This is a genomic window from Pseudomonas sp. FME51 (assembly GCF_014897305.1).
On sequence record NZ_JABUYN010000005.1, the window covers coordinates 113,254 to 170,924 of the forward strand.

A 57,671-nucleotide genomic window follows, 5' to 3' on the forward strand; every position below is an offset into this window, starting at 1 on the left:
CCCTTCGAGGCGCTGCAGCGGCAGGAGCCCCTGCAGCAGAAATACACCGGCGGCACCGTATTGCACCTGTACATGGCCGAACCCCTGGCCAGTGCCGACGCCTGTCGGCGGCTGGTGCAGCGAGCACTGGCCAATTATCGGCTGCCCTACCTGACCGTTACCCCAACCTTTTCCATCTGTCCGCATCACGGCTATCTGAGTGGCGAGCATGAGTTCTGCCCACGCTGTGATGAGGACATCCTTCAGCAAAAAGCAAAAAACCAGGGAGTATCAGCATGAATCAATCCGTCAACACGCAACTGCAAGGCCACGAACGGGTCCGCTGCGAAGTCTGGACCCGGGTCATGGGCTATCATCGCCCTGTCTCCTCATGGAACCCCGGCAAGCAGTCCGAGCACCGCGAGCGGCAGTTCTTCCAGCCACAGAGTTCAGCCAGCGATGGCTGTTGAATCACTGCGCGTGGGGGGCCTTGTGCCCCTCACCAGCATCGACTATCCGGGAGAGCTGGCAGCGGTGGTTTTCACTCAAGGCTGTCCCTGGCGTTGCGTGTACTGCCATAACCCCGAACTGCTGCCGGCACGGGGCGAAACAGAAATCCCCTGGCAGCAGATCGTCGATTTCATGCACAGTCGTCGCGGGCTACTGGATGCGGTGGTATTTTCCGGTGGTGAGCCGACCTTTCAGTCAGCCTTGCCCCAGGCCATCGAACAGATACGCTCCATGGGGTTCAAGATCGGCCTGCACAGCGCCGGCATCTACCCACGCAAACTGCAGACACTGCTGCCGCTGATCGACTGGATAGGCCTGGATATAAAGACCAGCAAAAACGACTACCAACTGATCACCCGAACCAAAGACAGCGGTAACGCTGCCTGGCAAAGCGCCGAGCTGGTCATCAACAGCGGCGTCAGCCACCAACTGCGCATCACTGCCCACCCCAGCTGGCTGGCCGACAGTGACGCGCAGTGGATCAGACGACGTCTGCTGGATATGGGAGCCGAGTCAGTGGTGATACAAACAGGCGCGCTCGGCCATAACTGACCCCCGCGCTCTGAACCGCAGCTGGGAGACCGGCGGCTGAACGCTCAAACCGCCGGCGCGCCGAGATTGCAATACTGTCCCTTGAAATACAGCAACGGCTGCGTCTCCGCAGCCCGTGGCCGGCTTATCGCCTTCACTTCACCAATCACGATCAGGTGGTCGCCCGCGACGTGCTCTGCGTGGATGTCACAATCCAGCCAGTGCAGGCTGTCGCCGATCAGCGGATTGCCCAGCGGCGATTCGCCCCATTCCACGCCGCGCCACTTGTCCGCACCCCGACTGGCGAACTGGTCGGAAATCCCGACCTGCTCACCTGACAGGATGTTGACCGCGAACCGGCCCGCCTGACGAATCTTCGGATAGCTGGCCGAACGGCCCATGACGCTGAACGACACCAATGGCGGGCTCATCGACACGCTGTAGAATGACTGACAGGTGAAGCCGAGCGGCTCGCCATCCAGCTGCGAGGTAATCACCGTAATACCGGAGGCAAAGTGCCCGAGCGCTTCGCGAAAACGCGAAGGCTCGATTGCATGAACAGGAGCCGACATCAGGTTCATAGCTCTCTACGAACAATCTCTGCCCCGGCACTCAAGGCATTCAACTTGCCCCTCGCCACCTCACGGGACAAAGGTGCCATGCCGCAGTTGGTCGACGGATACAGCTTGTCAGCATCAACAAACTGCAGCGCCTTGCGCAGGGTGGCGGCTACTTCCTCCGGCGTCTCCACGGTATTGGACGCCACATCAATGGCCCCTACCATCACCTTCTTGCCGCGAATCAGCTCGATAAGATCCATCGGCACGTGGGAGTTGTGGCATTCCAGCGAGATGATGTCGATGCTGGATTTCTGCAGCTTGGGGAAGGCCTCCTCATACTGCCGCCACTCCGAGCCCAGGGTCTTTTTCCAGTCGGTATTGGCTTGGATGCCGTAGCCATAACAGATGTGGACGGCTGTTTCACACTTGAGCCCTTCCAGTGCTCGCTCCAGCGTGGCGACGCCCCAGTCATTCACCTCATCAAAAAACACGTTAAACGCTGGCTCATCAAACTGGATGATGTCAACGCCGGCAGCCTCCAACTCTCTGGCCTCTTGGTTGAGAATTTTGGCAAACTCCCATGCCAGTTTTTCCCGGCTTTTATAGTGGTTGTCATACAGCGTATCGATCATGGTCATGGGGCCAGGCAGAGCCCATTTTATCGGCTGGCTGGTTTGCTGACGCAGGAATCGAGCATCCTCCACAAACACCGGCTTCTGACGAGACACAGCACCTACCACGGTCGGCACGCTCGCATCATAGCGATCACGAATTCTGACGGTTTCACGCTTCTCGAAATCAACGCCGCTGAGGTGCTCGATAAAGGTCGTCACGAAGTGCTGACGGGTTTGCTCACCGTCACTGACGATATCAATGCCGGCCAGTTGCTGTTCGTGCAAGGCCAGACGCAAGGCATCCTGCTTGCCCTCGATCAGCTCGTCCCCTTCCAGTTTCCAGGGTGACCAGAGGGTTTCCGGCTGCGCCAGCCAGGAGGGTTTCGGCAGACTGCCGGCGGTTGAAGTGGGTAACAACTTTTGCATGGTATAAGGCCTTAGATCTTTTATGTTCTTTATGTTCTTTTATTCAGGCTGCGTAATCAGCAGCCCACTGCTGAAGCACAGACTGGTAGGGCTTGATGAACAGCTCCTCAACAAACTTGCCCTGTTCGATAGCCAGACGATTGCGCTCTTCGCGGTCATACACAATGCGCGTAAAGGAGTAATCGTCGTTATCCAGGCTGGGCTGATAAACCGTGCCGGCCGCTGAATTAGCGTTGTAAATCTCCGGCCGATAGATCCTCTGGAAAGCATCCATGGTGCTGATGGTGCTGATCAGCTCAAGGTTGCTGTAATCCGTCAGCAAATCGCCGGAAAAATAGAAAGCCAAAGGCGCAACGTTACCTGCGGGCATGAAATAACGCACCTTCAAGCCCATCTTGCCGAAATACTCATCAGTCAAGGAATAGGCATCCTGCCGATACTCAACACCCAGTACCGGATGCTGGTTTTCAGTGCGCACATAGGTTCTGCCACTGGCCACGCTCAGGCAGATTACCGGCTGTTTGCTGAAGGACTCCCGGTACGCCGCTGAGTTGAGGAAGCACTTGAACAGCTTGCCATGCAGCTCGCCAAAATCTTCCGGCGTGCTGAATTCGGCCTTGCCCTCATTATGCTCACGCAGTAATACACTGAAATCATAATCGCGCACGTAGGACGAAAAGTTATTGCCGACCATCCCCTCGATGCGCTTGTTGGCTTGCCGGTCAATAATATTGGTTTTCAGTATCTCGATCAGCGGAATGCCTTTGCCAATGCTGCCCGCCTCAACATCCATCTCCACGGAGATGATGTCCAGCTCCAGGGCATAGCGGTCGCCGTTGGGGTTGTCCCAGTGCGCCATGGCGTTGAAACGGTTGTCGATCATTTTCAAGGTGTTGCGCAGATTCTGCTCACGGCTCTCGCCCCGGGCGAGGTTGGCAAAGTTGGTGGTAATGCGCGTATTTTCCGACGGGCGATAATCCTCGTCGAAGCGAATACTCTTGATGCTGAACTGAAAATCCTTGCTCATTTTTAGCCCGATACCTTGAATGCCTGGGAAAGCCAAGCCTGCCCAATGATTTACGTTGTGCTGAATTGGGACGTATCTTAGATCAGCGATCACTTGAGTAATATTGAACGGAATTCAATCGATCATTAAACAATTTCATGTAGCGGCGTCAGGCGTGACATGACGGGTGGAGCGAAACCTTTTTATAGCGATCTCTGGAGCAGATAAAGCCGCTGGCCTTCCAGATCAACGGCTAGCTCTCCAGCCAACGACCGTAGAGAAGGGGAAACTGTTCACGCAGCCACTCAATGAAGATATGCACCTGTGGTGCCAGATGAGACCGGCTGGGATACAGCACCGATACCGGTCGAGGACTCGGGCGGTTTGTCTGGAGCACTTCGATTAGAGAGCCATCTGCAAGATAACGGTCCAGGGCGATACCGGGCGCTTGCAGAATGCCAAAGCCGGCAACACCGCATTCTACATAGGCGTTGGAATCATCAACAGTAATGCCGCGATGACTGAAGTAGGGTTGATCACTACCCCGATCACGAAACTGCCAGGGCAGCGGGCGCCTGTTCTGCCCCGAGAGAAAGGTCACCGCCCTGTGCGCACGCAGATCATCCAGCGTGGTGGGCGTGCCGTGCGCGCGGAGGTAATCAGGCGCTGCGCAAGTGATCATCGTCACCTTACCAATCTGACGCGCGATCAGGCTCGAGTCAGGTAGCTCGCCGATGCGCAACGCACAATCCACCCCTTCAGCAACCAGATCCACGGTTCTGTCGGTGACGCCGAGTGCGAGATCAACTTCCGGATAAAGGATAGTAAAGCTGCGCAGGCTCTGGATGAAGCCAGGCTGCGCAAATGCCGTCGGTATGCCGAGGCGTAATCGGCCGTGGACAGGGGCGTTGGGCCTGCCGAACATCGAGGTCGCTTCCGCCACATCGCCGAGGATCGCCATCGCTCGCTCATAGAACAGCTCACCTTCTGACGTCAGTCGCACCTTGCGGGTGGTGCGATGGAAAAGACGTACACCCAGCGAAGCCTCCAGTTCCTGTATCGACCGGGTAATCTGCGGTCGCCCCATCTGCAGCGCCTCTGCCGTGCGGGTAAAGCTACCCAACTCGGCTAACCGGACGAACACCTGCATCATCTGAAACAGCCGCATGGCCTGATCCTCTCGAAGTATTGTTCCTACAACCACCTTAAAATATCAGGTGATTGTTGCGTCAATAAGCAACAGTCTAGTCCTTTCCCAGGCATTTATCTGGCTCGGCCATTACCGGAGACTGGCGTCAGTTACTCATTACCTGGAGATATGTGATGAAAGCATGGCTACTGCAAGACTTCGGTCTCGACAATCTGGTGCTGGGCGATACAGCCACCCCTGAACCCAAAGCCGGCGAGCTGCTGGTCAAGGTGGGCGCGGTTTCACTGAACTACCGCGACAAGGCAATCGTCGACGGCATCTACGAGCCGCACCTGGTGCCCAAGCCACTGATCCCGGTCAGCGATGCGGCAGGTACTGTTGTCGCCGTTGGAGAGGGTGTCAGCCGATTCGCCGTCGGCGACCGCGTCAACTCGCATCTGTATTCCCACTGGCTCGACGGTGAACCAGGCCCGAACGAACCCGCTTACTGCGTCGGTTCGCCGCTGCCGGGTGGCCTGGCCGAATACATGATCATCCACGAAGACAGCGCCGTTCGTGCTCCCGACAACATGACGGACGAACAAGCCTCCACCCTGCCCATCGCGGCACTGACAGCCTGGTATTCACTGGTGGATTACGGCCAGGTTCAGCCGGGGCAAACCGTGCTGGTGCAAGGCACGGGCGGGGTCTCGGTGTTTGCGGTGCAGCTGGCAACCGCGCTTGGTGCCAAAGTGATCGTCACCTCCAGCCGTGACGACAACATCGAGGCCGTGAAGGCACTGGGCGCTGTCGCCGGCATCAACTACCGGACCTTCCCCAACTGGGAAGAAGAAGTCCTGAAGCTCACCGATGGCAAGGGCGTAGACCTGCTGCTGGACGTTGCAGGCGGTGAAGGCATAAACCAGTCCGTCGCAGCAACCAAGGCGGCGGGCCGGATTGCACAGATCGGCTTCCTGACCGGGCAGACCACCACGCTGAGCCTGATGCCGCTGATATTCCGGCAGACCACCATACGCGGGATTGCCGTAGCACCCCGCTCGTCCTTCGATCGCATGAATGCGTTCCTCAACGAGCATGCCATCGAGCCGCTCATTGACCACGTTTATTCATTTGACGAAGCACACCAGGCATACGAACACCTCGCCCGCGGCGCGTTCGGCAAGGTAGTGATCAAGGTGTCCTGATTTGAGGATGCTTTAAAACCAGCATCTGCAGCACCTTGAGAGGGCCACGGGGAAACCCGTGGCCTTTTTTGTACCGATGCGCAGTTACCGGCAACAGTGACTCTGGAACTGTTGAATGTTCCGGCCTATCACGCGATCATTTCTTCATGCTCCTCCTCCGATTCAGCCTGAAAGACCTCAATCAGCTTCTGGTTATAATCATCCAAATAGGTCTGCAGGCCTTCCCGATGGACGAGGCGCACCCCAGCCGTCTACTGCTTGATCAAGACCGCCACGACCCGCGGGGTCTACCCCTACCACTGGCCAAAACAGCGGATGAATACGAAGCGCTACTGTAAGCGCTGTGGGAAGCAGATAGTCACTGATAGGTACTACCGAACCCCACCAGCCAGTTCGTCCGGCTTGCGAGATAAAGGTATTTGCCGCTCAAGGATTCACCACCCCACGACATCCCGGATACGCCGAGCAATCCCAAAAAGCATTCCCCGCACTTGCCCCTCGTTTCGCGATACGTTTAACCTTAGGTGCATGACGCCACTTATAGCCGTCGCTGGCTTTGCCGGACTCGATAGCAGCTTGCACGTCGGCGATGCCATGATCGTCATCCCTCTTTTCAGGCACCCCAGCAGGTCCCACTGTAGCCCGCAGCGAACACTCAGCCCATAATAGTCCCACTTCCCATTATGCGAGCACGGGCTGTTTCCTCGGACATGGCTGGCTGTGGCTTCCCGGGCCGGTCTCTATGCATTGCCGGAGACCGGACAAAACACCTGATTGGAGAAATATCCATGATTAGCGAGCAGGATCGTATGCACCTGAAACGGTGCGTGGAGCTAGCAGCCGAGGCTGTGGCCGCCGGCGATGAACCCTTTGGCTCGGTGCTGGTGTCAGCTGATGGCAAGGTGCTGTTCGAAGATCGTAACCGTGTCGCCGGTGGCGATCATACTCAGCATCCGGAGTTTGCCATTGCCCGCTGGGCGGCGCAGAACCTGAGCCCCGAGGACCGGGCCAATGCGACTGTCTATACCTCCGGCGAGCATTGTCCCATGTGCGCCGCTGCCCACGGGTGGGTGGGGCTCGGCAGAATTGTCTATGCCAGCTCTACCGGGCAGCTCGGCAGCTGGCTGTCGGCGCTTGGGGTGCCGCCGTCGCGGGTTCGCTCATTGCCCATTGGCAAGGTGATTACCGATACCTCGGTGGCAGGCCCGGATGAGGAACTGTCCGCACAGGTACACCAGCTTCATATTCAGTTTCATAAAGAACATTAAGGCGGAGAATCAATATGCGTATTTGTGGTATCGAGTTGACCGGCAATGATGCCGTGGTGTGCTTGCTCAGCAGTGAGCACGGCTTGTTCAATTTGCCGGACAGCCGAATCCGCAAGCTGACGTTGCCGAAAGAGCATACTCGCGCCGATCTGCAGCGGTTTCAGAAGGACCTTGTACAGTTTCTGCGCGATTACAAAGTGGAGCGGGTAGTCGTCAAGGAGCGGCTGCAAAAGGGCAAGTTCGCTGGCGGTGCCGTCAGCTTCAAGATTGAGGCGGCAATTCAGCTGATTGCTGAACCGAATATCGAGGTCCACCTGATCTCGGCGACACAGATCAAGGCCATTCTGGCTGACAGTCCGCAGCCCGTCCCCTTTCAGGAAACCGGGCTCAAGCAGTTCCAGGAAGGGGCTTTTACCACAGCCTATGCCGGGCACTACCTGTAGCGGTCGCTTATACCTCAGCCTGCTTGCGGGCTGAGGTACGCAGCGACTGCCACGGCTGGTCTTCGCGCCCTTGCGCTGCCCTTGGCCAGCACTATGGACATTTCAACCTCCGCCACGGAACTGTTCACCAAACTCCGAGCCAGTTTTATGCTGATTCGTTGGATGCAGCGATGAAAACGTTGGGGGGTGCATCCAGGAAAGACCCCTCTCCAAGGGCCCCCAGATTGAGAAGGTAACAATCTGCCGAGAATCATTTATTTCAGATCTGCGTTACCCTCTGCCCAAGTATGCTAGCCACTCAATGTGGGAATCGGGAACATGCACTCTCTCGACCCCACGGGTGACCGCTGTATACAACCGCGCCACTGTGCGAGACAGTTCCTGGCTGCTGCCCTCTCGAGCAAGGCAGTAGAGATCTTCGGAAATAGTGATGGCTGGCATTTCCATGCTTTTAACGTCATGCACCATTACCACCGTCGGCTCTAATGGTCTTGGCTGTAGATACTCGCACCGGTCTAGGCTTCCGTATCGCCCCCCTTTATCCAGCCATCGTTCGACTCGGCAAAAAGCCGCGTTCCATGACATGGTTTTGCTCAGCTCTTGCCAGGACGAGTAACGTGATAAAGCGCCATGTGTAGGGGCATAGTGAGGTGATCCGTGTTGGTTGTTACCCTGAGCATGAAATAGCGACTCGCAGTCAGCCACGAACGTAGCCATTTTCATCCCGGGATCAAATACTTTGACTACCCGCCCCTGTCTACGGCCACGTATCAACCAGTCCAGCATCCCCCATTCATCAGCAACAGCAATGAGCGTAGATTCCTCCGGGAAGCCATCGACTGGATATTGATGGAAATCAGTATGTCTACCGTTATCTGCAGAAAACCCCGAAGTGGATTTCATGGGATGCATATCGATCAGCGGGTTTACGTAATCCGCCATCTTGAGGCCGGCACGAAGGGAGAGGGTCATATCACTCGACAGGGCTGTACCGACTGAAGGCAGATCCAGCCCCTGAAGGTTTTGGTAGCGATCCCCCAGCATCAGCACAGGCAGACCGCTCCGCTGTAGCACATCTATCAGCAATCTCGGTGCATCATGCAGCTCGTCAATCAGAATAATCCCATAGCGCTCTGGAATAGGCCTTCCAGACAACGCCAGCAGTTTGATTACGTGATAACCCGCCATCGGGATGTCAGAATGCTCCAGACTTACCATAGCGTTCCAAAGCTGTACCGCAGATGCCACCGCGGCAGCTGTCTGTACATCACTCATACGCAGGCGCTCGCCCTTGGGAATGTGCCTTTCCGATATAGCCAGATCAGTGCTCCAACAGTACCTGCGCACCATATTCCAGCACAGGCCAACAAAAGCATTCACAGTCATGGGGCCGGGGCTGGCTAGCTGCGCACGCTCATAAATCGTTCTCGGCGCGTAATTTACAGACAAAGCGCGACTGAACCTGCGTTCAAGCGCCTTGTTGCCCGCCGCCAGGACTTCCACAGCCAGCGTTATGTAAGTAAGTAACTTGATGCGGCTTCTGTTGGCTTCGTACTTTTGTTTACCAATACGCTTGATGATCGGCCGATGCTTATGCCCTTGATCTACCAGGAAAGTGATCGGCTTCAAACCTTGTATCGCAATATTTTCCACTAACTCATAAACGATGGTCGTTTTACCGGTGCCGGCAAAGGATTGGGAGCGCAGATTGTCGTCCGGCATGGCTCTGAATGCATCCAGAAACCGACTCTGACCATCACTTAAAAGCATAACTGAGCCATCAGCACGCACCATCTTATACGGCATCACCGGCACTTCATGGCGGCTTGCAAAAGAAAAGTCCCACCCACCGTCCGGCCGCAAGAAACTTCTCCCGGCGACCTCTTCGGGGCTCATGAAATCAATACCACACTGTGCTGCCTTGAAACTCCCGGAGACTATGGCGTTGCGATCAAAGCTGGCACTGATCACCTCTAGCAAGTCCTGATGAGGAATTCCGAGCAGCGCAGCATATTTACGCTCCAGCTCAAGAGAGCTTGCGGTACCTGCAGCCAGCTTAGAAAGCTTTTGCAGATAAACCAGCGATGCAATTTCCGGGTGCGACAGCTCAGAAAATTCCACGGCGGCGCCTGACAGGATTTTATTGCACATGTCATCGCTGATTGGCAGAGACCAAGAGTGGCTCATCAAACTCATCCTTCAATGCTGTATGAGACAACAGGCCTAGCATACATAGCCAATTATCTTATCTGGCCAGGAGGCGCTTTTCTTAGGGAAATCGAATGTTGGCCTAAGCACAATGAAAAAAGCCCCGATCTGAATTTCTCAGATCGGGGCTTTGTTTTCCATTCCAACCAAATCCCATTTTTGGGATCTTCGTTGGTGAAACCATAGCCGCTGTAAGCTATTGATTTCAAGTTTGTCTGGCGGAGAGCGAGGGATTCGAACCCTCGATACGCTATTAACGTATACACACTTTCCAGGCGTGCTCCTTCAGCCACTCGGACAGCTCTCCGCAATCTCGACACTGGGTTTCCCCTGTTCCGAGGCGCGCTAATGTATCCAAAACAGAGCGGTTTGGCAAACCCTATTTGCAGACTCGCCAGTCATCGCTATCTTGGTACACTGCCAGACCACGCCGGCGCCTGCCCGGTTGAAAACAATTGATGAGGGTTCTTGGATGAGCGAGCTGGTTTCCTACAGTTTTTCCGATGGTATTGCGCTGCTGAGTCTGGACAACGGTAAGGCCAATGCCCTGTCGCCTGAGCTGTTCACCGCGTTCAATGCTGCGTTGGATCAGGCTGAGCAAGATCGGGCGGTGGTGGTGATCAAGGGCAAGGAAGGTATTTTTTCCGGCGGCTACGATCTCAAGGTCATGACTTCCAGCCCCGAGGCTGCCAAGGGCTTGGTGGCCATTGGCTCTACTCTGTCGCGCCGCCTGCTGTCTCATCCCTATCCGGTTGTCGCTATGTGCACCGGCCATGCGATAGCCAAAGGCGCATTTCTGCTGTTGTCCGCCGACTACCGCATCGGTGTGGAAGGTCCATTCAAGATCGGGCTTAACGAAGTGGCTATCGGCATGACCATGCACCATGTTGGCATAGAGCTGGCACGCGCGCGCCTGACTCATAGCGCCTTTACTCGCTCGGTGATCAACGCTGAACTGTTTTCGCCGGCAGACGCTGTTGCCGCGGGCTTCCTGGATCGAGTGGTGTCGGCCGAGGCTTTGGAGAGCGAAGCCATGGCGATGGCAACACAGTTGACCAAGCTGAACATGACCGCCCATCGCAATACCAAGCTGAAGACCCGCAAAGCACTGCTGGAGTTGCTGGATCAGTCGATCGCAGAAGACAAACTGCATAACCTCTGATGGATTCAATTACTCAGGCGGTACTGGGCGCTTCGGTTCAGGGCGCCCTGCTCGGGCGCTGGCAGGGTCGTAAGGCCCTGTTGTATGGCGCCATGCTGGGCACTTTGCCCGATATGGATGTGGTATTGGACTTCGGCGATGCCGTCGCAGATATGACCTATCACCGCGGATTCAGCCATTCGCTGCTGGTATTGAGCCTGCTCAGCGTGCTGATGGCCTGGATGCTAAGGCGGTTTCGCCCGCATCCAGGGTACAGCGGTATGCGGCTCTGGCTATCTATCTGGTTGGTGCTTACCACCCACGTGCTGCTGGACGCTTTCACCACCTACGGCACCCAGTTGTTCTGGCCGCTGGCCACGCCGCCTGTGGCCATCTCCAGCATTTTCATCATCGATCCTTTGTACACACTGCCGCTGTTGCTGGCGGTAATCGGTGGTGTGGCGATCGGTTTGCACAAGCGGGCCGGCGTCCGCCTGCAGTACATCGCCCTGGCTCTCGGCAGTTTGTACCTGCTCAGTACTCTGGCGGGCAAGCAGATGGCCGAGCAGCGGTTGGAGCAGGCGCTGGCCGAGGTTGATATCCAACCACAGGCCACGTTCAGCTCTCCCACACCCTTCAATACATTGCTGTGGCGTGTGGTAGCCGTGGATGGCGACGATTACTACGAGGGATTGGTGAGCTGGTTCGATGCTCACCCGCCACGGCTGGAACGCTTGCCGCGTCACGCCAGCGCCGCACAGGCAGTGCTTGCGGATTCACCTCAACACCAGCGCCTGCACTGGTTCACCGGCGGCCTGCTGCGCTATGACCTGATTGATGATCATTGGGTGGTCACCGATCTGCGCCTGGGCATGACCGGCTATCACCCGTTCCGCTTTGCCCTGGCTCAGGTTGAGCCAGCGGGGCAGGAAGCCCGGCTGATTGAGTTTGCCGAGCTGTGGCCAGTGCCCCCTGTGCAGCTGTCAGCTCTGGGGTTTCTGCATCGGCGCGCGCTGGACGAAAGCTACCCGGTGTCGTTGCAGCGCTTGGCCGAGTCGCTGGCCCTCTCCCCCGCTTCGCCATAAGCCGGGGGAGAGAGCCCGTTAAGCGGACCCAGCTCTACCCTGGGTGCTGGTGCGTGATCAAGGGCACCTCTGTGTCCCCTTCATGCACCCATTCACGCCAGATCGCCAGCAGCAAGGCCATCAGCACCGGGCCGACGAATAGCCCAACCAGCCCCATGGTCGTGACGCCACCGATCAGGCCGAAGAAGGTCAGCAGGAAAGGTAGCTTGATCGGCCCACCCACGAGGGAAGGTCGAATGGTCTTGTCGACAATGAACAACTCGACAGAGCCCCAGATGAACAGTCCGACACCCGCCACGGTATCGCCGCTGCCCACCAGATACAGCGAGACCAGTGTGAAAGCCAGCGGTGCACCACCGGGGATCAACGCCATCAAGCCGGTAATCAGCCCCAGCGCCACCGGTGAGGGTACGCCGGCGACCCAGTAGGCAATGCCCAGGATAATCCCTTCACCGATCGCGATCAGCCCCATGCCGATCACCGTGGCGGTAACGGTCGCGGGCACCATGCGCGAAAAACGCTGCCAGCGGGCCGGCAGCACGCCTTCACCCACACGGTCAATCTGCCCCACCAGCAGATGCCCATCCCGGTACAGGAAGAATAGTGTGATCAGCATGAACAGCAGCGCCAGGGTCAGTGAAAATGCCTTGCCGCTCATGGCCATGATCACCCGGGAGATATTCCCAAGATGCTGACCACTGACCATCTGGATGATCTCGCTGATGGCGTGGGGGTGATTCAGGTATTCATTCCATTGCTCGGCCAGCCAGGTGCCCATCAAAGGTAATGCAGCGATCCAGCCGGGAACGCTGGTGCCCTCCCGGTTAGCCTCCACCAACCAGGCCATCCAGCTCTGCGCTTCCTCCAGAGCGAATGAAAATGCCATGAACAAGGGCATGATCAACACGCCGAGAATCAGCATTATCGAAATGGCCGCGGCTAGCGTTCGACGCCCTGCACACATCCGCAGCAGACGCTGATACAGAGTCCAGGTGGCAAAGGCGATTATCAGCGCCGCGAGGACGGGGACGACAAAACCATGAAAGAAATAGACTCCGGCGACAATCACCAGTAGTAGAAGCCAACGCGCCGCAGAATGCGACGGCATGATGGATGGGGGTGGCGTTGTTGTACTCATAGACTTCCTTCGTTGTCTCTTGCCCGGCTCATCATAACAGCAGGCCGCCGGGCGATAGAGGGAATACTTTTACAGCGTTTATCTTCCACAAAGCGCGCCATAAGCTCCCCTGATATCCCGTATGACGCACATACTATCGCGACCTCTGCAATAATGGCGCAGTTTGTCAGCCAAAGAGATTTCTGAATGCACAGCACGGCGACAGTTCCCACCCAGAGAAACAGTCTAGCGATAGCAGCCTGCCTGCTGGCCACTTTCACTACCATTATGGCCAGCCACATGCCGACGCCGCTGTATGCAGTCTGGCAGCAGCAGTGGGGATTCTCTGCGACGGCGTTGACCGCGGTCTTTTCCGTCTATGTGCTGGGCGTGGTATTGACGCTATTGACCATGGGTTCCCTATCGGATCAGCTCGGCCGCCGGCAGATGTTGATTCCGGGCCTGCTGTTCATCCTGCTCGGTTCGGTCGCCTTCATGCTGGCCGGCGACATCTATCAGCTGGGCAGTGCGCGGCTGCTCACCGGCATCGGCACGGGTATGGTTACCGGCGCGGCAACGGCTGCCGTAGTCGAGCTGGAGCCAGATGGCAATTGGGCACGCGGCGCAACCCTGTCGGCACTGGCATTTACCTTGGGCGCTGCGACCGGACCGACCGTCAGCTCGCTGGCCTTGCGCTGGACCAGCCATGCCCATGTCTGGCCGTTTCTTATCATTATTGGTCTGGGTGTACTGGGTATTATCCTGCTGGTACGCGCGCCCTGGCCGACCCATCTCGGGCAGCGGCAGCAAGACTTCAGTCTGCGCACATGGCGACCGACAGCCGTGCGCGTGCCTCGCTCATTACTGGGTCCTTTTCTGTTTTCTGCAGCAGCAATCTGTCTGGCCTGGTCCACCGGCAGCCTGTATTCCTCGCTGGGACCGTCCATGGCGCGGGATCTGGCAGGCGTCAGTGACCTGGCGCTCGCCGGATTGTTTGCTGCGGGCTGGCAGCTGGTTGCCGGCCTCACCCAGTTTGCCGGGCAACGTCAGCCACTCAATCGATTGCGCGTGGCGGGGCCGATGATGCTGATCGCCGGGCTGGCCGCCATGGCCGGCGCAGTGCTGCTGGCATCCGTCTGGTTGTTCACCCTCGCCACCTTGGCCACAGCTATGGGCGCAGGCGCCATCGGGGTGATTGCCGTGGTGACGATCGCCCGCTCCGCCCCGCCTGCCGAGCGTGGCGCGATGACCTCGGCGTTCTATCTTGCCGCCTACCTGACCATGGCTATCGTGGTACTGGGCATCGGCTTTGCCAGCGACCAGTTCGGGATGGTGAACAGCATGCTGGGATTCACAGTACTGATTTCCGGCGCAGCTCTGGGGCTGATGCTGGTGCGGCGGCGAGCGTAGAGCTCAGGAGTAGAGCCAGCGCCAGAGGAAGAAACAGAGCATCCCGCCGGCAATGGTCGCGATCAGGTTGCGCCAGCGCGCGGCAATGCCAATGGCGGCAAGACCGCCAATCAGATAGGCATTATCAAATGACAGCTGCAGACCCTGCCCGTCCGGCATCAACATGACGGGCGCCACGATGGCCGTCAGCACCGCCACCGGCACATAGGTCAAGGCCCGTGCCACCAGTGGGTTGAAACGTACCCGGTGGCCAACGGCGAACAGCGTATAACGGATGGTAAAGGTAATCGCTGCCATGCCGAGGATCAGTGCCACCTCGAAGCTGTTCATTTGGACTCCGGAGCAACGTCAGGCCCACCGATACGCTGCTCGGCAATCACCCCCGTCACCACACCGGACAACGCCGCCAGCATCAATCCCAGCTGATATGGCAGGCCATGGGCAAGCAGTGCAGTGGCACCCGCCACCAGCGCTGCCAGTATCATCGGCCGATTGCGCAGCAGAGGTACCACGATGCCGATGAAAGTCGCAATCATGGCAAATTCCAATCCCCAATCGGACATCCCCGGCAGAGCCTGGCCCAGCACCACGCCGATAATCGTACAGGTCAGCCAGACGCTGTACATGGCCAGACAGGAACCGAAGAAGTACCAGTGTTTGTGCTCCAGCGGGGTTTTGCCCAGCAGGTAATGACGATGGACCACGGCGAAGCTTTCATCGGTCAGACCGAACGCCAGGCCGATCCGCCAGCGCTGCGGCAGATGCCGTACGTAGGGCAGCAGACTGGCACTGTAGAGTGCATGCCGCAGGTTGACGATCAGTGTGGTGAGCAGAATCACCACCAAGCCGGCGCCGGATGCCACCAGACTGGCAGCAACAAATTGCGCTGACCCGGCAAATACCAAGGCAGACATCGCCAGCGTGGCGCTGATCGACAGCCCCGAAGAAACCGCAAGGGTGCCAAAAACAATGCCGAACGGCAGTGCGCCGATCAGCATGGGAATGGTATCGCGCATGCCCAGCAACAGTTCCCTGAAAGGTGACATTTCGATCTCGGTTGGTTGTACGCAAAAAAGGAATCAGACGCTGACGTAGCGACTGATCAACGCGCGCAATGCGGCCGGTTTCACCGGTTTGGGCAAATAGTCCAAGCCGTTCAGTCGGATGCGCATGATCAACTCATTGCGCCCGTCAGCACTGATGACTACGCCCGGCAATTCCATACTCAGCTGCTCGCGCAACCAGGCCATCAGCTCGATTCCGGTATCGCCATTATCCAGATGGTAGTCGGCCAACACCAGCTCCGGGACGAATCCGGAATCCAGTACCTCCTGCACCTCCCGGCGATCACGGGCCACGGCAACGTTGCATTGCCAGCGGCTGAGCAGGCTTTTCATACCGGTGAGAATATTCGGCTCGTTGTCGATGCACAGCACCTGCGCACCACTCAATGCCGGCGCACTCTGCGGATGCACCGCGCGCGCATGCCGGTCATAACGGTCGACCGGCACCGTCACACTGAATACACTGCCCCGCCCCGGCCATGAGCGCACGGCAAGCTCATGATTCAGAACCCGGCACAGCCCGTCGGCGATGGCCAGCCCCAGCCCCAGACCTTTTTCAGCCTGGGTGCGGTGGTTATCCAACCGCTGGAATTCCTCGAAGATGGTCTGCAGTTTATCCCGCGGAATACCGGGGCCCTGATCCCAGACTTCGATACGCACCGCATCCGGCAGGCGGCGCATGCCCAGCACCACTCGGGAGTTTGCGGCGTAGCGGAAGGCGTTGGTCAGAAAGTTCTGCAATATACGACGCAGCAAGCGGATGTCGCTGCGTACCCGCACGCGACTGTTGTAGACCCGCAGATCCACACCCTGCTCAACGGCCAGGGCGCCGAATTCGATACGCAGCGGCTCGATCAGCTCGGCGAGCACGAAGCTGCTCCATTCCGGGGTGATACGGCCGGATTCCAAGCGCGACAGGTCGAGCAAGTCAGATATCAGATCTTCGGCCGAGCGAAGCGATGTATCCAGGTGCCGCACCAGCTCCTGAGCTTCGGCCGGCAGGCTCGGCTGATGCGCCAGCGAGGCGGAGAACAGGCGCGCAGCGTTCATCGGCTGCATCAGGTCATGGCTCACCGCTGTAAGGAAGCGGCCCTTGGATTGACTCGCCTGCTCGGTTTGCGCCTTGGCCTGAATCAGCGCCCGGTTCAGCTCGGACAATTCGCGAGTACGCTCGACCACCCGCTGTTCCAGCCCTTCGTTGGCATCCTTCAAGCCCTTCTCGGCCTCGCGGAACGCAGTAATATCGGTAAAACTCATGACGAAACCGCCGCCGGGCATCGGATTGCCGATGATTTCGATAACCCGACCGTTGGGAAACATGCGCTCCGAGCGGTGCGCCGTGCCCTGGCGCATCCAGTTGACCCGCTTGTCCACATGCAGCTGCGGGTTACCCGGTCCACACAGGCCACGACGCGCGTTGCACAGAATCAGGTCGGCGATCGGCCGGCCAATGGTGATCAGCCCTTCGGGATACTGGAACATTTCCAGATAGCGCTGGTTCCATGCAACCAAGCGCAGCTCCTTGTCCACCACGCTGATGCCCTGGTTGATATTTTCGATGGCGCCCTGCAGTAGTCCGCGGTTGAACTGCAGCACTTCGGACGCCTCGTCAACGATGCGCACCACATCATCGAAGTGCATGTCCCGGCCTTCAATTGCGGCTCTCACCACCACCCGCGCGGACGAGGCGCCCAACACCCCGGCCAGCAGCCGTTCGGTATGGGTGATCCAGCTGCTGTCCGCCACCTGCGCAGGGTTGAACTCCAGGTCCTGAGTCTCGGCAAAACGCTCGAAGCCGGCCTGTGCACGCTCCTCCCCAACAAAGCGCGAGGCCAGAGTCAGCAGATCATCCACCGTCACCCGCAACATGGCTCGGCTGGGGCCGTCCGCCCACTGATCGCCGTCCAGGCTGACGAAACGGCTGGCCTGCCAGTGTTCCAGCACGCGGGTACGACTGAACAGAGACACCACCACGAAAATCACGAAGTTACAGCCAATCGCAACGATACTGCCCAGCGTCAGACCATCGATCGGCAAGCCGAACCCATTGCTGTACAGCTCCTCCAGAACGGGCCAATCAGCCGCTCCCGTGATGCCCATCAACGGCACGATCAGCAGATACAGCCACAGACCGATACCCACCAGCAGACCTGCGAAGACTCCGGTGCGATTGGCCTGCTTCCAGAACAGCGCGCCGAACATCGCCGGCGCCAGCTGGGCGATGGCGGCAAAGGCAATCTGTCCGGTGTTGGCCAGGCTGCCAGCCGAGCCGATCATGCGATAAACCACATAGGCCAGCAGCAGGATAATCAGAATACTGCTGCGCCGGACGTTCAGCAGCCAGCCGCGGAACTCCTCGTAAGAGCGCTCGGACTTCTGGGTACGCAGTAGCAGCGGCAGCACCACATCGTTCGACACCATGGTACTCAGCGCAATTGCCGCGACAATCACCATGCCGGTGGCCGCCGATGCCCCACCAATGAAGGCCAATAGCGCCAGCACCGGCTGGCCTTCCATCAATGGCAGATTGATAACGTAGGAATCAGGCGATAATGCTGAACCGAAGCTCAGTTGGCCAGCCAGACTGATCGGCACCACGAACAGGCCGGCCAGCACCAGATAGGCGGGAAATACCCAGCGGGCCATGCGCAGGTCACCGGACTGGATGTTTTCCACCACCGCCACCTGAAACTGCCGGGGCAGACAGAGAAAGGCCAGGATCGCAATAAAGGTCTGGATCAGCAGGCTGGTATACATGGTTTCGCGCTGCCAGTACTCCGCCAGATCCGGACTGGTGCTTGCCCGCTCCAGCAGATCAGCGAAGCCACCAAACAGACCGAAGGTAACGAAGATACCCACGGCCAGAAAGGCAAAAAGCTTGACCAGCGACTCGAAGGCGATCGCCAGCATCATGCCGCGGTGATGCTCGGTGACGTCCAGGCTGCGCGTGCCGAACAGGATGGTGAACAGTGCCAGTACGAAGGTCACCACCAAGGCCGTGTCTTCCGCCCCATGGCCGCCCTCGGACATCGGCATATCGCTGCCAGTCAGCAGGTTGAAGCCCAGCACTATGCCCTTGAGCTGCAGCGCAATGTAGGGAAGCACGCTGACCAGACACAGCAGAGTGACGATCACCCCCAGGCCCTGGGACTTACCGTAGCGCGAGGCAATGAAGTCAGCGATTGAGGTGATGTTTTCCTGCTTGCTGACCGCCAGCATGCGGGCAAACAGCCGCCAACCCAGAATGAATAGAATCACCGGACCGATATAGATCGGCAGAAAATCCCAGATCTGGCCCGCCGCCATGCCTACCGCACCGAAGAATGTCCAGCTGGTGCACCAAACCGCAAGCGACAGACTATAGACCCAGACACGCAGGCGCGGATTGAATTCACCGGTCTGTCGATCGCCCCAGAAGGCGATGGCGAACAGGCAAGCCATATAGATCAGGAATGCGGACGCAACCAGCCCGGCAGAAAGCATCATTGACGGTAAAATCTCGAGATGAGAAGAGAGCGTAGTCTGGCAGGCGTTGGCGACTTTGCCCAGACGCTGCGCCTCATACCTAAGTCGAAGTCCGCTCAGTCGCCCAGCAGTACCAACCCCCAGACTACGGCAATCAGAAACAGGCTGAACAGCTGCGCGGCGCTGCCCATATCCTTGGATGCCTTGGACAACGGATGTCGCTCGAGGGAAATGCGATCGATCGCCGCTTCGATGGCGGAATTCAGCAATTCCACTACCAGCGACAACACCACGCAGGCTATCAGCAGCGCCTTGGATACCGCCGGTACCGGCAGAAAGCAGGCTATTGGAATCAGCACCAGGGCGAGCCAGACCAGTTGCCGGAACGCTGCTTCCCCGCGATAGGCAACCTTCAACCCGTCCAGCGAATAACCGAAAGCACGCCAGATGCGACGTACACCGGTAATGCCTTTATAGGGGTTATCCGTGGGTTCCATCAGGGTTGTGGTTGCCGTCCCGAGGTGGCCAGCTCCATATGTTGCAGCGCCATGGCTGCCTGGGTACGTGTGCGCACACCGAGCTTGCGGAAGATCGCGGTGACGTGCGCTTTGACGGTCGCTTCGGAGACACTCAGCTCATAGGCGATCTGCTTGTTCAACAGACCGTCGCAGACCATGCTCAGCACCCGGAACTGCTGGGGTGTCAGACTGGCCAGCTGAGCGCTGATGGTTTCTTCCTCGGCGCTCAGCGGGGCGGCATCTTCGTTCACCTGAACCGGCCAGCAGACATCGCCATCCAGTACGTCCTGCACGGATTTCTGGATATCTTCCAGACTGGAGGACTTGGGAATAAAACCACTGGCACCGAAATCCTTTGCCCGTTTGACCACGGCCACCTCTTCCTGAGCGGAAATGACGATGACCGGTACGTGCGGGTATTGACTGCGCAACAACACCAGGCCGGAGAATCCGTGAGCGCCCGGCATATTCAGATCAAGCAGTACCAGATCCCAGACACTGCGCTGCTCAAGCAGGGACTGCAACTCGGCAATCGACCCGGCCTCGGTCAGCTTGATTTCCGCGCTCAGACCCTTGCTCAGCGCCTGGAACAGTGCGCTGCGAAACAGCGGATGATCATCCGCAATCAAAATCTCGTAGATTGGCCCCATGCCGTGCTTCCGCCTGCCGGTATCAGTGTATCTGGATGTGTCATTATGCCGCGACACAGCCTGACACCGGCGGCACCATCCGTCAATTTCTTTACCGGAACTGCAGGCTGAATCTGCTGTCATTATCTGGTTGCGCCGCGCATAATTCTTCGCTTTTTATGACGATACAAGAGCTTACATGAACCTGCGCACTTATCGGGCCGATGTCCTGATGTTGATCACCGCCCTGATCTGGGGCACCACCTTTGTCGCCCAGAGTCTGGGCATGGCTCATATCGGACCCTTTCTCTATACCGGGTTGCGCTTTGCACTCGGCTCATTGGTGGTACTACCTCTGGTGCTGCTCGCTCGGCCGCAAGCCGATCAGGCGGCGCGCCGCTTCAGCAAGCCCATGCTGCTGGGCAGTATTGCACTGGGAGTAGTACTGACCCTGGGTATCAACCTGCAGCAGGTCGGCCTGCTGTTCACCACCGTGACCAACTCAGGCTTCATTACCGGTCTGTACGTGATTCTGGTGCCGCTGTTCGGCCTGTTTATCGGCTTGCGTAACGGGCTGGGCACCTGGTGCGGCGCTGGCTTGGCGGTGGTCGGCATGTTGCTGCTCAGCGTCAATGCCGACTACCGCATCGCCTTCGGCGACCTGTTGCAACTGGCCGGCGCGGCCTGCTGGGCGGTGCATGTCCTGCTGGTTGGCGTACTGGCTTCGCGCTATGATCCAATTCGGGTGTCTTTTATTCAGTTCAGCGTATGCGCCGTTGTCAGCCTGATCCTGGCCCTGCTGCTGGAGGAAATCGACCTGGATGCTATTCGCCTGGCCATGCCGGCCATTCTCTATGGCGGCCTGCTGGCGGTGGGCATTGGTTTCACCTTGCAGGTGGTCGCTCAGAAGAACGCGGTGGCGTCCCACGCGGCGATCATTCTCAGTCTCGAAGCCGTATTCGCCGCCCTCGCCGGCTGGCTGGTATTGAATGAAACGCTGAGTCTGCGCGGTTTCATCGGCTGCTGTCTGATGCTGACTGGCATGCTGGTCGCACAACTGGTGCCGATCTACCGGCAACATCGTCACAGCCGCGCAGCAGTACAGCAGGAGCCGGCGGGACATCATTGATAAAAACCTTGGCCCCATCAGAACCAGTCGGGGCAACAGCGGTCACAGATGTATGCCCGACAGATGTATACCGCTCGCTGGAGATTCTATGCGTTACCTTATTGTTTTGACTGCCTTATTGATTGCCATGCCCAGCCAGGCCGTGTCGCTGCGCGATACCCGCCTTGAAGAAACCCTGCGAAACGTTGCCCAGCAAAGCAGCAAGGACACCCCGCGTCAGGTCAATGCCAATATCATTGATGAAGGGTTCAGTGCCAAAGGCAAGGAACTCATCAACCACCTGACTGTGGACAGCGAATACGCCACCCGCATGCAGGGCGACCCGCTGGTCGTGCGCAGCCAACTGCAAAGCAGTGTCTGCGCCGACCAGCGCTTCCGCCGCTTGCTGGATATGGGCGCGACCCTGACCTACCATTTTGTGCTCGCCGACTCCAGCCAACCGGTATTGACCCAGAGCTTTGTGGCCGATCATTGCCAATCCATGTAGCGGCTGGCGCTGATGCGCCTGCTCCCCTCAACCCAACAGGTCGGTCCGCGCCGCCATGATGAAGTCATTACGGTGCAATCCACCGATCTTGTGTGTCCACCAGCGCACCGTCACCTTGCCATATTCCAGCAGCAACGCCGGATGGTGATTTTCCGCTTCGGCCAGTTCAGCCACCTGATTGGTGAACACCAGCGCAGCAGCGAAATCGCGGAAGCGAAACTCGCGCATGAGCTGATGTTCACCGGCCACATCAATCACTTGCCAATCGGGAATCTCCCGTTGCAGTGACTCCCGCTCCTGATCGGTAACACGCGGTGCATCCGCACGGCAGGCTTCACAGTGCTGTTCTTTCAGCTTGTTCATGACTCTCTCCAGCAGGTTTGTCCATAGCCAACTATAGCGCTGGGTAGTTGCCACGACCGGTTGTTTGATCGAATGCCTCAACGGCTGGTCAGAAAGTGGAGAGAATCACGATCCTGATCAACACTGAAGACACAGCTCCCGTTGCCCGCCATTGAGGAAGTGATTATGAGCACCCATGCTGCCACCGCCGATGACATGATCGACATTCACACCGGCGCGAGGGATTTACGACGCTTTCAACGCCGTAGCTACAGCGGCAATCTCGACGAGCAAGCGGCGTTCGAACGGATGGTGGATCTGAGCTGCGAGGTTGCCCGACAGCTACGCGGCAACGGGCCGGGTATCGTTGCCGTGATCGCTGGCCAGGTATGCTGGGTCTCGCCCCTGTTCACCGCCGATGAGCCACTGGTCTCGGCAATGAATCCACGCTTCGAGAATACCGAATTCACTTTTGCCATCTTCCCCTCCCATACCGATGAGCTGGATGCCGAGGAACTGGACACCATTTCCGATGCGATCACGTTCTGGCTGGCCAATCCGGTCTTTCGCCAGATCGACCAGGCAAAGCTCGATACCGCGCTGCCGGTGATCATCGAACGTTGGACTGATGATGATTGCCGCCATCTGCTCTGAGCGCACCCATAGCACAAAAAAACCATAAAATCCTCCGTAAAACTAATGCAAATCATTATCAGTAACGATATCATTCGCTCCGATTTCACCCCAGAAACGGAACGGAATACCCATGTCGCGACCTGTCCTCCCCTTCGCCCTGCTGCTATTACCCCTGTCCATTTCCCTGGCGCTGCCGACCATGGCAGCCACGAATGCCCCCACCGATCAGAACTCAAGCATTGAGTTGGAGCCAACCTATATCCAGGGTTCCCTGGGTAACGCTCTGGGCGAAACCGAAGGTTATCGTGCCAGCCATAGCAACGTCGCCACCAAGACCAGCATGCCGCTGGTGGAAACCTCGCAAAGTGTTTCCGTAGTCACTCGCAAGCAGATGGATGATCAGGGTGCGCAGAGCGTTTCCCAGGCCTTGCGCTATACCCCCGGTCTGATGGCCGCACCTTACGGCGCCACCAGCCGTTATGACTATGTGGCCATGCGCGGTATCACCGATGGCTCGGTGGACAACCTGTATCTGGACGGTCAGAAGCTGCTGGGCGACAGCGCCACTTACAGCACCTTGCAGGTCGACCCTTATTTCATAGAGCGGATCGACATCCTCAAAGGCCCCTCTTCCGTACTCTACGGCCGCAGCCTGCCGGGCGGTCTGGTGGCACTGACCAGCAAGAAGCCGGGCTATGACAGTCATCGTCAGCTGCAACTGTCCTATGGCAGTCACGATTACAAGCAGGCGGCCTTCGACATCGGCGCACCACTGGATGCAGGTCGGCGGGTGAATTATCGGCTGGCCGGGGTGGTGCGTGATGCCGACAATCAGGTGGATGACATCAAGAACGAGCGCTTCGCGCTGATGCCCTCCTTGAGCATCGATTTCACCCAGGATACCCGTCTGACACTGCTGGCCATGCTTCAACATGATCCGGAGGGCGGCTATCACGGCGGCCTGCCGGCAGACGGCACTGTCACGTCTCATAACGGCCAGCGTATTTCTCGCAGTTTCTTCGAAGGTGACGAAGATTACGAGAAGTTCGAGCGCCATCAATACATGCTCGGCTATCAGCTGGAACACCGCTTCAATGACGTGGTATCCGCCCGGCAGAACTTCCAGTATCTGGATTCGCGGGTGGAGTCGGAGCAGGTCTACCAGTACGGTTATGTGGCCAGCACCGACGATCTGGTTCGCTATTACACCGGCGCCGATGAAACCTTGCACGCCTGGAGCGTGGATAACCAGTTGCAGTTCGAATTTGCTACGGGTGAGCTCTCCCATACATTGGTTACCGGGCTGGATTATCAGCGGCGCAAGACCAAAGTCTCCTATGATGCAGCCACTGGCCTCGCTCCCATCAACCCCTTCACCGGCGCCGAAGGCGCTGGCGCTCCGGTGTTTTACCATCAATATGACGAAGCCCGCTTTCTCGAGCAGACCGGTCTGTATGTGCAGGATCTGATCAGCCTGGGCAACTGGCGGCTGTCCCTCGGCGCACGCCAGGACTGGGTCGATATCGATTTTGATCAAACCCTTGGGGCCCTGGGTGACCAATCCGATGATGTTCGTACTGACCAGTTTTCCGGTCGTATCGGTCTGCTCTACGCCTTCGACAACGGCCTGTCGCCGTATGCCAGCTTCTCCCAGTCATTCAATCCCAACGCTACCGGCGCCTACAACGAAACCCCGTCCGGAACACAAATCACCCTGCTGAAACCGACCGAAGGCGAACAAACCGAAATCGGCCTGAAGTTCCAGCCTCCGGGCACCCAGGACCTGTACACCATCGCCCTGTTCGATCTGACCCAGTCGAATCTGGCCAACAAGGATTCCGGTGAAAACTTCTATCGCTCCGTCGGTGAGGTAAGCTCCCAGGGTGTTGAGTTTGAGGCCCGTTTCAAGCCCATCGAGCCGGTCAATGTGCTGGCCAGCTATACTTGGATGGACGTGGAATACTCGAAGGACTTCACCGGCGCCGCCGAGGTCAACAACCGGGGCAACACGCCCAACGCGGTGGCGAAAAACATGGCCTCGTTATGGGCCGACTACAGCTTCACCAGTGGCTCGCTGGCGAGTCTGCAACTGGGCGCCGGGGTGCGTTATTTCGGCAAGAGTTGGGCGGATGCGGAAAACACCCTGCGCCTTCCCTCCTATACCCTGTTCGATGCGTCGGTTGGCTATGACCTGAGCAAGCTCGGGGCTACGGGACTGGGTCTGCGGGTCAACCTCAATAATCTGACCGACGAGACCTATGTGGCGGCATGCAACAGCCTGAACCAGTGCTATTACGGCGACGAGCGCAACCTCATGGCAACCCTGACCTACGACTTCTGACCACCCGTTGAAGCCGCCGGCATATCGCCGGCGGCTTCATGCATTCCGGATCAATTCAATGCGTTCCATCCTGTTGTATCTGCATCGTTATATCGGCCTGGCCATGGCGCTGTTCCTGGCGCTGGCAGGCCTGACCGGGACTATTCTCGCGTTTCACCATGAGCTGGACGAGTGGCTCAACCCTGACCTTTACCATACCGGCTCCAGCGGGCCGGCTCTGCCTCCCGATCAACTGGTCGAGCGGGTGGAGAGCGCCTGGCCGCACATGCAAGTCTGGTATATGGAGTTTCCCGAGGAAGCCGATCACGCCGCAATGCTGGCCATGGTGCCTCGTACCAACCCAGAGACCAGCGAGCCCTGGCCAGAAAAGCCCATAGTGCGTTATCTCGATCAGGTTACCGGCGAACAGGTCGGTGAACGTTACTGGGGCGATTGCTGCTTTTCACGGCGCAACTTCGTGCCTTTCATGCTGGAATTTCACTACAACCTGACTCTCCCGGGCAATTGGGGACTGTGGCTGATGGGCTTGATTGCGATCGCCTGGGTAGTTGACTGCTTCATCGCATTGCTGCTGACGTTTCCGCGCGGCAAGCCGTTCTGGCAGAAGTGGCAACGGGCGTGGAAGATCAAGGGCGGCCACTCCACGCGGGTCAATCTGGATATCCATCGTGCGAGTGGGTTGTGGCTCTGGCTGCTGCTGTTGCCGGTAGCCATCAGCAGTGTGGCAATGAACCTGCCCGAGCAGGTTTTCAAGCCGGTGATTTCATTGGCTTCGCCGATTAAACCCAGCGTCTATGCTGCACGCGGCGAGCTGCCTGCCGAGGAGCTCGGCGTGACCGGGTACGGCTATGGCGAGGCGTATCAATTGGCGATGCAACACGCCCGCGACCTCAAACTGGAAGAGCCCATCACCGAGCTGTATTACAGCTTCGAGTACAACTTCTACGGTGCCGGTTTTGGTGATCATGCCAGCAATCAGGGCAATGCCTGGGTTTTCTTCCATGGCACAGATGGCCAGTTACTGGGTAAGGAGATACCGGGGCAAGGTACGTTGGGCGAGCGCTTCTTCCAACTGCAAGCACCCATTCACGGGGGGCGTATTCTGGGAATGCCGGGACGTTTTCTGATTGCAGCTCTGGGTCTGGCAATCTGCGTACTATCGGTGACGGGCGTGGTTATCTGGTGGCGTAAGCGCCAGGCGAGACGGCTGCGCCGCGTTTGAAAAAACAATCCCGCAGCCGATATGATCGGCTGCGGGATCAATGTGCACTGCTGCTTAGAACAACACGCCCAGCTTGACACCGAACTCGTTGCTTTCCAACTCGGTATTGTCTGCGAGCATGCGATCGTCTTTCAGCTCATAGTTGGTCTGGGTGTAGTAGACACCCGCAGTGAGTGGGAAACCCTGGCCGCGATCCCAGAGGAAATTCAATTCAGCATAGGGGTTGAACTTGTTTTCCAGATCGGCCGTTTCGCTTCCCACGCCAGACAGCTTCACCTTGCCCTCACCTTCGATGCTGTAGCGGGTACCTACTTCAAGACGCGTGGTCACGGTGTCGCCCTGATGGTGCCAACCGAGCGCCGCCTTGGCGAAGGGGCTCTTGTTGCTCAGCTCCGCATCAGTATTGCCACTTTCCAGCTCAAAGCGTGTCCAGTCATAGCCGACACCGACCAGCATGTCGAAATTACTGTTGTCACTCAACGGCATGCGCATACCCAGGTCAGCCTCGGCGCGGGCGTCTTTGACTTCACTGTCATTCTTTTCGCCATATTTGGCGTCAATGCCCACCTGGAAGATGGTGCCGGGTCCGCCGGTCATTTTGTTGCCGTAATTATAGAAAATACCGCCTTTCCCAACGGTCTCATCGCGGCCATCAACATCATCGTTATCCGAGTTCATCTCATACTTGTCGGCAGCAACGATAATGCCCAGGTTGGAGACTGCGTCAGCCGCCATTGCGTAAGTCGGCCCTACTACGAGCCCTACGGCGGAAGCTCGGATCAAAGTTTTGCTTAGGCGCATATGGTCTTTCCTCTTGGATTATAGCCTGAGTAAATACCGACCCGTTCCTCGCCGAGAAGTTCGTTGAATTTCAATCCGGTCAAGCCGTTAGGCTCTCAAGTTCATGCCGTCTGGTATAATCCAACACCTTGAATTCAGCAGAAAACTCCCATGACCGATCGGTATTTTGACCAGCTGGGCACCCACTTCGCACGCAAGATATACGCCGGCCCCAAGGGGGCAATTCGCCTTGCCGTACTCACCCGCGACCTGCAGGAATGGCTGGCCGAGCTGGCACCGGAAGGCCAATCATTGCGTATTCTGGATGTGGGCGCCGGGCTCGGGCATATCAGTGAATGGCTGCTGCAACGCGGCCACAGCGTCACAGTATCCGAGCCGGCAGAAGAAATGCTGATGGCCGCCCGGGAACGCCTGGAAACTCAGCCATTGCAACCAGGCCAAACGGTGCAGTTTCTGCAGCTTCCCCTGCAACAGTTGCCCGCCCGGGGGCAGCGTTATGATGTGGTGATCTGCCATGCGGTGCTGGAGTGGCTGGCGGACCCCGCTGCCGCCCTGCACTGTCTGCGGCAGCTGATCAATGACGACGGCGCCGTTTCCCTCGCCTTCTACAATCGTGACGCGCTGATCTACAAGAATCTGATCAAGGGACAGTTCCGCAAACTGCAGCGCAATCAGCTGGCAGGCGAAGGCAAACGCAGCCTGACCCCGCAGCAACCGCTGGACCCGCGTGAGGTGTATACCTGGATGGCGGCGGCAGGTTTCGATTGCCGGGCGCAGACCGGCGTGCGGGTATTCCACGATTACATGCATGAGCCGTTCAAGTCCGACGCCGACGCGCAGCAGGTGATCGAGCAGGAACTGCTATACAGCCTGCACCCGGCCTACCGGCACCTGGGGCGCTATTTGCATTGCTGGCTCAAAGCCTGTTGAGAGCTAGGCGGGCATCCAGCGATCCCGCCGCCACAGCCAGATGAACCAGCCACCAAGCAGCGCACCGCGTGCCAGCATGAACAGGTGGAAACCCAGCCAGACCCCATGGTTGCCGGTATCGAGTAGTAACCAGGCGGCCGGCAGATAGACCAGCAGTACGGCCAGCACCATGGCGTTACGCATGGCGCGGGCGCGAGTAGCGCCAATGAACAGACCATCGAGCAGATAGCTCCAGACCGCCACCAGCGGCATCCAGGCCATCCACGGCAGATAGGCGAAAGCCACCTGACGAATCGATTCGAGATCGGTCAACAGGCTGACAATCTGGTTGCCAAACAGGCTGAATACCAGCACGAAGCCCACCCCGACCACCAGTGACCACAGCGTACTGATCACCAATATCCGTTTGAGCGCCAGCCGATTACGCTGGCCCATGGCATGCCCACCCAATGCCTCTACCGCATGGGCCAGGCCGTCCAAGCCGTGAGACGTGAGCAACAGAAAATTCAACAGGACAGCGTTGGCGGCGACCACCGAATCCCCCAGCCGGGCGCCCTGCAGCACCAGCAGATAGAACACCAGCTCCAGTGCCAGGGTGCGGATCAGAATATCCCGATTGACCCGGATCAGCGGCGCCGCGCCGCGCAGCCGCAGTGCATTCAGCCAGGGCATCACACCGGGGAAACGCGCCAGCACCGGGCGCAGCAGCCACAGCCCCAGCAGCAATCCGGCGTAGTCACCGATGACCGTGGCCCACGCGGCACCCGCTACCCCCCACTCCAGCACCACGACGAACAATACATCGAGCACCACGTTGGTGATATTGACTACCAGCAGGAGATAGAGCGGCGCGCGGGCGCGCTGGGCACCGATGAACCAACCGACTAGAACGAAGTTGGCCAGCGCCGCCGGCAGACTCACCAAGCGGATATTGACGTAAATGCGCGCCTGCTCCAGCAGCTCGGCACTGCTATCGAGGTAATACAGTCCTGCCGCCAGCAACGGCTCATGCAGCAGCCAGATCAGCGATGCAAGAAGGACCGCCAGCCACAGCGGTTGCAGCAACACCAGGCGCAACTGGTTGCCATTCTCGGCGCCGCACGCCTGGGCAGCGAAACCAGTGGTACCCATGCGCAGGAAACCTGCCGACCACAGGATGAAGGTCATCAACGTAGCGCCTACCGCGGCCCCACCAAGATAGTGAGCACCGTCGAGGTGCCCGATCACGGCGGTATCTACCAGGCCGACCAGGGGCACGCTGATGTTGGACAGTATCATTGGCGTCGCCAACGCCCAGACCCGATTATGGGTCGGCCGATGACGCGCTGCAGAAAGTAAACCGGAAAGGGTCACAGCAATGAGTCCAGCGTCAAGATGTCAGCCACCAGACCGCTTGGCCTTGAACCCTTCAGCGGTGAGCCACTCGCACAGCATCTCGGCACGATCACCCTGGATTTCGATCACTCCGTCGACCACCGAACCACCGCAGCCGCAGCGGGCCTTTATGCGTTTGGCCAGAGTCTTGAGCTCATCGAGTGGCAACGCCAGACCACTGATGGTGGTCACCGTCTTGCCGCCCCGGCCTTTGGTTTCACGGCGCACCCGCGCGACACCATCGCCTGTGGCAATCTGCGGCTGGCCGCAAGTGCAGCCGTCCACCGGATTCCGGCACTCCGGGCACATACGGCCGGTATCAGTGGAAAACACCAGGCCTCCGAGAGAGCCGAATCCTGTCTGACGTTTACTCATGGTCCGTCCTGCCTCAACCTTGCTCAAGCAGACGGCGCAGATCGATCAGACCCGCGTTGGCCCGGGACAAGTAGTTGGCCATGACCAGTGAGTGGTTGGCCAACATGCCGAAACCGCCACCATTGAGGATTACCGGACTCCACATGGGCGCCTGGGTCGCTTCCAGTTCGCGGATGATCTGGCGCAGACTGACCAGCGCGTTCTTGTTATTCAGCACATCGGCGTAATCCTTTTCCACCGCGCGCAGCAGATGCACCAGCGCCCAGGCACTACCGCGGGCCTCATAGAACACATTATCGATTTCCAGCCAAGGTGTTTTGGCACGCTCACGACCGCCGTCATTGAGCGGCGTGCGTGCCACGCTGGCCGACAGACGTTGGGACAGCGAGCCCAATCGGGTGCTGGCATCACCAATCCAGCCGGCCAGGTTGTCGGCCCGCGCATAGAAGCTGGCGTTGCCGCTTTCCAGGCGAGTGATGTAGTTGTTGAGCGCCTTGCGCCCGTCGCGGTATTCGCTCTCGCTGGCCGGCATTACCCAACTGTTGTGGTCGAAATGGAAGCGCGGCTCGGCCCTGGACAGATCGGCATCCTCGGTAGACTGGGATTGCGAACGGGCCATGTCACGACGCATCGAACGGGTCATGTCGCGTACCTGCACCAGTACGCCAAACTCCCAGCTCGGCATGTTATCCAGCCAGATACCGGGCGGAGCGATGTCGTTGCTGATGAAACCACCGGGCTTGTCCAACAGGGTACCCACCAGCGCCTGCAGCGTGCGCGCAGTATGCGAGCCGGTCGTCAGCGTCTCGGTGTTGCCCACCGGCAACACGGTCAGATCATCAAGATCCGGTTCGCGGCTCCAGTACCAGCCAACCAGCAGGCAGATGAGCAGATAGACGATTAGCACCACGGCAATTATCTTACCCAGCAAACGGCCGTTTTCACTATCAAGCCGGTTTCCCGGTGCAGTGGTCGTCCCTTGTTTACGTCTGGAAAATTTCATCTGCCCTCTCCTGTGTCTGTGCAGCCGCAAGCATACCATCAGGGCACCCACGGAATAACCATCGCGGGCAGTTCATTGCGTATTGAAATCCCCTGCCGGCAACCGCCCAGGTCAGCCCTGTATCAGCTAGAATAGCCCTTCTCGCTCACTCAGGATGTACTTTCATGGCCGCTATCGGACACATCAACAATCTATCGATCGTCAAGCATACCGGCTTCGGCCTCTATCTCGACGGCGGCCCCCATGGCGAGATCCTGCTACCCAATCGGTATATCCCCAAGGACCAGCCCACCGAGATCGGTGACTGGCTGCGCGTGTTCATCTATCGCGACAGCGAAGACAAGCTGATCGCCACCACCGAACAGCCCAAGGTCAAGGTCGGCGAATTTGCCAGCCTGAAAGTGGTTGAAATCACCCGCGTCGGCCTGTTCCTCGATTGGGGGCTGCCCAAGGACCTGCTGCTGCCACATTCCGAGGAAAAGCGTCCCTTGCAGGTCGGTGATTATTGTGTGGTGTATGTCTATCTCGACAAACACAGCGAACGCATCACCGCCACAGCACGCCTGGACCGCCACCTGGATCAGACCCCACCCAACTACGAAGTCGGCGAAGCCGTGAGCCTGCTGGTCGTAGAACCCACGGATCTGGGTTACAAGGCGATCATCAATGACCGCCATTGGGGCCTGATCCACAAGAACGAAATCTTCAAGTTCGTACGCGGTGGCAAGCGCGAGCGGGGTTACATCCGTGAAGTACGTCCCGACGGCAAGGTCAGTCTGAGCCTGCAACCGGTCGGCCGTGATGCCGGCGACAGCCTGCAGGCCTTGATCATGCAGACGCTGGATGAAAATGATGGTGTGCTGAACCTGAGCGACAAAAGCGCCGCTCCGGAAATCGCTCGCCTGTTCGGCGTCAGCAAAGGCAACTTCAAGAAGGCCATCGGCGGTTTGTATCGCCAGGGGCGCATCGTCATTCACCCGGATCGCATCGAGCGCGTCTGACAGATCCGGTGGCAGTTTGTCACTGGCATTCGCAGCGACAGGCTTTAATATACCAGCAAGCTCTTTACGGATATGCCCATGTCGTTGATACGCCTTCTGCTGATTACCCTGCTGCTGACCGGCAATGCTGCTCTGGCCACAGCCAACACCTCGGGAAGTAGCGGCCTCGGTAGCCTGTTCGGTGGTGTGGGCAGCAGTAGCGCCACCCAATTTTTGCCAGTGCACGAGGCCTTTCGCGCCGGTATTGTCGAGGCGGATGCCGAGCGCATCCAGCTGCAGTTCGATGTCACCCCTGAATATTATCTGTACCGGCATCGCCTGAAGTTCGAGCTGCTGGGCGGTGATGCGCAGATCACCCAGGTCAATCTGCCGGACGGTGTAGAACGCACCGATGAGTTTTTCGGTGATGTCGAGGTGTATTACAACAGCCTCGCAGTGATGCTGGATGTAGCACCGGGCAACACACCCGCCAAGCAGTTGCGGGTCGAGTACCAGGGCTGCGCCGATGCTGGCCTGTGTTATCCACCGGAAATATTGCTGCTGGATCTGCCCACCACCGGCGGCAGCGCTGAACCCGGCACGGTTGCCAGCGCTGCGACCCAGAATGACTCCTCCCTGTGGCTGTCCTTATTGCTGCTGTTTGCCGCTGGTCTGGCACTGACCTTCACTCCCTGCGTACTGCCCATGGTGCCTATCCTCACCGGCATGGTACTGGGACGCGAAAACATCGATCGAACGCGCGCCTTCACCCTGTCCGTCAGCTATGTGCTCGGCATGGCCCTGACCTTTGCTGCGGTCGGCGCACTGATCGGCCTGTTCGGTGCAGCATTGAATATTCAGGCGCGCCTGCAGTCGCCTTGGGTATTGGGCGTCTTTGCAGTCTTCTTCGTACTTTTCGCCCTGGCCATGTTCGACGTATTCAACCTGCGCCTGCCAGCCTTCATCAGCGGCCCCGCGGAAAGACTGGGCAACCGCACCCGTGGCGGCTCGATTCCCGGGGCCGCAGTCATGGGCGCCTTGTCATCACTGGTGGTCTCGCCGTGCATTTCTGCGCCACTGGCCGGCGCGCTGATCTATATCAGTGCTACCGGTGACGCCATGGGCGGCGCCCTGCGCCTGTTCGCCCTAGCCATCGGCATGGGCGTACCACTGATCCTGGTAGCGATGTTTGGCAAGACCCTGCTACCCCGCTCCGGCCCCTGGCTTAACCAGGTCAAGCAATTCTTCGGCTTCGGTTTGTTGGCCGTCGCCATCTGGTTGCTGGAACGGGTCATCCCCGGCCCCGTAAGCCTTGCGCTGTGGGCTGGGCTGACCGCTGGCATCGCCGTGCAGCTGGGTCTATTCGACCGTGAACCGCGCTCCGGTACTTCCCGTCTGGCGCAAACCGCAGCGCTATTGTTCGCCATCTACGCTGCCGCCGCGCTGTTCGGCGCGCTCGCCGGCAACTCGGACCCCTTGCGCCCCTTGCACGCGCTTGGCGGCAGTAATGCCACCGTCAGCAACAACGAAACCAGTTACTTCACCAAGGTGACCACTGCCGACGCCGTGCGCCAGCAACTGGCCCAGGCCAAAGCAGCCGGACAACCGGCCATCGTCGAGTTGTCCGCCGACTGGTGTATCAGCTGCAAGGTGATCGAACGGGAAGTCATCAATCATCCCAGCGTTCGCGCAGGGCTGGACAGTTTCGTCCGTGTGCAACTGGACGTCACCGATAACACAGCAGACCAGCGCGCCTGGATGACCGAACAACAACTGTTCGGTCCTCCCGCTTTCCTCTTCTATGACCAGCAGGGTCAGGAGATGGCAGACATACGCATTCAGGGTGAAGTGGGACGGGAGACCTTCATTCAGCATATGCAGGGTGTGGACGGCTGATATCAAACTCAATTTCCGCAAAAACCCGGCCATCATGCGGTCATCTGATGACATACGACTGGTTCTGGACAGCCCTTTGCGAATCCGGCAAACTCTTCGCCCATTGATGACTGCCAAGTCAATCGCCAACCAACACCCTGGAATATTCTGATGGCCAGCTTTCTGGTCCTGCATGGACCCAACCTGAACCTGTTAGGCAGCCGCGAACCCGAGGTCTACGGCGCCGTGACCCTGGCCCAGATCAACGCCCGTCTGCTCGAACAGGCCCAGCGCGGCGGTCATCAATTGCAGGCGTTGCAAAGCAATGCCGAATACCAATTGATCGACCGTATTCATGCTGCCCGGGACGAAGCGATTGATTTCATCATCATCAATCCCGCCGCCTTTACCCACACCAGTGTCGCAATACGTGACGCATTGCTGGCGGTGAGCATCCCATTCATCGAAGTTCATCTTTCCAATGTGTACAGACGTGAGCCTTTTCGCCATCACTCCTATTTTTCGGACATTGCCGAAGGAGTCATCTGCGGACTGGGAGCCGAGGGCTATGCAATGGCCCTGCAGGCAGCTGTACGCAGACTCGAACAAAACTGACACGATCAACATTGCCCTGGAGCGCAAGTATCAATGGATATCCGCAAAGTAAAGAAACTCATCGAACTGCTTGAAGAGTCCGGCATTGACGAGCTGGAAATTCACGAAGGCGAAGAGTCGGTTCGGATAAGCCGGCACAGCCAGCAGGCCGCCATGCCTCAATATTTCCAGGCTCCGGTAGCCGCAGCCCCCGCACCTGCAGCAGCCCCAGCAGCCCCAGCTGCCGCCCCGGCCGCTGAAGCAGCACCGGCCGAGCCGGCCGGCCACCTGGTTCGCTCACCCATGGTCGGTACTTTCTACCGTTCACCGTCGCCTGAGTCTGCGTCTTTTGTTGAAGTCGGCCAGACCGTCCAGGCCGGTGATGTACTGTGCATCGTCGAAGCAATGAAAATGATGAACCATATCGAATCCGACAAGACTGGCGTTATTCAAGCCATCCTGGTCGACGATGGTCAACCAGTGGAATTCGATCAACCCATGTTCAGCATCGCCTGAGCCCGACCCGGAGGCAGCGATGCACAAAGTACTCATAGCCAACCGTGGCGAAATTGCACTGCGCATTATCCGCGCTTGCAAGGAGCTGGGGTTGAAGACTGTGGCAGTGCACTCCACTGCCGATCGCGAACTCATGCACCTGGCCATGGCCGACGAAACCGTCTGCATCGGTCCAGCGATTGCCACCGAGTCGTATCTGAACATCCCGCGCATCATCAGCGCGGCTGAAGTCACCGGCGCCGACGCCATCCATCCCGGCTACGGCTTCCTCGCGGAAAATGCCGATTTTGCCGAGCAGATCGAACGCTCCGGCTTCACCTTCATCGGTCCCAGCGCCGAGGTGATTCGCCTGATGGGTGACAAGGTCTCGGCCATCGCCGCGATGAAGAAGACCGGCGTACCCACAGTACCCGGTTCCGACGGCCCACTGCCTGAAGACGAGCAGGAATGTCTGAAGATCGGTCGTCGCGTTGGCTACCCGGTGATCATCAAGGCCTCCGGTGGTGGCGGTGGTCGTGGCATGCGCGTGGTGCATAAGGAAGAAGAGCTGATCAAGTCGATCCGCCTGACCCGCACCGAAGCCGGTGCAGCCTTCGGCAACCCAGTGGTCTACCTGGAGAAATTCCTGACCAACCCGCGTCACGTGGAGGTCCAGGTGATTTCCGATGGCCAGGGTCATGCCGTTCATCTGGGCGATCGCGACTGCTCCATGCAGCGCCGTCATCAGAAGATCATCGAAGAAGCGCCAGCCCCCGGCATTGACGAAAAGGCCCGCGCCGAGGTCCAGGCCCGCTGCGTGAAAGCTTGCATCGATCTGGGCTACCGTGGCGCCGGCACCTTCGAGTTTCTCTACGAGAACGGCGAATTCTTCTTCATCGAGATGAACACCCGCATTCAGGTCGAGCATCCAATTTCGGAAATGGTCACCGGAATCGACATCCTCAAGGAGCAGATTTTGGTGTGTGCCGGCCAGCCGCTGAGCATCAAGCAGGAAGACGTGGTTATCCGCGGCCATTCCATCGAATGCCGGATCAACGCCGAAGACCCCACCAGCTTCCTGCCCAGCCCTGGCACAGTGACCTTCTTCCATGCGCCAGGCGGTAACGGCGTGCGGGTGGATTCGCATCTGTACAGCGGCTACAAGGTTCCCCCGAATTATGATTCGCTGATCGGCAAGCTGATCACCTACGGCGCCACCCGCGACGAAGCCATGATGCGCATGCGCAACGCCCTGGATGAGCTGGTGGTAGACGGCATCAAGACCAACACGCCGCTGCACCGTGAATTGGTCCGCGATGAAGAGTTCTGCAAGGGTGGTGTGAACATTCACTACCTGGAACATAAGCTCGGCATAAGCTGACAAGCAGTAACCTCAAAGTTTATGATCCGTGTTTTAGGGAGCGACCTGTCGCTCCCTTTGTTTTTTCTGCTTAAGGAACTCTTATGCCCTGGTTGCAACTGCGTCTAGCCATTATTCCAGAACAAGCCGACCCGATGGAGGATCTGCTGCTCGGGCTGGGTGCCGTCTCGGTGACGTTCATGGACGCCGAGGATCAACCGATTTTCGAACCCGACCTGGGCACGACCCCACTGTGGTCGCACACTCACCTGTTGGCACTGTTTGAAGCCGATGTCGACCAGCAGGCGCTGCTCGACCAACTCCAGCAGATCTGGCCGGGCAAACTACCGGAGCACCAGCTCGAAGAAATCGCCGATCAGGACTGGGAGCGCAGTTGGATGGACAACTTCAAGCCGATGCGCTTCGGCCGTCGCTTGTGGATTGTGCCTAGCTGGCATGAGGCGCCGGAGCCCGATGCAGTGAACCTGCTGCTCGATCCCGGCCTGGCTTTCGGCACCGGCACCCACCCGACTACCGCTCTGTGCCTGGAATGGCTGGATGGCCAGACGCTCGATGGCCTGCAGGTAATCGACTTCGGTTGTGGCTCAGGCATTCTCGCCATTGCCGCCCTGCTGCTCGGCGCGCAATGCGTGGTCGGCACCGATATCGACCCCCAGGCACTGGAAGCATCGCGCGACAATGCCCAGCGCAACCAGCTGGATGACGCACGCTTCCCGCTGTACCTGCCCGAAGCCATGCCGGACACCCCGGCCGACATGCTGGTGGCCAATATTCTCGCCGGCCCGCTGGTCAGTCTGGCTCCTCAACTGACCAGCCTGGTCAAACCCGGCGGCCGCATTGCCCTGTCCGGCATTCTCGCCGAGCAGACCGAGGACATTCTCGCCGCCTACCGTGATGCTTTCGAGCTGGACCCGGTAGCGGACAAGGATGGCTGGATCCGCGTCAGCGGCGTACGTCGCGACGTGGCACTCTGACCAGCTTGCGGGCACAATATCGCGATTGCCGCACCGCGACGTGCGCTCATTATTAAGGATGCCTGTTTCACATGAGTGAGCTGCTGGTCACACAATGCCCCTATTGTCAGACCCGCTTCCGGCTAACACCGGAACAGCTGCTGGTAGCTGCCGGCAACGTGCGTTGTGGCGCCTGTCTTGAAGTATTCAATGCGAGCGAGGCCGAGGTGACCGAAGCACCGGCAACCCCGGCTGCAGAACCGCCAGCTCCAGCTCCAGTTCCAGCACCGGGCTCAGCCTTATTGCATGACGACCTGGACGAGCCGGATCTGCAGGCACTCGGGTTGGACGAGTCGATCATCGACGAAGTCAATCCCTGCGGCATGACCGGTCACCGGAAAACCGGCCTGGAAGCAGTGCCGGTTGAGTCAGATGATGACACCCCTGCGGATCTGGCCAGCGAATCGGTCACTGATGCTCAGGGGCAGTTATCCTCACGGAGCACCAAGACAGACTCGCCGGCGACCCCAGCGACCGAAAGCTTCAGCGACCTGCATGAAGACTTTCTGGCCACTCCGCCGGCGCAGGACTTCGGCCCGGACTTCGATCACAACCGATCGGGTATCCAGCACCTGCGACCAGTGGATGACGACTACGCCGACCACGGGATATTTCGCCGCGACCGCCCCACCGGCAGTGAACAGGCCGAGGACGAACCGGCAATCGACCACGAACATATCGACAACGACCGTCGGGAACCACTGATCAGTCCCTTGCTGTTACCGGAACTGTTCGACGAGTCGTTGCTGGAAGAAGCCCCTACCCGGCGCGCCCAGCGCCCCTGGTTATGGGGTAGCCTTTGTCTGCTCGCCCTACTGGCTTTACCGGCACAGTTTTTCTATTACAATTTCGACGCCCTGGCCCGCGACCAGCGCAGTCGAGCGCTGCTGGAAAACCTGTGTTTCATTGCCCAGTGCGAGCTGCCGGCTCGGGTGGATATCAGCCGAATCCGCAGCGCCAATCTGCTGGTGCGCGAGCATCCGGAGTTTCCCAACGCCCTGGCCATCGATGTGATTCTGTATAACCGCGCCGATTTCGAGCAACCCTTCCCGGTGTTGCAGATGCAGTTCACCGACGCCGGTGGTCGTGACATCGCCAGTCGGCGTTTCCGTCCGGAAGAATACCTCGCCGGCGAACTGGCCGGCGTGCGTTTGATGCCGCCGCAAACGCCGATTCATGTAGGCCTGAGCATGCTCGACCCCGGCCCCCAGGCCAACGGCTACAGTCTCGAATTTATCAGTCCCTGACCAGACGCTGAATTTCCGGCACCTGGTCAGCCGACCAGTTGATCAAATATCAGCCAGAACAGACTTTATATGGTCACAGGTAGCAGGTATGATAGCGGCCCTCTTCACGTTTCTGACCCTGCCCGAACACGTCCAGCTGTTTTGGGGCGCACACCATTGACCACAAAGTACAGGGATGGACATGCAGTGATCAGTATCGGATCTTTTCAGCTAACCAGCCCCGTCATCCTGGCCCCCATGGCCGGCGTGACCGATCGCCCGTTCCGGACCATGTGCCGGCAGCTGGGTGCCGGACTGGTAGTGTCGGAAATGGTCACCAGCGATACCCGTCTCTGGCATAGCCGAAAATCCCGTCAGCGCCTCGATCACCGCGGTGAACCGGACCCGCGCTCAGTACAGATCGCCGGTGGTGATCCCCAGATGATGGCCGACGCCGCCCGCATGAATCGCGACAATGGCGCACAGATCATCGATATCAATATGGGCTGCCCGGCCAAGAAGGTCTGCAACAAGGCCGCTGGCTCCGCCCTGTTGCGTGATGAACGTCTGGTGACCGAGATCATCGAAGCCGTGGTCGGCGCCGTGGACATTCCCGTGACACTGAAAATCCGCACGGGCTGGGACCCGGACAACCGCAACGGTGTCACCATTGCGCGCATCGCCGAGCAGAGCGGTATTCAGGCGCTTGCCGTGCATGGTCGCACCCGCAGCGAGTTGTACACCGGCGAGGCCGAGTACGACACCATTGCCGAGATCCGTCAGGCCATCTCCATTCCGCTGTTCGCCAATGGCGACATCGACTCCCCGGAAAAAGCCCGACAGGTCCTCGACCATACCGGTGCCGATGCGGTGATGATCGGCCGCGCTGCCCAGCGCCGCCCCTGGATCTTCCGTGAGATCGATCACTACCTGCGTCACGGTGAACATCTGCCTGCGCCCGGGCTGGCTTGGCAACAGTCCCTGTTGCTGACCCATCTCGACGCCCTGCAGGAGTTTTATGGCTTGGAACAAGGCGTACGCATCGCGCGCAAGCATGTCGGCTGGCAACTGCAGTCGCTGCCCGGTGCTGAGGAGTTTCGCCGCCATTTCAACCGCATGGATTGCGGCGTGCAGCAACGCCAGGAAATACAACACTTCTTCAACCGCTTGATGGACGGAGGCCTCGCGGCATGAATCAACTGAATACTTCCCAGATTGACGGAAACCTACCCGTGAGCGAGACCCCTGAAGCTGACCTATCCTGCCGCCCGAACGACCCCCTGGCCGGGTCGCGGACACTGCGTGACAGTGTCGAGCAAGCGCTGCACAACTATTTCGAACATCTGGACGGCCAGGACGTTACCGACGTCTACAACATGGTGCTGGCGGAAATCGAAGCGCCACTGCTGGAAAGCGTGATGGATTATGTGCGCGGCAATCAGACCCGGGCTTCCGAAGTGCTCGGCCTGAATCGCGGCACACTGCGCAAGAAGCTCAAGCAGTACGGACTGCTCTGACCCTTTTAATCAACTGTAATTGGAAGCAAAATGACCGACCAAACCACTCGCCTGCCGGTACGCCGCGCGCTGATCAGTGTTTCCGACAAAACCGGTATCGTCGACTTCGCCCGTGAGCTCAGCGCTCAGGGTGTGGAGATTCTGTCCACCGGTGGCACCTACAAGCTGCTGCGGGATAATGCCATCGATGCAGTGGAAGTCGCTGACTACACCGGTTTTCCGGAAATGATGGACGGGCGAGTGAAAACGCTGCATCCGAAGATTCACGGCGGCATTCTGGGACGTCGTGATCTGGATAGCGCGATCATGACTGAACACGGCATCCAGCCGATCGACATGGTAGTGGTCAACCTCTACCCCTTCGCTGCCACCGTGGCCAAGCCCGACTGCAGCCTGCCCGACGCCATCGAGAACATCGACATCGGCGGTCCGACCATGGTCCGCTCGGCAGCCAAGAACCACAAGGATGTCGCCATTGTGGTCAATGCCGGTGATTACGACAGCATCCTCAGCAGCCTCAAGGAAGGCGGACTGAGCTACGCTCAGCGCTTCGATCTGGCGCTCAAGGCATTCGAGCATACCGCCGCCTATGACGGCATGATCGCCAACTACCTGGGCACCATCGACCAGAGTCGCGATACGCTCGGCACCGAAGACCGCGCCGACTTCCCGCGCACCTTCAACAGCCAGTTCATCAAGGCCCAGGACATGCGCTACGGGGAAAACCCGCACCAGGCCGCCGCCTTCTATCGGGAAGCGGCACCAGCCGAGGCCTGCATCGCCACTGCTACCCAGCTACAGGGCAAGGAACTGTCCTACAACAACGTCGCCGACACCGATGCCGCCCTGGAATGCGTGAAAAGCTTCAGCAAACCGGCCTGCGTCATCGTCAAGCACGCCAACCCTTGCGGTGTGGCCGTTGTTCCGGATAACGAGGGCGGTATTCGCAAGGCCTATGAACTGGCCTTTGCCACCGACAGCGAATCGGCCTTCGGCGGCATCATCGCCTTCAACCGCGAGCTGGACGCCGACACGGCTCAAGCTATCGTCGAGCGCCAGTTTGTTGAAGTGATCATCGCCCCCAGCGTCAGCGCTGAGGCCCGTGAGGTGATTGCTGCCAAGGCTAATGTGCGCCTGCTCGAGTGCGGTCAGTGGTCAGCCGAGCGCATTCGGGATCTGGATTACAAACGCGTCAACGGCGGCCTGCTGGTACAGAGCCGGGATACTGGCATGATCACCGAAGCTGATCTCAAGGTGGTCACCAAGCGCACGCCGACCGAAAAAGAGATCCACGATCTGATCTTCGCCTGGAAGGTGGCCAAGTTCGTCAAGTCCAACGCCATCGTCTATGCCAGCAACCGCCAGACCATCGGCGTAGGCGCCGGCCAGATGAGCCGCGTCAACTCCGCGCGCATCGCTGCTATCAAGGCCGAGCATGCCGGTCTGCAAGTTGAGGGCGCGGTCATGGCGTCCGATGCTTTCTTCCCGTTCCGTGACGGCATCGACAATGCCGCTGCCGTGGGCATCCGCGCGGTGATCCAGCCCGGCGGTTCCATGCGTGATCAGGAAGTGATCGATGCCGCCGATGAAGCCGGCATCGCCATGGTGTTCACGGGCATGCGCCACTTCCGCCACTGAGTAGGGTTACGGCCGCGCTGAAGCCGCCTCTGCTGCGTTGCTCGTGACTTCGCCAATGCTCATTGCCACCAGGCAACTGCGCTTGTCAAAGCCCCGGGCGCCTTGCATCTACTGGCTTGACCGCGACCTTGTTTCGAGTTGCTAGCGAAAACCCCAAATGCAATTTTGAGGTATACAAAATGAATGTACTGATTATCGGCAGTGGCGGGCGTGAGCATGCTCTGGCGTGGAAAGTGGCGCAGGATGAGCGCGTCGAGAAGGTCTTCGTAGCCCCCGGCAATGCCGGCACAGCGATCGAGGCCAAGTGCGAGAACGTCGCCATTGACGTGCTGGAACTGGACAAGTTGGCGGACTTTGCTGCCACCAATGACGCACTCACCATTGTCGGCCCGGAAGCGCCGCTGGTGGCCGGCGTGGTAGATCTGTTCCGCGAGCGCGGCCTGAAGTGTTATGGCCCCACAGCCGGCGCAGCACAACTGGAAGGCTCCAAGGCTTTCACCAAGGACTTCCTGGCGCGCCACGCGATTCCCACCGCCGATTACGCCAACTTCACCGAGGTTAAACCGGCCCTGGCCTACCTGCGCGAGAAAGGCGCACCCATCGTCATCAAGGCTGATGGCCTGGCTGCCGGCAAGGGTGTGATCGTTGCCATGACGCTGGAAGAAGCCGAAGCAGCAGTCACCGACATGCTGGCCGGCAATGCCTTCGGCGAAGCCGGCTCACGTGTGGTCATCGAAGAGTTTCTGGATGGCGAAGAAGCCAGCTTCATCGTCATGGTCGATGGCGAGAATGTACTGCCGATGGCCACCAGTCAGGATCATAAACGCGTCGGCGACGCCGATACCGGTCCGAATACCGGCGGCATGGGTGCCTACTCCCCTGCCCCGGTGGTAACCGATGCCGTCCATCAGCGCGTCATGGATGAAGTCATCTGGCCAACCGTCCGGGGCATGGCGGCCGAAGGTAATATCTATACCGGCTTTCTGTATGCAGGTCTGATGATCGACCCGTCGGGCTCACCCAAGGTCATCGAGTTCAACTGCCGCTTCGGCGATCCGGAAACTCAGCCTATCCTGCTGCGCCTGCAGAGCAGCCTGACCGACCTGATCGAAGCCGCACTGGAAGGCAACCTGGACAACACTGAAGCCAAATGGGACCCACGTCCGAGCCTTGGTGTGGTGCTGGCTGCCGGAGGCTACCCCGGCGACTACACCAAGGGCAGCCCGATCACTGGTCTGGATCAAGCCGTTGCTACCGATGGCAAGGTATTTCATGCCGGCACCACACTGAAGGATGGCCAGGTGGTCACTCAAGGTGGTCGAGTGCTGTGCGCCACCGCATTGGGCAACAGCGTCAAGGCAGCGCAGCAAGGTGCTTATGATCTGGCCCGGAAAATCAGCTGGGATGGCTGTTTCTATCGCTCGGACATCGGCTACCGCGCCATCGAACGGGAAAGCTGACAACCTGTCCCGCCGACCATGGAGCTGGTCGGCGGGCCTGCACCTGTGTCCCGTCAATGTCACCGGGCCAGTCTTGCGTCAGACATCACATCTCAGCAGAATAGCTGCACATGCCCAAGGACAGGACAGATAAATTGAAGCAGACTCTCAGGTTGTTATTCAGCAGTCTGGTGGCTCTTTGCCTGCTAACAGGCAGCGTGTGGGCCGACGGGATTGCTGCGCCGGAGTCCGGCTATCATACCTTTGTCGATACCAGCGGCCAGCTGACACTGAATGACATTCTCTCCAATCGCTACGCCAATCTGTTCGTTCCCAGCACCAAAGGCCCGGTGAAACTACCGGGAGGAACGGCCGCGCTGTGGGTCCAGGTGCCCGTCGAGCATCAGGCCACCTACCTGCTTGAGCTGCATAACCCGACCATCGCCCGCATCAATGTCTATCTGCTCAGAGCTGGTGTGTTGCGGTCAAGCTTCTCCGGCGGCACTGCCGACGCGAGAACCATAGTCCCTCTCCCCCATGAAGGCTTCGCCTTTCCGATAAACGTCAACGCCAACCCCCAGCAGATGCTGCTGGTGCGATTGCAGAATGACTATCCGATCAGCACTCATATCAGCCTGGTGTCGCTGAACGAAGCTACAAAGATCCATACCCGACATCAGGCATTACAGGGCATGCTGGTCGGATTGCTATTCGGACTGGCGCTCAACTGCCTGCTGCAGGGTCTGCTGCGCAAGGACCCCCTGCATCTCCTGATGGCCATAACCGCCCTGCTGTTCGGCTTCAGCAGCCTCAGCGGGATCGGCTGGGCACTGCATAACTGGTCCTTCCTGCATGGTCGCACCGGCATCCTCATGAACCTCGCCGGCTTTGTCGTGCTCGCCGCCACTCTGCACGGCTTGCATCCGATTCCCGGAACCTCAGGTGATCGCAGCGAACGTATTGCCATTCTGCTGACGGGCACGCTACTGCTGCTGTTCGGCATCGTTCAGCCCAGTTGGCTGGAAGTGATATTGTCCATCATCCGTATCGGTCTGCCGCTCACGGTTGCACTGCTGATTGCTATTCTGGTTGCCCGGCGTGAATTCATCGACCCGCTGTTTCTCTGCGGAACCTTGCTGTTGATCGGCAGCTGGCTGTTGGAGCAGCTGCTCGGCCTGCCACCACACAACCTGACCCGACATCTGGTCGACCTGCTGCTGTGGGCAGCCTTGGTCTGCTATACGTGGAGCATGTACCGACGCATACAACGCAATGTGCTCCGACGATTAAAGCAGCGCCATGACGAAGCAACCATTCTGGCTCAACGCAGCGCCCGCGCGGAATTCCTCGCGCGTATCAGCCATGAGATCCGCACGCCGATGAACGGCGTGTTGGGCATGTCCGAATTGCTGCTGGACACCGCCCTGTCCGCCAAGCAACGGGACTACGTGCAAACCATTCACGGCTCGGGTAATGACCTGCTGGGCCTGATCAACGATGTACTCGACATATCACGGCTGGAGTCCGGCCAACTGGTCCTGGACAAGCAGCGATTCGATCTACATGCCTTGATCAACGATTGCCTGGAGAGCCACCGCAACCGGTTGAGCAGCCAGCCGATCGAGCTCATCAGCTTCGTCCATCCGGATGTGCCGCGGCTGATGGAAGGTGATCCGGTCCGCTTACGGCAGGTGATCATCAGCCTTCTGAACAATGCCATGCTGAGCACCAGTGAAGGGGAAATTCTGCTGGCCGTCGCGTTGGAAAATCAGGTGCCAGGCGTACCTCTGCTGCGCCTGGCGATTCAGGACACCGGGCATGGCATGACCGCCGACTCGCGAGACCGCTTGCTGGACCAGTCCATCCCGAACGAGCGGCTGCTGGAAATGCTGGAAAGTCAGGGGCAGCTATCGCTCTATATCTCCCAGCAGCTGATTCACATGATGAACGGGCAGCTGGGGATCAAGGAGGGCGCTGCAGGCCTTTCGGGCACAGCCGCCTCAACGCCCGACGGGGCGACGCGGGGGACTACCGTATGGGTAACTCTGCCAGCACGCTTCATCGACAGCCCTGCCAACGCCACCGATGAGCTGGGGCGCTGTCTGATCGACCGCAGCATCCTCATCGTTGATGACAATGCCACCTGCCGCAAGGTTCTGCAGAAGCAGGCCAGTGCCTGGCAGATGTCCGCCCGCACGGCGTCCAGCGGTCGTGAAGCGCTGGCCATTCTGCGCGCCCAGGCCAATCTGGACAGCCCCTGCGATATTCTGCTGGTAGATCAGTCCATGCCTGGCATGACCGGCTTGGAGCTGGCCAGCAAGATCAAGGATGACCCACTCATCAGCGATGACCTGCTGATCATCATGCTGACCGGCATGAATCAGTTGCCCAGTCGCATTGTCGCTCGCAATGCAGGTATTCATCGCGTGCTCAATAAGCCAGTTTCCGGCTATATCCTGCGGGCGACATTAATTGATGAGTGGTTGCAGCACTGCGAACGGACCGGCGTCATCGCGCACCCTGAGCAGCCAAGCGAGCACGAAGACAAGGGCTTTCTGGTACTGGTCGCGGAAGACAATGACGTATCCACTCGCGTGATTCAGGGCATGTTGTCCAAGCTGAATGTCGCCAGCGATGCAGTGGAAAATGGCCGGCAGGCGGTGCAGGCAGTCCGGCAGGGGAATTACGATCTGGTGCTGATGGATTGCGAAATGCATGACATGGATGGGTTCACCGCGACCGAACACATTCGCCAGTGGGAACAGCAAAACGCATTCGCACCGCTACCCATCATTGCCTTAACCGCGCACATTCTGCCGGAGCACCGCGAACGGGCGCGCCGTGCCGGCATGAATGGGCACATGGCCAAACCAGTGGAGCTGGGCCAATTGAAGACGCTGCTGGATTACTGGATGACGCACAGAACGCCGGACATTCAGGACAACTCGGGTTCCGAATAACGCTGGGGCTGCAACGCAGCGCCTGTGGTAGCGGCAGCATAGTTGGCCAGCATGGTGTTGACTATGATTTGAATCGACATGGGCAGCTCTCCTGATGAACTGCCGGTATTGTGCATCGGCGGAGTCATGGTGCCCATTGAGCTTTACCAATGGGCACCATAGCCGAAATCAACTCGGCGCGCGGTTTCCAGGCCCACGTCGCTTGCCCTTGCCAGCGCCGGTGTCGCGCGGTGGCAATCCGGTGTGCTGGGTCAGGATGCGCCCACCCTTCTTGCTGCCCGCTTGCGTGGACTGCTTGCTGCGTGCGCTCTGATAACCATCGATCGCCGGCTGGAAGGTGGGTATCAGATGCTGCTTGCTGTTCCCGATCAGATCGCTGCGGCCCATTTCCTTGAGTGCCTCGCGCAGCATCGGCCAGTTGTTCGCGTCGTGGTAACGCAGGAAGGCCTTGTGTAGCCGACGCTGCTTCTCACCTTTGACGATACCCACCTCCTCGGTCTTGTAACCCACCTTGCGCAGCGGATTCTTGCCCGAGTGATACATGGCCGTGGCCGTGGCCATCGGCGAGGGATAGAAGGCCTGCACCTGGTCGGCACGCAAGCCGCCGCGCTTGAGCCAGAGCGCCAGATTCATCATGTCTTCATCGGTGGTGCCCGGGTGGGCGGCGATGAAGTACGGAATCAGATATTGCTCCTTGCCCGCCTCCTTGCTGAATTTCTCGAACATTTTCTTGAAGATGTCATAGCTGCCGATGGTCGGCTTCATCATCTTCGACAGCGGACCGTCTTCGGTGTGCTCAGGCGCGATTTTCAGGTAACCCCCGACGTGATGGGTCACCAGTTCCTTGACATACTCCGGCGAGCGCACCGCAAGGTCGTAACGCAATCCAGAGGCAATCAGGATGCGCTTGACCCCCGGCAGCTCCCGCGCCTTGCGGTACAGCCCGATCAGCGATGTATGATCGGTATTCAGGTTCTCGCACACACCCGGCCAGACGCAGGATGGCTTGCGGCAGGACGCCTCGATCTCCGGGCTCTTGCAGGCCAGACGATACATATTGGCAGTCGGTCCGCCGAGATCGGAAATGGTCCCCGTATAGCCCGGCACCTTGTCCCGTATCTCCTCGATCTCATTGAGAATCGACTCATGCGAGCGGCTCTGGATGATGCGACCTTCGTGTTCGGTGATCGAGCAAAAGGTGCAACCGCCGAAACAGCCGCGCATGATATTCACCGAAAAGCGGATCATGTCATAGGCGGGAATCTTCGCATCGCCATACGCCGGGTGTGGAATCCGTGCAAACGGCAACCCGAATACGTAGTCCATTTCCTCGGTGCTCAGCGGAATCGGCGGCGGATTGAACCAGACATCCCGCTCGCCGTGACGCTGCACCAGCGCCCGGGCGTTGCCTGGGTTGGTCTCCAGATGCAGCACGCGGTTGGCATGGGCATAGAGTACTGTGTCGTTGCGCACCTTCTCGTAGGAAGGCAGACGGATTACCGTGCGGTCGCGCTCCAGGCGCGGGTGATGCAGCAGCTCGACCACTTGCACCTCGGCATCAGCCGCAGCGCCCTCAGCACCGTCGCCCTTACCCTGCTCGACCGCACAGGCGGCTGTATCCTGGGTATTGACGTAAGGATTGATGATCTTATCGACACGACCGGGGCGGTCGACGCGGGAGGAATCCAGCTCGAACCAGCCCTCCGGGGTGTCCTTGCGGATGAATGCAGTACCGCGGATATCCGTCATGCTGGTGACGCTTTCGCCCCGGCTCAGACGATGGGCCACTTCGACGACAGCCCGTTCGGCGTTGCCGTAGATCAGGATGTCGGCCTTGGTATTGATCAGCAGTGATGGGCGAACCTTGTCCTGCCAGTAGTCGTAATGGGCAATGCGCCGCAGCGAGGCCTCAATACCACCGAGGATCACCGGCACATCCTTGTACGCCTCACGGCAGCGCTGACAATAGGACAGGCTGGCTCGGTCAGGACGCTTGCCGGCCTTGCCGCCAGCCGTATAGGCATCGTCGGAGCGAATCTTGCGGTCGGCCGTGTAGCGGTTGATCATCGAATCCATATTGCCGGCAGCGACCCCGAAGAACAGGTTCGGCTTGCCCAGCTGCATGAAGTCATCCTTGCTGCGCCAGTCCGGCTGGCTGATCATGCCGACCCGAAAGCCCTGAGCCTCCAGCAGGCGACCGATAATGGCCATGCCGAAGGATGGGTGATCCACATAGGAATCGCCGGTGACGATGATGATGTCGCAACTGTCCCAGCCGAGCTGGTCCATTTCCGCTCGACTCATCGGCAAGAAAGGTGCCGGTCCGAAGCACTCGGCCCAATAGCGGGGATGATCGAACAGCGGTCTTGCCGCCGGCATGCTGAGGGCCATTACCTACTCCTCCCCATAACCCTGGTATGAACCGGGTGCGAGGTTTTCAAATCGGGTGTATTTACCAATGAAGGCCATGCGGCAGGTGCCGATTGGGCCGTTTCGCTGCTTGCCGATGATCAGCTCGGCGATGCCTTTATCCTGAGTATCGGGGTGATAGACCTCATCCCGATAGACGAACATGATGACGTCGGCATCCTGCTCGATGGCGCCCGATTCACGCAGATCCGAGTTGATCGGGCGTTTGTTAGGCCGCTGTTCCAGCGAGCGGTTGAGCTGCGACAGAGCGACGACCGGCACGTTGAATTCCTTGGCCAGCGCCTTGAGCGAGCGGGAAATCTCGGAAATCTCGTTGGTCCGGTTCTCCGACGACGCGCCGCCGATGCGCATCAGCTGCAAATAGTCGATCATGATCAAGCCCAGATCGCCATGCTCGCGTACCACCCGCCGCGCGCGCGCGCGCATCTCCATCGGCGATAGACCGGCGGTATCATCAATGAACAATTTGCGATCATTCAGCAGGTTCACCGCCGAGGTCAGCCGCGGCCAGTCCTCGTCATCCAGGCGCCCGGATCGGACCTTGGTCTGATCGATACGGCCCAGCGACGACAGCATACGCATGATCAGCGATTCGCCTGGCATTTCCAGCGAGAACACCAGTACCGCCTTGTCGCTGTTCATCACTGCGGTTTCCACCAGGTTCATGGCGAAGGTGGTCTTGCCCATGGACGGACGACCCGCGACGATGACCAGATCCGCCGGCTGCAGACCGGAGGTCATGCCGTCCAGATCGGTGAATCCGGTAGTCAGACCGGTAATCGAGCCTTCGCTGTTGAACAGCGTGTCGATACGATCGATAGCCTTGGTCAGCAGTGTGTTGACGGGCTCGGGCCCACCGGTCTTGGGCCGACTCTCGGCAATGGCGAAAATCTTCCGCTCAGCCTCATCCAGCACCTCGTTGGGCTGCATGCCCTTGGGGCTGAAGGCGGTATCGGTGATCTCGGTACTGACACTGATCAACTGGCGCATGGTCGCGCGCTCGCGGATGATCTGCGCATAAGCACTGATATTGGCCGCCGACGGGGTGTTCTTGTTCAATTGGCCCAGATAGGCCAGTCCGCCAACCTGATCGATCAGCCCTTCGCGGTCCAGATCCTCGGACAGGGTGACTGCGTCAAACGGCTGATTGCGCCCGGCCAGCCGTACCAGCGCACGGAAGATCAGACGATGGTCATGGCGATAGAAATCCGCTTCACTGACCAGTTCGGCGACACGTTCCCATGCCGTATTTTCCAGCATGACACCACCGAGCACAGCCTGCTCGGCTTCGATGGAGTGCGGAGGAATCTTCAGCGCGGTAGTCTGCAGGTCCAATTCCGGGCGGGCGGCGTAAATCTGATCATTCATCGGTACAGACTCGAATCCTGGATTGGCGGGCTTCACAAAAAACAACACGGCGCCTGTCGGAGGACAAGCGCCGTGTTGGCAATTCTAACTGCTGTGCCTGGGCAAATCACCCGGTCCCGACCACAGGTCGTAACCGGGTAATGAGCGACGCCGCAGTTCGAGGGTTTCCCCTCAGCCGGCAACGACTACCAGCGTGACGGTAGCTTCGACGTCGGTGTGCAGATGCACATCCACTTCGAACTCACCGACAGTGCGCAGCGGGCCTTCAGGCAGGCGCACTTCACTTTTTTCCAGCTCAACGCCAGCAGCAGTCACGGCATCAGCGATGTCGCGAGTACCGATGGAACCGAACAGTTTGCCTTCTTCGCCAGCGTTGGCGGTGAAGGTAACGATCAGCTCACCCAGCTTGGCAGCACGAACTTCAGCTTCTGCCTTGCGTTCTGCAGCAACCTTTTCCAGCTCAGCGCGACGCGCTTCGAAGGCTTCTACGTTGGTGGCGGTAGCCGGAGTTGCCTTACCGAACGGCAACAGGAAATTGCGAGCGTAACCAGCTTTAACGGCGACCTTGTCGCCCAGGTTACCCAGATTCGCGATCTTTTCGAGCAGGATAACTTCCATTGCGATGACCTCTTTGAATTCAACCTTGGCTGTTCGGGTCGTCATCACCGGGCGACCCGGAGGGCGGCCTCATGCGAGAGCGAAAGTCGAACAAGCTATCTACAAATGCCAAAACCACAATCAGGGGGTAGGCGAAGCGGATGAACAGGACAAACAATACATATGTCCCGATCAGCCAGCCCGGACCCAATTTCTTGATACCGACCATGCCATGTATCAGTGCCAGTCCGGCCAACAGCAGCGGCACGCTCGCTATCGGCGACAACATCGCCAACTGCGGCCATTGCGGCGCCACGATGACCACCACCAACAAACCAATACTGGCCAGCGCTGGCAGGCGCAACCGATGAAAGTCCTGACGAAAGCCGCCCGGATTGTACAACCGGGCCTGCCAGGATCGTGCAATCATCAGACTGACCAGAGCCATCAGCATATGCATGGCTCCCATCACTCCACCGAGCACCGGTATCATCAGTTCGTCGAGACGGGCGAGCAATTGCGCCTTGCCTGCCTCATCCAGCTGCAGACCCACTTGCGTCAGCAGCTCCGGCAACATCTCACGAAACGCGCCAGCCATGGCCTGTAATGGCTCGCCGAGCACGACCAGCAATGTCAGGGCGTATACCACACCAAGCGGCACTGCCAGCAACACCACGCGAACCCAGTCGTTGTGCTGACGTAGCACAACGGCCAGACCGGCACTGCCGAGCATGACCAGCAAGGGCGTCAGGTCACCAAGAAAGGACCAGACCAATGCGGGCAACACACCCCAGGCAAGTATCGGTAATGCCTCCGACAGCCCACGGCGCAGGATCACCAGCGCCAGAGCTGCCGCACTGAACCAGAACAGCAGTGGTATGGCTGCCGCAATCGCTACTGCAAGAGTAGCTTCCTTGCGGCCGCGCATGATGTATTCAGCCAGACCACGCATGCCGGTTCAATATCCCCTGATTACGGGTTTGAGCTGCTGCTCAGCGACCGTGACTGTCGGTGTAGGGCAGCAGAGCCAGGTAGCGGGCGCGTTTGATAGCGACTGCCAGCTGGCGCTGGTATCTGGCTTTTGTACCGGTGATACGGCTGGGTACGATCTTGCCGGTTTCGGTGACATAGGCCTTCAGAGTGTTGAGATCTTTGTAATCGATCTCTTTAACGCCTTCAGCGGTAAAACGGCAGAACTTTCTGCGACGGAAAAAACGTGCCATGGCAGTGTCTCCTTCTAACTGGAATGGGAACCGAAAAACTTACTCGTCGTCGCCGGAATCGGTGTCGTCGCTGTCATCAGCGTCTTTACCGGAATCGGTGTCATCGTCACTGCGCTCACGGCGCTCACGGCGCTCGCCACGACCAGTGTCTTCAGGCTTGAGCATGTCGGACTGTTCGGTAACGGCTTCGTCACGGCGGATGACCATGTTACGAATGACCGCATCGTTGTAACGGAAGTTTTCGGTCAGCTCTTCCAGTGCTTTGGCGCTGCACTCGACGTTGAGCATGATGTAGTGAGCTTTGTGGATCTTGTCGATCGGGTAAGCCAGTTGACGGCGGCCCCAATCTTCCAGGCGGTGAATCTTGCCGCCGTCTTCTTCGATCAGCTTGGTGTAACGCTCAACCATCGCGTTAACCTGCTCACTTTGGTCCGGGTGAACCAGAAAAACGATTTCGTAATGACGCATTTTGTGCTCCTTACGGGTTATAGCCAGCCACCCAAAATGGTCTGGCAAGGAGTAGAACTCAGGTTTGGGGCGGCCATTCTAGGGAAGCGGCTTGGAAGTGGCAAGGAAAAGCATGAATCAGGTAGCAAATCGATGATCTGCCACCCTGCTCATTTGCCTGGAGAGGTACTGCTGCGCTGACGGACCGCCTCGAACAGGCAGACTCCTGCCGCGACCGAGACGTTCAGACTGCTGACCCCACCGGCCATCGGCAGCTTGGCCAGATAGTCGCAATGTTCGCGGGTCAACCGGCGCATGCCGGCACCTTCGGCACCCATGACAATCACCGTAGGCACTGTCAGATCGACCTGATACATCAGCTGATCCGCCTCACCTGCGGTGCCGACCACCCACAAGCCGCGCTGCTGCAACTGCTTGAGTGTACGGGCCAGATTGGTCACTGCTACCAGCGGTACGGTTTCGGCGGCGCCGCAGGCCACCTTGCGCACCGTCGGCGACAGGCTCGCCGAGCGATCACGGGGGATAATCACTGCTTGCGCGCCCGCCGCATCGGCGCTGCGCAGACAGGCGCCCAGGTTGTGTGGATCAGTAACCCCGTCGAGTACCAACAGCAGCGGCGCGCCGTCCAGATTATCAAGCATGTGCCCGAGCATATCCTCCGACCACAACTGACTTGGCGTTACCGCGGCAACCACACCCTGATGCACACCACCATCAGCCAGACGGTCAAGATCATCAGGTAACAGACGCTCAGTGTCGATTGCGGCGCTGGCTGCCAGCTCCAGAACCGCCTGCATGCGGTCATCCAGACGTCCGCGCTGGACATTCAGTTTTTTGATACGACGCGGAGCACGCTCCAGCATGGCCTGCACTGCATGCAGGCCATATATATATTCCAGATCACTCATGTTCTTTTCACTGCGCTCATTCAGGCTTGCGCTTACGTGGAGCCCGCGGCGGCTTGCCGTCAGGCTTGCGTGTGCTACCCGCGCCTCGCTTGGCACCCGGATGGGCCGGCGCGGAAGAACCGGCACCCCGCCCCTTGCCGGGCTTGCCCGATCTTGTGGGCTTGCCTGCCCGCGATCCGGATTCACCAGCCTTGCGCGCCTCACTCAGTAATTTCTCACGTACCGCCCGGCTGTTGTTGGCATCCGGGGCTGCTGGCCGGTCAGATGCCATTTCGAAGTCGATCTTGCGCTCGTCCAGATCCACCCGCACCACCTGCACACGGATCGAATCCCCGAGCCGGAAGGTCCGCCCGGCCCGCTCGCCCACCAGCGAATGATGCACCGCATCAAAGTTGTAGTAGTCGGCCGGAAGCGCAGTGATATGCACCAGACCCTCGACATAGATATCGGTCAGTTCGACGAACAGACCGAAGCCGGTCACAGCAGTCACCAGACCATCGAAGTTCTCGCCAACACGGTCCTTCATGAACTCGCATTTGAGCCAGCTGGCCACATCACGAGTGGCCTCGTCGGCACGCCGCTCATTCTGCGAACACTGCTGACCCAGACGCTCCAGCTCCGCCAGATCGTAAGGATAGACGGCTGCCTTGGGCAGGACGCCTGCACCGCTACGCTGCACCAGATCGGTCTTCTTGCGCGAGCGGATGACCGAGCGAATCGCCCGATGCACCAGCAGGTCAGGGTAGCGACGGATCGGTGACGTGAAATGCGTATAAGCCTCGTAATTCAGACCGAAGTGCCCCGCGTTGTGCGGCGTATACACTGCCTGACTCAACGAACGCAGCATCACCGTCTGGATCAGCTGAGCATCGGGCCGGTCCTGAACCTTGGCCAGCACCGCTGCATAATCTTCCGGCGTAGGGTCACCCTTCTTGCGCGCCAGCGATAGCCCCATGGAACCGAGGAATTGACGCAGCCGTTCGACCTTTTCCGGCTTGGGCCCGTCATGCACCCGGTACAGGCCCGGGATCTCCAGCTCCTGCAGGAAGCGCGCAGTGGCGACGTTGGCGCACAGCATGCACTCTTCAATGATCTTGTGAGCATCGTTACGGGTGGTCGGCAGAATCTCGGCGACCTTGCGATCCTTGCCGAACAGCATGCGTGTTTCGGTGGTTTCAAAATCGATCGCGCCGCGGCCGTGGCGGGCCTTGGCAAGCGCCTGGTACAGGTCATACAGGCTCTTCAGGTGCGGCAACACTTCGGCGTATTCCGCACTCAATGCCTTGCCTTCGCGGCTACGCGGATTCTCCAGCATGCTGGAGACCTTGTTGTAGGTCAGCCGCGCATGGGAATGGATAACCGCTTCGTAGAACTGGAAGTCGGTGAGTTCGCCGCTCTTGGATACGGTCATCTCACAAACCATGGCCAAGCGATCCACGTTGGGCATCAGTGAGCAGAGACCATTGGAGATGGCCTCTGGCAGCATCGGAATCACTTCGCTGGGAAAATACACCGAAGTGCCACGCAGCTCCGCTTCAGCATCCAGTGCCGAACCCAGTGGGACATAATGGGATACATCGGCGATTGCCACGTACAACTTCCAGCCACCAGAGAACAGTCTCCAGCCGCTGGCCTTGCGGGGCTCGCAGTACACAGCATCATCGAAGTCGCGGGCATCCTCGCCATCAATGGTGACCAGCGGCAGGTGGCGAAGATCCACCCGTTTGAGCTTATCCTTCTCCGGCACCTGATCAGACAGGCGTGCGGCCTCATCCAATACTTCCTGCGGCCAGACGCTGGGGATATCGTAGCTGCGCAGAGCCACTTCGATTTCCACACCGGGCGCCATATAGTCGCCGACCACTTCTATCACTTCACCCTGGGCCTGACGACTCATGGTCGGCCACTGGGTGATTTTCACTTCGACATACTGACCATGCTCTGCGCCGCCGGAGCAGCCGGGCGCAATCAGCACTTCATGATTGATCTTGGCGTTATCCGCCGCCACGTAGCAGATGCCGCCTTCTTCATAGTAGCGACCCACCAGCAGTTCATGGGCACGCTCGATGACCTCGACAATCGCACCTTCACTGCGGCCGCGACGATCAACGCCAGTGATGCGACCCAATGCACGATCGCCATCGAAGGCAATGCGCATCTGCGACGGTCCGAGAAACAGGTCTTCGCTGCCATCATCAGGCACCAGGAAGCCGAAACCGTCACGGTGACCCTGGACCCGACCGCTGATCAGGTCGAGTTTGTCTACCGGCGCATAAGCACCCCGTCGGGTATAGATAAGCTGGCCATCGCGCTCCATTGCACGCAGGCGACGGCGCAGGGCTTCAATACCGTCTTCGTCGTGGAGGCCGAATTCCTGCTGCAACTGTGCCCGCGTCGCCGGCGCACCGCGCTCGGCCAACAGCTTGAGAATGAGTTCTCGGCTGGGAATGGGGTTTTCGTATTTCTCTGCTTCACGCTTTGCCGCCGGATCCAGTTCGGTCCAGCTGGCCGAACCAACAGAGTGCGAGTCGGCAGCTTTGCTCGATGCGGGCATCGAGGCTTGAGGTTTGGTCTTTTTCGTCATAGACGCCTATTGAACCGCGAAACGCGATTTCTTGCACCTTATTTCAACTTGGATATTTTTTTAGCAAACAGGGGTTTACAAGGTTTTACCTGCTGCGTATCATTCGCGCCGTCAACACGACATCGGTTGCACTGCGGGCCAGACAGGTTCAGCATAGCAGAAGAAGTCGGATGGCATGCCCAGGTGGTGAAATTGGTAGACACGCTAGCTTCAGGTGCTAGTGGCTTCACGGCCGTGGAAGTTCGAGTCTTCTCCTGGGCACCAATTCTGAAAACCGGACTCAGGTCCGGTTTTTTCAGTTTAAGCAGTGATGCCTTGTCGGCATGATCAACCAACGCTTCGCAGCAACGGCAATGGAAGATTGAATGGCACGCCCAGGTGGTGAAATTGGTAGACACGCTAGCTTCAGGTGCTAGTGGCTTCACGGCCGTGGAAGTTCGAGTCTTCTCCTGGGCACCAATTCAAGACAAAGCCGAGCCTATGCTCGGCTTTGTCGTTTCTGCTCTCCCCCTTTCCACCCCTCCCCGACTCACCCTGCCCGACCACTCCAATACCCAATGCCGCCGCGAATACTTTGTTGCCCCGGCCTAACTCATGCGAGAATTATGCCTGCCATATAACAATCCATACTCCGGGCCGGGAAAAACAAGGCATGACGATAGAAATTGCACTGGTCCTGGGTATCGCCCTGATCGCCGTAGTACTGTTTGCAACCGAAAAACTGCGTATCGATGCCGTGGCACTGCTGGTGTTATCCGGCCTGGCGATTCTCGGCCTGGTTAGCCCCGGCGACGCTCTGAGCGGCTTCAGTAACCAGGCGACGATCACCGTCGCGGCCATGTTCATTCTGGCTGCCGGGTTACAGAACAGCGGAGCACTGTCTGGCATCGGCCGCTTGCTGAGCAAGGCCAAGTCGCCGTTCCTGTTTCTGCTTACCCTGTTCGGTGTGCTGGCCGTGGTCGCTCCCTTCGTCAACAACACGGCGGTAGTTGCCGTATTCATGCCCATTGTCATGACCGCCACCGCCGCCATCGGCATGTCTGCGTCCAGGGCGCTTATCCCGCTATCCTATGTCTCGCAGATGGCCGGAGTCTGTACCCTGGTAGGCACCTCTACCAACCTGCTGGTCAATGCCATGGCCCGGGATCTGGGGCATCCCGGCTTCAGCATGTTCGAGTTCACTCCACTGGGCGTGATCTGTTTTGTTGCCGGCTGTGTTTATCTGTTGACCCTGGGACGCTGGCTCCTGCCCTCCACTCGCGCCACCGAACTGGTCGAACACTACGAGTTGGGCAAGTACATTACCGAGCTGCGGGTAATGCCCGATTCCACATTGATCGGTACCTCGGTCGGCGAAGCCAAGCTGGGTGAGGAGTTCGGCGTATTCGTTCTGGAGTTATTGCGCGGCGATGAGAAAGTCTGGTCGCCTCGGTCACAGACGCTGAAGGAAGGCGACATATTGCTGGCACGTGGCGACTGGTCGAAACTGGATGAACTGAAGAACCAGACTGGCTTGGAAATAGACTCCGAATTCAAGCTCAAGGCTCGCAACCTCGAAGAAGGCACCCAGCAGGTGTTGACCGAGGTAATGGTCGCTCCCCGCTCACGGGTGATCGGCAGCACGCTGGCGATGCTTGACCGCCGCTGGCAACACGACGCCACGGTTCTGGCGGTCCACCGGCGTGGCCAGGTGCTGCGCGACCAATTGAAAAATGTCCGGTTGAATGTCGGTGACGTGCTGCTGATGTTAACGCCAGAAAGCGAGATGCCTGCCCTGCGCAAGGACACCAACGTGATTGTGCTGAGCCAGCGTGACGCGGACAAGCCGATGGGGTGGCGCGCGCCCTTTGCATTGATCACCATGGCATTGGTAGTCGCCATCTCCGCCATCGGCTGGGCACCCATCGCCATTACCGCTTTGATCGGCGCGGTCGCCATGACCCTGGCAGGCTGCCTGGATGCAGACGAGGTTTACGATGCCATCGACTGGCGCATCATCATCCTGCTGGCGGGCCTGCTACCGCTGG

The 57,671-nt window shown here is 58.9% G+C and carries 52 protein-coding genes, 3 tRNA genes and 1 pseudogene (2 of these 56 only partly in view); 31 read left to right on the plus strand and 25 right to left on the minus strand.

Annotated features, from left to right (window positions below; genetic code table 11):
* The 3 genes and pseudogenes from INT39_RS10635 to INT39_RS10645 all read left to right on the plus strand — a co-directional run.
* Positions 1-279 (plus strand): annotated as a pseudogene (locus tag INT39_RS10635) (ribonucleoside triphosphate reductase); its annotated part reaches 1,431 nt to the left of the window's first position; the annotation flags it as partial.
* Positions 276-449 (plus strand): anaerobic ribonucleoside-triphosphate reductase, encoded by a 174-nt coding sequence (nrdD, locus tag INT39_RS22670; RefSeq protein ID WP_157718517.1) that lies wholly within the window; start codon positions 276-278, stop codon positions 447-449. The pseudogene INT39_RS10635 and the gene nrdD, both read left to right, overlap by 4 nt.
* A gap of 22 nt (positions 450-471) precedes the next feature.
* A complete protein-coding gene (locus INT39_RS10645) occupies positions 472-1,041 on the plus strand; it encodes an anaerobic ribonucleoside-triphosphate reductase activating protein (RefSeq protein WP_319021344.1) in 570 nt (189 codons plus the stop codon).
* A gap of 44 nt (positions 1,042-1,085) precedes the next feature.
* On the opposite strand, the gene INT39_RS10650 is transcribed toward INT39_RS10645, so the two are convergent.
* The 4 genes from INT39_RS10650 to INT39_RS10665 form a co-directional block, all read right to left on the minus strand.
* A complete protein-coding gene (locus INT39_RS10650; protein ID WP_193073899.1) occupies positions 1,086-1,592 on the minus strand; it encodes a flavin reductase family protein in 507 nt (168 codons plus the stop codon).
* Positions 1,593-1,597: 5 nt separating this feature from the next.
* The gene (locus INT39_RS10655; protein WP_193073900.1) at positions 1,598-2,620 is read right to left on the minus strand and encodes a methionine synthase; all 1,023 of its coding nucleotides are present in this window, start codon (positions 2,618-2,620) and stop codon (positions 1,598-1,600) included.
* Between the two features lie 43 nt (positions 2,621-2,663).
* The gene (locus INT39_RS10660) at positions 2,664-3,647 is read right to left on the minus strand and encodes a DUF1852 domain-containing protein (protein WP_193073901.1); all 984 of its coding nucleotides are present in this window, start codon (positions 3,645-3,647) and stop codon (positions 2,664-2,666) included.
* Positions 3,648-3,879: 232 nt separating this feature from the next.
* Positions 3,880-4,794 carry a LysR family transcriptional regulator gene (locus tag INT39_RS10665; RefSeq protein WP_193073902.1) on the minus strand — a complete coding sequence of 305 codons (915 nt, stop codon included), beginning with the start codon at positions 4,792-4,794 and terminating at the stop codon, positions 3,880-3,882.
* Between the two features lie 155 nt (positions 4,795-4,949).
* Here INT39_RS10665 and INT39_RS10670 point away from each other — a divergent pair, with 155 nt between their 5' ends.
* The 4 genes from INT39_RS10670 to INT39_RS10685 all read left to right on the plus strand — a co-directional run bounded on the left by INT39_RS10670 (position 4,950) and on the right by INT39_RS10685 (position 7,671).
* Positions 4,950-5,960 (plus strand): zinc-dependent alcohol dehydrogenase family protein, encoded by a 1,011-nt coding sequence (locus INT39_RS10670; protein WP_193073903.1) that lies wholly within the window; start codon positions 4,950-4,952, stop codon positions 5,958-5,960.
* Positions 5,961-6,106: 146 nt separating this feature from the next.
* Entirely contained in the window at positions 6,107-6,298 is a 192-nt protein-coding gene (locus INT39_RS10675) for a hypothetical protein (protein WP_193073904.1), read from the plus strand.
* Between the two features lie 450 nt (positions 6,299-6,748).
* Positions 6,749-7,228: a nucleoside deaminase gene (locus INT39_RS10680; RefSeq protein WP_193073905.1), complete on the plus strand. Its 480-nt coding sequence runs from the start codon at positions 6,749-6,751 to the stop codon at positions 7,226-7,228.
* 14 nt (positions 7,229-7,242) lie between these two features.
* Positions 7,243-7,671 (plus strand): DUF3010 family protein, encoded by a 429-nt coding sequence (locus INT39_RS10685; protein ID WP_193073906.1) that lies wholly within the window; start codon positions 7,243-7,245, stop codon positions 7,669-7,671.
* Positions 7,672-7,941: 270 nt separating this feature from the next.
* Here INT39_RS10685 and INT39_RS10690 read toward each other — a convergent pair whose 3' ends face one another.
* A complete protein-coding gene (locus INT39_RS10690; protein ID WP_193073907.1) occupies positions 7,942-9,858 on the minus strand; it encodes a hypothetical protein in 1,917 nt (638 codons plus the stop codon).
* A gap of 237 nt (positions 9,859-10,095) precedes the next feature.
* A tRNA-Ser gene (locus tag INT39_RS10695) sits at positions 10,096-10,186 on the minus strand.
* A 165-nt stretch (positions 10,187-10,351) separates the two neighbouring features.
* Between INT39_RS10695 and INT39_RS10700 the strand changes: the two genes are divergently transcribed.
* Both INT39_RS10700 and INT39_RS10705 read left to right on the plus strand, forming a co-directional pair.
* On the plus strand, positions 10,352-11,041 hold the full coding sequence (locus INT39_RS10700) for a crotonase/enoyl-CoA hydratase family protein (protein ID WP_193073908.1): 690 nt from the start codon (positions 10,352-10,354) through the stop codon (positions 11,039-11,041).
* Positions 11,041-12,105, plus strand: a complete 1,065-nt coding sequence (locus tag INT39_RS10705; protein ID WP_193073909.1) for a metal-dependent hydrolase — start codon at positions 11,041-11,043, stop codon at positions 12,103-12,105. The genes INT39_RS10700 and INT39_RS10705 overlap by 1 nt, the downstream gene beginning before the upstream one ends.
* 34 nt (positions 12,106-12,139) lie before the next feature.
* On the opposite strand, the gene INT39_RS10710 is transcribed toward INT39_RS10705, so the two are convergent.
* Positions 12,140-13,243, minus strand: a complete 1,104-nt coding sequence (locus INT39_RS10710) for an AI-2E family transporter (protein WP_193073910.1) — start codon at positions 13,241-13,243, stop codon at positions 12,140-12,142.
* Between the two features lie 186 nt (positions 13,244-13,429).
* Here INT39_RS10710 and INT39_RS10715 point away from each other — a divergent pair, with 186 nt between their 5' ends.
* A complete protein-coding gene (locus INT39_RS10715; protein WP_193073911.1) occupies positions 13,430-14,632 on the plus strand; it encodes an MFS transporter in 1,203 nt (400 codons plus the stop codon).
* Positions 14,633-14,635: 3 nt separating this feature from the next.
* On the opposite strand, the gene INT39_RS10720 is transcribed toward INT39_RS10715, so the two are convergent.
* The 5 genes from INT39_RS10720 to INT39_RS10740 form a co-directional block, all read right to left on the minus strand.
* Positions 14,636-14,962, minus strand: coding sequence for an AzlD domain-containing protein (locus tag INT39_RS10720; RefSeq protein WP_193073912.1), 327 nt, complete (start codon positions 14,960-14,962; stop codon positions 14,636-14,638).
* The gene (locus INT39_RS10725) at positions 14,959-15,678 is read right to left on the minus strand and encodes an AzlC family ABC transporter permease (RefSeq protein ID WP_193073913.1); all 720 of its coding nucleotides are present in this window, start codon (positions 15,676-15,678) and stop codon (positions 14,959-14,961) included. Before INT39_RS10725 ends, INT39_RS10720 begins: the two co-directional genes overlap by 4 nt.
* Before the next feature lie 33 nt (positions 15,679-15,711).
* A complete protein-coding gene (locus INT39_RS10730; RefSeq protein ID WP_193073914.1) occupies positions 15,712-19,182 on the minus strand; it encodes a hybrid sensor histidine kinase/response regulator in 3,471 nt (1,156 codons plus the stop codon).
* A 95-nt stretch (positions 19,183-19,277) separates the two neighbouring features.
* Positions 19,278-19,658: a diacylglycerol kinase gene (locus INT39_RS10735; RefSeq protein WP_193073915.1), complete on the minus strand. Its 381-nt coding sequence runs from the start codon at positions 19,656-19,658 to the stop codon at positions 19,278-19,280.
* Positions 19,658-20,329 (minus strand): response regulator, encoded by a 672-nt coding sequence (locus INT39_RS10740; protein WP_193073916.1) that lies wholly within the window; start codon positions 20,327-20,329, stop codon positions 19,658-19,660. Before INT39_RS10740 ends, INT39_RS10735 begins: the two co-directional genes overlap by 1 nt.
* Before the next feature lie 178 nt (positions 20,330-20,507).
* Here INT39_RS10740 and INT39_RS10745 point away from each other — a divergent pair, with 178 nt between their 5' ends.
* The gene (locus INT39_RS10745; protein WP_193073917.1) at positions 20,508-21,437 is read left to right on the plus strand and encodes a DMT family transporter; all 930 of its coding nucleotides are present in this window, start codon (positions 20,508-20,510) and stop codon (positions 21,435-21,437) included.
* A gap of 88 nt (positions 21,438-21,525) precedes the next feature.
* Positions 21,526-21,924 (plus strand): PA3611 family quorum-sensing-regulated virulence factor, encoded by a 399-nt coding sequence (locus INT39_RS10750; protein WP_193073918.1) that lies wholly within the window; start codon positions 21,526-21,528, stop codon positions 21,922-21,924.
* 27 nt (positions 21,925-21,951) lie between these two features.
* On the opposite strand, the gene INT39_RS10755 is transcribed toward INT39_RS10750, so the two are convergent.
* Positions 21,952-22,287, minus strand: a complete 336-nt coding sequence (locus tag INT39_RS10755; RefSeq protein WP_193073919.1) for a 4a-hydroxytetrahydrobiopterin dehydratase — start codon at positions 22,285-22,287, stop codon at positions 21,952-21,954.
* 165 nt (positions 22,288-22,452) lie between these two features.
* On the opposite strand from INT39_RS10755, the gene INT39_RS10760 reads away from it, so the two are divergent.
* From INT39_RS10760 to INT39_RS10770, 3 genes are all read left to right on the plus strand, one after another.
* Positions 22,453-22,920: a hypothetical protein gene (locus INT39_RS10760; protein ID WP_193073920.1), complete on the plus strand. Its 468-nt coding sequence runs from the start codon at positions 22,453-22,455 to the stop codon at positions 22,918-22,920.
* Positions 22,921-23,032: 112 nt separating this feature from the next.
* The gene (locus INT39_RS10765) at positions 23,033-25,243 is read left to right on the plus strand and encodes a TonB-dependent siderophore receptor (RefSeq protein WP_193073921.1); all 2,211 of its coding nucleotides are present in this window, start codon (positions 23,033-23,035) and stop codon (positions 25,241-25,243) included.
* A gap of 58 nt (positions 25,244-25,301) precedes the next feature.
* The gene (locus tag INT39_RS10770) at positions 25,302-26,465 is read left to right on the plus strand and encodes a PepSY-associated TM helix domain-containing protein (RefSeq protein WP_193073922.1); all 1,164 of its coding nucleotides are present in this window, start codon (positions 25,302-25,304) and stop codon (positions 26,463-26,465) included.
* Positions 26,466-26,519: 54 nt separating this feature from the next.
* Here the strand turns inward: INT39_RS10770 and INT39_RS10775 are convergent, their stop codons facing one another.
* Positions 26,520-27,200, minus strand: coding sequence for a hypothetical protein (locus INT39_RS10775; RefSeq protein WP_193073923.1), 681 nt, complete (start codon positions 27,198-27,200; stop codon positions 26,520-26,522).
* 216 nt (positions 27,201-27,416) lie between these two features.
* Here INT39_RS10775 and INT39_RS10780 point away from each other — a divergent pair, with 216 nt between their 5' ends.
* Complete coding sequence (locus INT39_RS10780) at positions 27,417-28,196, plus strand: methyltransferase domain-containing protein (RefSeq protein ID WP_193073924.1); 780 nt, start codon at positions 27,417-27,419, stop codon at positions 28,194-28,196.
* A gap of 3 nt (positions 28,197-28,199) precedes the next feature.
* Here the strand turns inward: INT39_RS10780 and INT39_RS10785 are convergent, their stop codons facing one another.
* From INT39_RS10785 to INT39_RS10795, 3 genes are all read right to left on the minus strand, one after another.
* Positions 28,200-29,474, minus strand: a complete 1,275-nt coding sequence (locus INT39_RS10785) for an MATE family efflux transporter (RefSeq protein WP_193073925.1) — start codon at positions 29,472-29,474, stop codon at positions 28,200-28,202.
* Positions 29,475-29,573: 99 nt separating this feature from the next.
* Positions 29,574-29,945: a translation initiation factor Sui1 gene (locus INT39_RS10790; RefSeq protein ID WP_193073926.1), complete on the minus strand. Its 372-nt coding sequence runs from the start codon at positions 29,943-29,945 to the stop codon at positions 29,574-29,576.
* Positions 29,946-29,958: 13 nt separating this feature from the next.
* Positions 29,959-30,948 (minus strand): DUF2333 family protein, encoded by a 990-nt coding sequence (locus tag INT39_RS10795; protein ID WP_193073927.1) that lies wholly within the window; start codon positions 30,946-30,948, stop codon positions 29,959-29,961.
* Positions 30,949-31,112: 164 nt separating this feature from the next.
* On the opposite strand from INT39_RS10795, the gene INT39_RS10800 reads away from it, so the two are divergent.
* The 12 genes from INT39_RS10800 to INT39_RS10855 all read left to right on the plus strand — a co-directional run bounded on the left by INT39_RS10800 (position 31,113) and on the right by INT39_RS10855 (position 46,066).
* Positions 31,113-31,949 (plus strand): S1 RNA-binding domain-containing protein, encoded by an 837-nt coding sequence (locus tag INT39_RS10800; RefSeq protein WP_193073928.1) that lies wholly within the window; start codon positions 31,113-31,115, stop codon positions 31,947-31,949.
* 78 nt (positions 31,950-32,027) lie between these two features.
* Positions 32,028-33,824 (plus strand): protein-disulfide reductase DsbD, encoded by a 1,797-nt coding sequence (dsbD, locus tag INT39_RS10805; RefSeq protein ID WP_226944698.1) that lies wholly within the window; start codon positions 32,028-32,030, stop codon positions 33,822-33,824.
* 150 nt (positions 33,825-33,974) lie between these two features.
* On the plus strand, positions 33,975-34,418 hold the full coding sequence (gene aroQ / locus INT39_RS10810; RefSeq protein ID WP_193073930.1) for a type II 3-dehydroquinate dehydratase: 444 nt from the start codon (positions 33,975-33,977) through the stop codon (positions 34,416-34,418).
* A 33-nt stretch (positions 34,419-34,451) separates the two neighbouring features.
* Positions 34,452-34,913: an acetyl-CoA carboxylase biotin carboxyl carrier protein gene (accB, locus tag INT39_RS10815; RefSeq protein ID WP_193073931.1), complete on the plus strand. Its 462-nt coding sequence runs from the start codon at positions 34,452-34,454 to the stop codon at positions 34,911-34,913.
* Positions 34,914-34,932: 19 nt separating this feature from the next.
* The gene (gene accC, locus INT39_RS10820) at positions 34,933-36,273 is read left to right on the plus strand and encodes an acetyl-CoA carboxylase biotin carboxylase subunit (RefSeq protein WP_193073932.1); all 1,341 of its coding nucleotides are present in this window, start codon (positions 34,933-34,935) and stop codon (positions 36,271-36,273) included.
* Positions 36,274-36,356: 83 nt separating this feature from the next.
* Positions 36,357-37,247, plus strand: a complete 891-nt coding sequence (gene prmA / locus INT39_RS10825) for a 50S ribosomal protein L11 methyltransferase (protein ID WP_193073933.1) — start codon at positions 36,357-36,359, stop codon at positions 37,245-37,247.
* Between the two features lie 71 nt (positions 37,248-37,318).
* Positions 37,319-38,533: a DUF3426 domain-containing protein gene (locus INT39_RS10830; RefSeq protein ID WP_193073934.1), complete on the plus strand. Its 1,215-nt coding sequence runs from the start codon at positions 37,319-37,321 to the stop codon at positions 38,531-38,533.
* Positions 38,534-38,719: 186 nt separating this feature from the next.
* The gene (gene dusB, locus INT39_RS10835; RefSeq protein ID WP_413468918.1) at positions 38,720-39,706 is read left to right on the plus strand and encodes a tRNA dihydrouridine synthase DusB; all 987 of its coding nucleotides are present in this window, start codon (positions 38,720-38,722) and stop codon (positions 39,704-39,706) included.
* On the plus strand, positions 39,703-40,029 hold the full coding sequence (gene fis, locus INT39_RS10840; RefSeq protein WP_193073936.1) for a DNA-binding transcriptional regulator Fis: 327 nt from the start codon (positions 39,703-39,705) through the stop codon (positions 40,027-40,029). Before dusB ends, fis begins: the two co-directional genes overlap by 4 nt.
* Before the next feature lie 30 nt (positions 40,030-40,059).
* Positions 40,060-41,667, plus strand: coding sequence for a bifunctional phosphoribosylaminoimidazolecarboxamide formyltransferase/IMP cyclohydrolase (purH, locus tag INT39_RS10845; protein ID WP_193073937.1), 1,608 nt, complete (start codon positions 40,060-40,062; stop codon positions 41,665-41,667).
* Positions 41,668-41,846: 179 nt separating this feature from the next.
* Positions 41,847-43,127 (plus strand): phosphoribosylamine--glycine ligase, encoded by a 1,281-nt coding sequence (gene purD, locus INT39_RS10850; RefSeq protein WP_193073938.1) that lies wholly within the window; start codon positions 41,847-41,849, stop codon positions 43,125-43,127.
* A gap of 134 nt (positions 43,128-43,261) precedes the next feature.
* Entirely contained in the window at positions 43,262-46,066 is a 2,805-nt protein-coding gene (locus INT39_RS10855) for a response regulator (RefSeq protein WP_193073939.1), read from the plus strand.
* A 168-nt stretch (positions 46,067-46,234) separates the two neighbouring features.
* On the opposite strand, the gene INT39_RS10860 is transcribed toward INT39_RS10855, so the two are convergent.
* The 8 genes from INT39_RS10860 to rnr form a co-directional block, all read right to left on the minus strand.
* The gene (locus INT39_RS10860) at positions 46,235-48,445 is read right to left on the minus strand and encodes a YgiQ family radical SAM protein (RefSeq protein ID WP_193074123.1); all 2,211 of its coding nucleotides are present in this window, start codon (positions 48,443-48,445) and stop codon (positions 46,235-46,237) included.
* A 15-nt stretch (positions 48,446-48,460) separates the two neighbouring features.
* The gene (gene dnaB, locus INT39_RS10865) at positions 48,461-49,864 is read right to left on the minus strand and encodes a replicative DNA helicase (protein WP_193073940.1); all 1,404 of its coding nucleotides are present in this window, start codon (positions 49,862-49,864) and stop codon (positions 48,461-48,463) included.
* A gap of 171 nt (positions 49,865-50,035) precedes the next feature.
* Positions 50,036-50,482, minus strand: a complete 447-nt coding sequence (gene rplI, locus INT39_RS10870; RefSeq protein WP_193073941.1) for a 50S ribosomal protein L9 — start codon at positions 50,480-50,482, stop codon at positions 50,036-50,038.
* A gap of 19 nt (positions 50,483-50,501) precedes the next feature.
* The gene (locus INT39_RS10875) at positions 50,502-51,413 is read right to left on the minus strand and encodes a hypothetical protein (protein ID WP_193073942.1); all 912 of its coding nucleotides are present in this window, start codon (positions 51,411-51,413) and stop codon (positions 50,502-50,504) included.
* A 40-nt stretch (positions 51,414-51,453) separates the two neighbouring features.
* Positions 51,454-51,684 (minus strand): 30S ribosomal protein S18, encoded by a 231-nt coding sequence (rpsR, locus tag INT39_RS10880; protein ID WP_090271909.1) that lies wholly within the window; start codon positions 51,682-51,684, stop codon positions 51,454-51,456.
* 39 nt (positions 51,685-51,723) lie between these two features.
* Entirely contained in the window at positions 51,724-52,152 is a 429-nt protein-coding gene (gene rpsF, locus INT39_RS10885; RefSeq protein WP_193073943.1) for a 30S ribosomal protein S6, read from the minus strand.
* 149 nt (positions 52,153-52,301) lie between these two features.
* Entirely contained in the window at positions 52,302-53,060 is a 759-nt protein-coding gene (rlmB, locus tag INT39_RS10890; protein ID WP_193073944.1) for a 23S rRNA (guanosine(2251)-2'-O)-methyltransferase RlmB, read from the minus strand.
* 16 nt (positions 53,061-53,076) lie between these two features.
* Positions 53,077-55,614: a ribonuclease R gene (gene rnr, locus INT39_RS10895; protein WP_193074124.1), complete on the minus strand. Its 2,538-nt coding sequence runs from the start codon at positions 55,612-55,614 to the stop codon at positions 53,077-53,079.
* A 207-nt stretch (positions 55,615-55,821) separates the two neighbouring features.
* On the opposite strand from rnr, the gene INT39_RS10900 reads away from it, so the two are divergent.
* The 3 genes from INT39_RS10900 to INT39_RS10910 all read left to right on the plus strand — a co-directional run.
* A tRNA-Leu gene (locus INT39_RS10900) sits at positions 55,822-55,908 on the plus strand.
* 108 nt (positions 55,909-56,016) lie between these two features.
* A tRNA-Leu gene (locus tag INT39_RS10905) sits at positions 56,017-56,103 on the plus strand.
* A gap of 193 nt (positions 56,104-56,296) precedes the next feature.
* Positions 56,297-57,671: the 5' portion of an SLC13 family permease gene (locus INT39_RS10910; protein WP_193073945.1), read on the plus strand. Its footprint extends 395 nt past the window's final position; the window shows 1,375 of its 1,770 coding nt (coding positions 1-1,375); the start codon lies at positions 56,297-56,299; its stop codon lies off the right edge, out of view.

Bases quoted from the DNA above. Each gene is read 5' to 3' on its own strand.
- INT39_RS10760 (WP_193073920.1), top strand. From the start codon at position 22,453: ATGAGCACCCATGCTGCCACCGCCGATGACATGATCGACATTCACACC.
- INT39_RS10670 (WP_193073903.1), top strand. From the start codon at position 4,950: ATGAAAGCATGGCTACTGCAAGACTTCGGTCTCGACAATCTGGTGCTG.
- INT39_RS10790 (WP_193073926.1), bottom strand. From the start codon at position 29,945: ATGAGTAAACGTCAGACAGGATTCGGCTCTCTCGGAGGCCTGGTGTTT.
- INT39_RS10785 (WP_193073925.1), bottom strand. From the start codon at position 29,474: ATGATACTGTCCAACATCAGCGTGCCCCTGGTCGGCCTGGTAGATACC.
- INT39_RS10650 (WP_193073899.1), bottom strand. From the start codon at position 1,592: ATGTCGGCTCCTGTTCATGCAATCGAGCCTTCGCGTTTTCGCGAAGCG.
- INT39_RS10730 (WP_193073914.1), bottom strand. From the start codon at position 19,182: ATGATGCTTTCTGCCGGGCTGGTTGCGTCCGCATTCCTGATCTATATG.
- INT39_RS10775 (WP_193073923.1), bottom strand. From the start codon at position 27,200: ATGGCGGCTGACGCAGTCTCCAACCTGGGCATTATCGTTGCTGCCGAC.
- aroQ (WP_193073930.1), top strand. From the start codon at position 33,975: ATGGCCAGCTTTCTGGTCCTGCATGGACCCAACCTGAACCTGTTAGGC.
- dsbD (WP_226944698.1), top strand. From the start codon at position 32,028: ATGTCGTTGATACGCCTTCTGCTGATTACCCTGCTGCTGACCGGCAAT.
- dnaB (WP_193073940.1), bottom strand. From the start codon at position 49,864: ATGAATGATCAGATTTACGCCGCCCGCCCGGAATTGGACCTGCAGACT.
- INT39_RS10675 (WP_193073904.1), top strand. From the start codon at position 6,107: ATGCTCCTCCTCCGATTCAGCCTGAAAGACCTCAATCAGCTTCTGGTT.
- rpsR (WP_090271909.1), bottom strand. From the start codon at position 51,684: ATGGCACGTTTTTTCCGTCGCAGAAAGTTCTGCCGTTTTACCGCTGAA.
- INT39_RS10755 (WP_193073919.1), bottom strand. From the start codon at position 22,287: ATGAACAAGCTGAAAGAACAGCACTGTGAAGCCTGCCGTGCGGATGCA.
- INT39_RS10665 (WP_193073902.1), bottom strand. From the start codon at position 4,794: ATGCGGCTGTTTCAGATGATGCAGGTGTTCGTCCGGTTAGCCGAGTTG.
- INT39_RS10735 (WP_193073915.1), bottom strand. From the start codon at position 19,658: ATGGAACCCACGGATAACCCCTATAAAGGCATTACCGGTGTACGTCGC.
- fis (WP_193073936.1), top strand. From the start codon at position 39,703: ATGAATCAACTGAATACTTCCCAGATTGACGGAAACCTACCCGTGAGC.
- purH (WP_193073937.1), top strand. From the start codon at position 40,060: ATGACCGACCAAACCACTCGCCTGCCGGTACGCCGCGCGCTGATCAGT.
- rpsF (WP_193073943.1), bottom strand. From the start codon at position 52,152: ATGCGTCATTACGAAATCGTTTTTCTGGTTCACCCGGACCAAAGTGAG.
- rlmB (WP_193073944.1), bottom strand. From the start codon at position 53,060: ATGAGTGATCTGGAATATATATATGGCCTGCATGCAGTGCAGGCCATG.
- INT39_RS10750 (WP_193073918.1), top strand. From the start codon at position 21,526: ATGCGTTACCTTATTGTTTTGACTGCCTTATTGATTGCCATGCCCAGC.
- prmA (WP_193073933.1), top strand. From the start codon at position 36,357: ATGCCCTGGTTGCAACTGCGTCTAGCCATTATTCCAGAACAAGCCGAC.
- INT39_RS10745 (WP_193073917.1), top strand. From the start codon at position 20,508: ATGAACCTGCGCACTTATCGGGCCGATGTCCTGATGTTGATCACCGCC.
- INT39_RS10830 (WP_193073934.1), top strand. From the start codon at position 37,319: ATGAGTGAGCTGCTGGTCACACAATGCCCCTATTGTCAGACCCGCTTC.
- INT39_RS10765 (WP_193073921.1), top strand. From the start codon at position 23,033: ATGTCGCGACCTGTCCTCCCCTTCGCCCTGCTGCTATTACCCCTGTCC.
- purD (WP_193073938.1), top strand. From the start codon at position 41,847: ATGAATGTACTGATTATCGGCAGTGGCGGGCGTGAGCATGCTCTGGCG.
- accB (WP_193073931.1), top strand. From the start codon at position 34,452: ATGGATATCCGCAAAGTAAAGAAACTCATCGAACTGCTTGAAGAGTCC.
- INT39_RS10795 (WP_193073927.1), bottom strand. From the start codon at position 30,948: ATGAAATTTTCCAGACGTAAACAAGGGACGACCACTGCACCGGGAAAC.
- INT39_RS10690 (WP_193073907.1), bottom strand. From the start codon at position 9,858: ATGAGCCACTCTTGGTCTCTGCCAATCAGCGATGACATGTGCAATAAA.
- INT39_RS10740 (WP_193073916.1), bottom strand. From the start codon at position 20,329: ATGGGGCCAATCTACGAGATTTTGATTGCGGATGATCATCCGCTGTTT.
- INT39_RS10710 (WP_193073910.1), bottom strand. From the start codon at position 13,243: ATGAGTACAACAACGCCACCCCCATCCATCATGCCGTCGCATTCTGCG.
- INT39_RS10875 (WP_193073942.1), bottom strand. From the start codon at position 51,413: ATGCGTGGTCTGGCTGAATACATCATGCGCGGCCGCAAGGAAGCTACT.
- INT39_RS10780 (WP_193073924.1), top strand. From the start codon at position 27,417: ATGACCGATCGGTATTTTGACCAGCTGGGCACCCACTTCGCACGCAAG.
- INT39_RS10720 (WP_193073912.1), bottom strand. From the start codon at position 14,962: ATGAACAGCTTCGAGGTGGCACTGATCCTCGGCATGGCAGCGATTACC.
- INT39_RS10655 (WP_193073900.1), bottom strand. From the start codon at position 2,620: ATGCAAAAGTTGTTACCCACTTCAACCGCCGGCAGTCTGCCGAAACCC.
- INT39_RS10715 (WP_193073911.1), top strand. From the start codon at position 13,430: ATGCACAGCACGGCGACAGTTCCCACCCAGAGAAACAGTCTAGCGATA.
- INT39_RS10705 (WP_193073909.1), top strand. From the start codon at position 11,041: ATGGATTCAATTACTCAGGCGGTACTGGGCGCTTCGGTTCAGGGCGCC.
- accC (WP_193073932.1), top strand. From the start codon at position 34,933: ATGCACAAAGTACTCATAGCCAACCGTGGCGAAATTGCACTGCGCATT.
- INT39_RS10700 (WP_193073908.1), top strand. From the start codon at position 10,352: ATGAGCGAGCTGGTTTCCTACAGTTTTTCCGATGGTATTGCGCTGCTG.
- INT39_RS10800 (WP_193073928.1), top strand. From the start codon at position 31,113: ATGGCCGCTATCGGACACATCAACAATCTATCGATCGTCAAGCATACC.
- INT39_RS10770 (WP_193073922.1), top strand. From the start codon at position 25,302: ATGCGTTCCATCCTGTTGTATCTGCATCGTTATATCGGCCTGGCCATG.
- nrdD (WP_157718517.1), top strand. From the start codon at position 276: ATGAATCAATCCGTCAACACGCAACTGCAAGGCCACGAACGGGTCCGC.
- INT39_RS10860 (WP_193074123.1), bottom strand. From the start codon at position 48,445: ATGCCGGCGGCAAGACCGCTGTTCGATCATCCCCGCTATTGGGCCGAG.
- INT39_RS10685 (WP_193073906.1), top strand. From the start codon at position 7,243: ATGCGTATTTGTGGTATCGAGTTGACCGGCAATGATGCCGTGGTGTGC.
- INT39_RS10680 (WP_193073905.1), top strand. From the start codon at position 6,749: ATGATTAGCGAGCAGGATCGTATGCACCTGAAACGGTGCGTGGAGCTA.
- rplI (WP_193073941.1), bottom strand. From the start codon at position 50,482: ATGGAAGTTATCCTGCTCGAAAAGATCGCGAATCTGGGTAACCTGGGC.
- INT39_RS10725 (WP_193073913.1), bottom strand. From the start codon at position 15,678: ATGTCACCTTTCAGGGAACTGTTGCTGGGCATGCGCGATACCATTCCC.
- INT39_RS10660 (WP_193073901.1), bottom strand. From the start codon at position 3,647: ATGAGCAAGGATTTTCAGTTCAGCATCAAGAGTATTCGCTTCGACGAG.
- rnr (WP_193074124.1), bottom strand. From the start codon at position 55,614: ATGCCCGCATCGAGCAAAGCTGCCGACTCGCACTCTGTTGGTTCGGCC.